Here is a 57,410-nt window from a genome sequence, read left to right as displayed (position 1 = left end):
GACTATGGCGCGGGAAAGCCTCGACGTCATCGTACTGCTGTTCAACAACCGCAAGTACTCCATCCTGGAACTGGAATTCGCCCGCACCGGCGCCCGCGGCGGCAAGCCGGGCCCGAAGGCCGCCAGTTCACTCGATATCGGCAATCCGGACATGGACTTTGCCAGCATCGCGCAGGGCATGGGTGTTCCCGCAGTGGTCGCCAACACCGCCGAGGACTTGAATGCCGCCCTTGCCCGGGGCGTGGCGGAGGCTGGCCCCCTGTTGATAGACGCCCGGGTGCCACCGCTGCAGTTCTAGAGATAGCGGCCAGCCCGCCTGCACTGCAAAGCAAGTTGCGCAAAACGCTCGCCGCCATTGATTACCGCCCAGCACCGGAGAATCCGATGAGTATTTTTAATGTTGTACCCGTGACCGCGGAGGATCACCGTCGCCGCGCACGCCGACGCCTTCCGCGCTTCCTGTTTGACTATCTGGATGGGGCGGCCAATGACGAACTGACAATGGGTCATAACTCCGCCGGGTTTGCATCCCTGCAATTGAAGCAGCGCGTAATGCGCGATGTGTCGTCGGTCAGCACTACCTGCAACCTCCTCGGGTTCGCGGCGCAATCGCCGCTGGTGCTGGCGCCGATCGGTATGGCCGGCATGTACGCCCGTCGCGGCGAGGTGCTTGCGGCACGCGCTGCCATCCGGCAGCAGGTTCCGTTTACCCTGTCGACCGTCGGTATTTGTTCGGTGGAAGAGGTACACAGCGCCACCCAGGCACCGTTCTGGTTTCAACTCTATATGCTGCGCGACAGGGAGTTTGTCCAGCGCCTTCTGGGCCGGGCACGCGCCGCCGGGTGCAGCGCATTGGTGTTTACCGTCGACCTGCCTGTGCCGGGAGTGCGGCTGCGGGACTTCCGCAACGGTATGTTGGGAGGAGGGATGGCCGGGCGCCTGAGCAAACTCGTCCAGCTTGCCACCAGCCCGGTCTGGGCCTGGGACGTGGGTATCAGCGGCAAGCCCCACAACTTCGGCAATATCGCGGAAAAGATCGCTGACCCGGATGATCTCGACCTGTACAAGGCATTCATCGATTCGCAGTTTGATCCCTGTTGTACCTGGGATGACCTGCGCTGGTTGCGCGATCAGTGGCAGGGAAAGTTACTGGTAAAAGGCATTCTGGAGCCGGACGATGCGCGCGCCGCTGTGGACGCCGGTGCCGATGCGGTGCTGGTTTCCAATCACGGCGGCCGCCAGCTGGACTCTGTGTCTTCGTCCATCGGCAAATTGCCGGGCGTGGTCAACGCCGTAGGCAAGCAGGTGGATGTTTACCTTGACGGTGGCGTACGCAATGGCATCGATGCCCTCAAGGCACTCTGTCTGGGTGCACGCGCTGTTTTTCTCGGTCGCGCCTGGGTCTACGCACTGGCCAGCAAGGGACAGCCGGGGGTGGAACAACTGCTCGGGCTGATACAGAAGGAAATGGCCACCGGGATGGCGCTGATGGGCGTGAACAGCCTGGATGCCTTGGGGCCGCACCTGATTGAGAGCAGGTAAGCGGCCCGTGTAAACGAGACGGCCACCAGCCGGTGTCACGCAGTGATCCCGGCTGCTGGTGACCATCAACTATCGGCGTACAATCTCTTCCAGCGGTTTGCGCTGGCGCGGCGCCTCGTCGCGCTCGATGTAGCCGGCGGGCAGATCGGGATTGCTGCCGGCATAGCCAATTGCCAGTGCCGTGAGCGCCTCCTGGGTGTTGGTCAGTTTGAAGTCCGCATGGGCTTTTTCCGGCTCGATGCCGATCATCTGGTGGACCACCAGGCCGCGGGCGGTGGCTTCCAGGGTGAGGAAGGCCGAGGCGGCGCCCAGGTCGTGGGCGGCGGCCTTGTTCGGTTTTCCGTTGTGCTCGAAGGCGGTCTCCATCACACCCAGTGCCAGTACCGGCGCATGCCGGGCCCAGGGCTGGTTGCCCTCTACCAGCACCTCGAAGATGGCCTGCCACATTGCCGGGTTTTCCTCCTTCACTCCGACGATGTAACGCCAGGGCTGGGCATTGTAGGAAGACATGGCCCAGCGGGCCGCTTCGAACAGGGCCTCGATGTCGGCCGGCCTGACAGAGCGTTCAGTATCGAACTGATAGGGGCTGCGACGCTGGCGGAACAGGGAATGTATCTCGATCATTGAAGTCTCCTTTCGGCAAGTGCTGGTCAATGCGTCATCCCGGCAGGCAGGATTCTCTTGCATAGCCTTTAGTCTGCGCCGCATAAGCGGGCGAATAAATCGTAAAAACTTCGACATACCATTCGAATTATCCGAATGTTGTGCAAGCCTATGCCCCTGTTTCCCCCGCCTCGGCCAGCACACCCCGCAGATAGATCAGGGCATTGGTCCTCAGCATGTCTTCGATCCGGTTTTCGCGGCGGACCTCAGTGAAGGCCCGGTGGTTCTGTAGCAAGCTGAGGCCGTGGGCCATGGACCAGAATGCCAGCGCGATATCCTCCGGTGAGCGGTGCTGGATATGGTGAATTCGGCACCAATCCGCCAGTGCGGCGATGAAGGAGTGCAGGCCCCGCACCCGGCGGGCAAAACACTCCGGGGTCGTCAACTCCGCTTCAAGGCTGCCCCACATCAGCTCGTAGAAGGGTTGGTGGCGTTGCAGAAAGTCGAGATAGGTCATGCCGAGGGCGACCAGGCAGTCTTCGGTACCGGGCTCGTACAGCGCGGCGGCTGCTTCCACTTCGGTGTTGAGTGCATAGAAGGCGAGATCCGTCACCGCATTGAGCAGGTCGCTCCGGTCGCGGAAGTGGCGATACGGCGCGGCGCTGCTGACCCCGAGCCGGCGGGCGGCGGCGACCATGGAGAAGCCCATCAGGCCGTCTTCCTCGATCAACTCAGCCGCGGCGACAATCAGGGATTTGTAGAGATCGCCGTGATGGTAGGGGGCGCTGTCTGCTGTGCTGCTGGCCACGAGACGAATTCCGCTGTGCAAAGTCACCAGTGTGTCCCAGGCCGCGGGCATGCGCAATTGCCGTTTGTCCCGGCTGCGCGTGGCTGCAGTAAATGCTAGTGTTAGCGCCCCTCCGCGGCGCTCGACCGGCGCGGACGTGATCGAAGCAGCAGGAAGCTATCAGGCATGACACAACACAGTTACCGTCTCGTGGGCATCTGCCCGGACCAGGTGGGTATTGTCGCCCGCATCGCCGGTTTTATCGCCGCTCATGGCGGCTCCATCGTCGGCGCCAGCCAGTACGAGGACACCGAAACCCGCATGTTCTACATGCGCTACGTGGTCGATGCCGACAGCCTGGCGATGGAAGCAGACGCCTTCCGCGCCGCCTTTGAACCGGTGGCGCGGGAACTGCAGATGGAGTGGCGCCTGACTGAATCCCAGCGCCCGCAACGGGTGGTGCTGATGGTGAGCCGGCAGGATCATTGCCTGGCAGATTTACTGCACCTGTGGCGCAGCGGCGATATGCCTTTCAACCCCGTATGCGTCATCTCCAACCACGAGGATCTGCGCCCTCTGGTGGAGTGGCACGGGGTACCTTTTCACTGCGTTCCGGTACCACCGGACACAGAGGGCAAAGAGGCCGCTTTCGAGGCCACCTCGGCACTGATACGCGCCGCCCGGCCGGACACCATTGTGCTGGCGCGCTATATGCAGATTCTCCCGCCCTGGCTTTGCGGGGAATATGCCGGGCGAATCATTAACATCCACCACAGCTTCCTGCCGTCCTTCGCCGGCGCAAGGCCCTATCACCAGGCCTTCCAGCGCGGGGTCAAACTCACCGGGGCCACCTGTCACTACGTAACCGAGGAACTGGATGCGGGTCCGATCATCGAGCAGGACGTGATCCGCATCCGCCATCACGACACCATCGACGACCTGGTGCGCCTGGGCAAGGATGTGGAGAAGACCGTTCTCGCCCGCGGACTACGCTATCACCTGGAAGACAGGGTGCTGGTGCAGGGCAACAAGACGGTGGTGTTTTCCTGAACCGTCCCGGGTTTGCGGGCCAGCGAGATCTGCTGGAGGAGTGAAGCGGGGAACCCCGGCGGGGCTCCCCGGAAAGGTGCAATCAATCGGTACAGCGAGATACCGCTATAGCACCGGCGCTGGTATCCGAGGTGGTGATCTCGGCACTGTTGACAATGGGGCCGTCACAGCTGTCGACTTCCGCCTGGAAGGTAAAGGTGGCGCTGCCACCTTCGGTGGTTACCACTTCGAGATCAGTACCCACTGCCGGAGCAGTACCGGTCCCTTCGAACCAGTAGGTACTGCCGATGGTGCCGTCGAAGTTCTCGGCGCCGACAGTGGCTCCGGCGGTATCGCCCAGCTGGCCGTAGGTGAACCAGATGTTGCCGGAACTGCCGTTCTGGACCCAGATCTGGAAGCTGTAGCGCTGGCTGGCGTCCCCGAAGGCCGGGATATTTTCCCATTCGTACACCGTGAACGTGGTAGAGCCGGCGGAAAGAACACCAACTCGCCACTCGGCACCATCACCATCTACCCCCATATTGAGGTCGGTCCAGAACGGCGCCAACAAGTTGTTGGGCACTGTGCTGTCGGGAAACAACTGATTGGCGAAAGAGGAGGCCACACCGCTGCTGACGCCCACTTCCAGGGTGCCATTAACCGACCAGATCACCTGATTGTAGGTTTCGCCGTTGTAGGTGAACGCAGGTACGTCGACAACGAACGCACCGTCGTCGCAGTTACTGGGGCAGCCGAATGGCGCGATACCGAACGCCGACAGGGGTAGGTAGCCCGCTGGCGAAGTGGTAGAAGCCGCAACATTCAGGCTGCCAGGTGCCAGCGTGCCGCTCCAGGATCCCATACCGCCATTGACACTGAAGGGCGCGATAGTGGTGCCATCTACGATGACTTCTGTCTCCGAGCCGGCAATGGCGCTGACCCCCGGGGGCAGGGAGTCGCTGAGGTCGATTTGCCCGCTCAGCTGACCATTGACGATCTCGATGGTGTAGGTCAGGACATCGCCGGGCGCAGCGGTATCACTATCCACCGTTTTCGAGAACACGCCCGGGGCAGACGTCGTGACCGCCTGGGCGGCAATCGGCAGGTGCAGGTCCGGTCCGTCGCCGCGGCGCTGCAGGTCGATCTGGCCGAACTGCCAGCCACTGGCCAGGCGCGTGTCGGCGCTGACCTGTATCGAAGCGCTTTGTCCGGACTTCAGCTTGAGGCGGGAGGGTTCAACGCTGAACTGTGCGTCACCCAGGCTGCTGGCGGCGACATCCACATGCACCGTATTGCGCGCGGTGTTGGTGAAGGTGCGGGTCCAGCTACAGCCGCCCAGGCAGGCGCCATCCTGCATGCTGGGAATGTTAAGGGTGCGAGGGTCTCCCCCCAGGTCAGGATTCGCGGCCACAAAGTTCTCGGTGGTTTCGTCCAGCACCAGGTCGACCTCGGTCGCGCGGCTCAGGTCGACCCGGCCGGCGCCCATGTCAAAGGCATCCGCCGGCGTGACGCCGTCCTCCTTGCGAATCCCGCTGTTCAGGCTGGTCATCATGATGGCGGATTTCACCATGTGCGGCGTCCAGTCCGGGCGGGCGCCCGACACTATCGCCCCCGCACCGGCGTGGTGGGGAGAAGACATCGAGGTACCGCTGATAAAGCCGAACTCGGCAGGGGATCCCCCGCTGGTGGTATGGATGGCAGCCAGGATACTGACACCCGGGGCTGTGACATCGGGCTTCAGGATATCGAGATTGTTATTGGGCCCGCGTGAACTGAAACCGGCCATGATGTCGCCATTGGCATCGTCGATGGACAGTTCATACCCGGTGATGGATGCCACTGCTTCGTCGGCGCTATCGAGCCAGGTTTTCAACGCGTCGCCGACATCCACTTCTACATGGATCGCCGGCAGGAAGTGAGCGTCGCCGACCACGCCGTCAAAACTCACGTTGGCCAGCACCATGCCGCCCGCGCCACCGGCCAGCACGTTGGCGCCCTTGTCGACCCGGGCGATCTCGCCGCGGTCACAGATAACGATTTCGCCATTGAAGTGGCCGGGAGGGAAAGGTTCCAGGCACTGTGCGGGATCGGTGTCGTTGGAGCTGCCGTTGGTGGTTGGAAAATCCGCGGCGTATATCAGGGGGGCCGGGCCATAGCCTGAGGTGAAACCCACGGCCGTGATATCGGGGAATCTGCCATTGCCCGCATTGATGCCGACAAGGCTGTTCACCAGTAGCCGGTCATGGCTGCTGGCCGCGGTGGTGGCGATCCACGGTGAGTGGTGGCCGGTGGTGGCGGCTCCCGGCCCTTCGTTCCCGGCGGACGCAGAGACATAGATGCCGGCGGCAGCCGCGTTGAGGAAACCGAGTTCCACGGCGTCGCTGTAGGGGTCTTCTCCGCCGGAAATCGAGTAATTCAGGGCGTGGATGCCGTCGGGTAGTGCCGCAGCGTCCTCGACGACCTGTTCCACAGCCGCCAGCAGGGCTGACCCGGGGCAGGTGTCGATGCAGACGTCATAGGCGATGATATTCGCGTGTGGCGCCACCCCGGAGATGGCGCGGGTCAGGCTGGTGGTCGGTGCGTGCACTGTGGCGTCAGTGAGTACATTGCCCGCCGCGGTACTTGCGGTATGGGAACCGTGGCCGTCACTGTCTTCCGGTGAGGGGTAACTGGGGTCCTCGGGCACGAAGGACCAGGCGCCAATCAACTTGTCATTACAGAAGCCCGGCTCTGAGACATCGCAGTAGCTTCCGGGAATGTAGTTACCACTACCGAGAGGGTTGTCGTGATCGTAGCCATCGCCGCCGATATCCGCGAAGGAGGGGTGGTCGCTGTTGATCCCGGTATCGAGAACAGCGATGACCAGACCTTCACCCTGGTTGTGGGGTACATTGTTGGGCGGCCCCGGCCAGATGGCATCGGCGTTAATCCATTCGGCGCCGGCATCGGTGTTGGGTCGTTCATGGCGCTCGCGGATGACCGCCTTAACGCCGGGCATCCGGGCCATCGCATCGGCTTCTTCCGGCGTCATTTCCACCGCCATGCCGTTGAAGATGACCTGGTAGTCCTTGCGCACGCTGCCTTTGATCCCGGCCTGGGCGCTGAACTTGTCCTGCTTGCCCTTGAGGTACTGGCGGTAGGCTTTGCTGTTCTTGCTGCGCGTATCGAGTTTGTTCTTGCCGGTGGCTTTGTTGCTGGTGGCGGGCAATCCCTTGATACCGCCGTTGTAGGTGGCGACCGGTTCATCCTCAAGCTGCACAAAATAGACACTGCGCCCGCCTTCCGAGCGATATTCCGGCTTGCCCGACTCACTGGTGCTGGGAGCACTGCCAACGATTGTCGGCTGTTCCCCCGATAGTTGCAGATCGCTGGCCCCGGCGCTGGCAGAGGCTATCGTTACGGCGGCTGCAAGCGGCAGTTTTATCCAGGCTTTCGTAGTTCCACTGAAGCTCATATCAGACCCCTTGATGTTCTGACGAGTAAGGTGTGGAGAAATCCGGGACCGGTAAGCACCCCCAACGCCCGAATCGCTCCGGTGAATTGAGGGTAGTTCAGCTTTGTGAATGCGCCAGCCCGGTGGTCAAGGCCGGCCGGAGGGGCCTGCCGCCCCTAGCGCATTACCGTGCCGCCATCCACATGGTAGGCCTGGCCGTTGATCCACTGGCCATCCTCGGACAGCAGCATTGCGACCATTGCGGCAATATCGTCGGGGTGGCCCAGGCGCTGGTGCGGGGTCGCCGCCAGCGCCATCTTTTCGAATTCCGGGGGCAACAGGCCGCTGCTGCGCATTTCATCGGTGATGGTCAGGCCGGGCGACACGCAGTTGGCGCGGATGCCTTTGCGTCCCCAACCGCTGGCGACATGCCGCATCAGCGCATTGATGCCGCTCTTGCTCATGGCGTAGGCCGGGCGGGTGGGTTCGGCGGCCTCGGCGGCGCCGGAGCTGGTATAGACCAGGGCGCCACCGCCGCGTTGCAGCAGCACCGGTAACAGCGCGCGAGTGGCGAGGAAGTGGCCGCGTAAATTGACCACGATGGTGCGATCGAACACCGCCATCGATTCGGACAGCACATCGCTGTCTTCGTGAATAATCTTCAGGTCCGCGGCGTTGATATGGGCGCCGTCCAGCCCGCCCAGCTGGCTCGCGGCCTCGCTGACAACCGCGTTGACCGAAGTCTCGTCGGCTATGTCGAAGGCCAGGGCAAAGGCTGACTGGCCAGCGCCGCGGATGTCTGCGGCCACCGCTTCGGCAGCATCCAGGTTGATATCGGCCAGGCACACACGGGCGCCCTCGGCGGCCACCCGCCGCGCCGTGGAGGCCCCGATGCCGGTACCGGCACCGAGGACGATAACCGCCTTGCCTTGTAGTCGGGTTGCGTAATTCATTGCGCTTGTCCTTGTTATCCATTGGCAGGAGTGCTGACTATGAATTGACAGTACAACGCTTGCCAGTGAGGCGGGCGCGAATACGGGGCTGGTTTGAATAGCTCGCCCGGGAATCCGGGCGAGAGGGAGAAGGAAAGAGCGTCAGATGCGCTCGATGATGACAGCCGGTGCCATGCCGCCGGCGGCGCACATGGTGATCAGGCCGAACTGCTGGTCGCGGCGTTCCAGTTCGTCCAGTACGGTGCCGATCAGGATGGAGCCGGTGGCGCCGATGGGGTGGCCGAGGGCCATGGCGCCACCGTTTACATTCACCTTGTCGCGATCGAGGTCGAGGTCGCGGATGAACTTCTCCGCCACTACGGCGAAGGCCTCGTTGATCTCGAACAGATCGATATCCGACAGGGACATGCCGGCCTTCTTCAGCACTTTTCTCGCCGCGGGTACTGGCGCATTGAGCATCAGCGTCGGGGAATCGCCCATATTGGCCATGGCCACGATGCGGGCCCGGGGCTTCATGCCGTGCGCCCTGGCGTAGTCAGGGGAGGCCAGCAACAGGGCCGCTGCGCCGTCCACCACCCCGGAGGAGTTGCCCGCGTGGTGCACGTGTTTGATCTGCAGGTCGGGATAGACCTGGTTGACCAGCGCGCGGTAGGTGGTGCCAGCTTCGTCCAGCGGGTAATCCGCCATGGGTTCGAAGGCCGCTTTCAGTTCGGACAGGCTTTCCAGTGTGGTGCCGGGGCGTGGGAATTCCTCGCGGTCCAGGGCCAGGCTGCCGTCCGCCTTGTACACCGGGATCAGGCTCTTGCTGAAGTGGCCATTCTCGATGGCGTGGGCGGCGCGACGCTGGGATTCCACCGCCAGTTTGTCGAGGTCTTCCCGGGCGATACCTTCCAGGGTAGCGATGGCGTCGGCGCAAATGCCCTGATGGGGTTGCGGATGCATGCTGCGCAGCACGAGGTTGTCGCTGTCGATAAAGGGCGAACTGCCGCCCATCTGCGCATAGGCGGACATCATCTCGCAGCCGCCGCCGATCACCAGGTCCTCCATGCCGGACATGATCGCGGCCGCGGCCATGTTCACAGCGGTGATGCCTGAGCCGCAGAAGCGATCCAGGGTGACGCCGGAGCAGCGCACATCGTAGCCCGCTTCCAGGGCCGCCATGCGCGCCAGGTCGCCACCCTGCTGGCCGCGCTGGGCACTGGTGCCGAAGATAATGTCCTCGACTTCACTGGTATCGAGTTTATTGCGCTCGGCAAGCGCCTTGAGAACCGTGGCGCCAAGGTGCTGGGGATGTTCATCCGCCAGGGCGCCCTTGCCTTTCTTGCCGATGCCGCGGGGCGTGCGGCAGGCGTCGATAATCCATGCTTCTGGCATTGTCGATCTCCTTTGAATGCGTATTGGCCTAGCGGCCTTTCCATTGTGGCGCGCGTTTTTCGGCGAAGGCGGTGGCGCCCTCGATGGCATCGGCGCTGGTGAAGACCGGCTGGGCGATGACCTGCTGCTGTGCAAACATGTCTTCGCTGTTCCAGTCCTGCGCCTTGTCGACAATTTCCTTGCTGGCCGCCACCGCCAGGGGGCCGTTGGCCGCAATACGTCCGGCCAGCTTCTCGGCGGCTTCCAGGGCCGTGCCGGCGGGAACCACCTCATTGATCAGGCACAGTTCGTAGGCGCGAGTGGCGGAGATGAAATCGCCGGTCAGGGCCAGTTCCTTGGCGATTCTCAGCGGAATCTGCTTGGGCAGTTTCACCAGGCCGCCGGCGCCAGCCACCAGCCCGCGCTTCACTTCGGGAATGCCAAAGCGGCTGTCCTCGGCGGCGACGATCAGGTCACAGCTGATGGCGAGTTCGAAGCCACCGGCCAGGGCGAAACCTTCCACTGCGGCAATCAGCGGCTTTGCCGTGCGGTATTCGCAGAGACCGGCGAAGCCCCGGCCTTCGACGATGGGAACTTCCCCGGACACGAAGGCCTTGAGATCCATCCCGGAACAGAAGGTGTTGGCGGCACCGCTCAGAATGCCGGCGCGCAGTTCGTCATTGGATTCCAGTTCATCGATCGCCGCGGCGATGCCTACCGCAACGGCCCTGTTCACGGCGTTCTTGGCTTCAGGACGATTGATGGTAATGAAAAGTACGCCATTTCTGGCTTCGGTGAGTACAACCTGGTCGCTCACAGCGGGCTCCTTGTCTGCTTTATTGAGTCTGCGGGAACCAGCGATAGTAGCGCAGCGGGGCAGGGGAGCATAGCTATTCGATCTGGCAGGCTGCAGCGCGTTGCCAGCGGTGCTTTACCAGCTTTTGTGGTCGCAGGTCAGGAAGATTGAACCAGCACTCGCCCGGCCACAGGACAGTAGCGCAGGGTCGGCGGGATAATAGGCGATTTCCACAACCATGCGAATTCAGGAGAGCTATCCATGTCAGACACCCTGCAGGCACTCACCGGCGGCACTGCCGTCATCACCGGCGCCGGTTCCGGCATTGGCGAAGGACTGGCGCGGGTCGCAGCTGAAGCGGGCATGCGTGTGGTAGTGGCCGATATTGCCGTCGATCGCGCCGAAGCGGTGGCGGCGGATATTCGCGGGCAGGGTGGCGAAGCGCTGGCGGTGAAGGTCGACGTGGCGGATCCCGCTTCCATCGACGCCCTGGCCGACGCCGCGTTCGACGCCTTTGGCGAGGTGACCCTGCTGGTGAACAACGCCGGCGTTGAGACTCTCGGCTTTACCTGGGAGTTACCCACCGAGCTGTGGGAGAAAACACTGAACATCAATATTCACGGCGCCATTCACGGCGTGCGCGCTTTCGCGCCGCGCATGATCGCCAGCGGCAGGCCCGGCTGGATTGCCAATACCGCCTCTATCGGCGGCCTGGGCATGATGCCGATCCAGACTTCCTACATCCTCAGCAAGCACGCGATGATCTCCTTCAGCGAGTGCCTGTTCCTGGAGATGCAGGTAAAGCAGTCACCGATCAGGGTCTCCGCCATCCTGCCGGGCCCGGTGGCAACCCGCATCTTCGAGGACAGCGGCCAGTCCAGCGATACTGCCAGCGCCGAACACGGTGCGATGATGCACGCCATGCTGCAGGCCGATGGCATGACCGGCCTGGAAGCTGCCCAGGTGATTCTGCCGCAAATTGCTGCCGGCGAATTCTGGGTATCTACTCACCCGGAAATGACCCGGCAGTTTGCTGCGGCGCGGGCCGCTCACCTGTCGGCGCTGGCGATGCCCAGCCTGCCGGAGGAAGTATTGCGCGGTATGGGCCTGGAGCCGTGAATCATTCCGCTCAGTGATTGAAGGCGACCTTGATCGCTCCCCGGGCGCGGTCGCCGGCGATGGCGAAGGCCTCGGCCGCGGCTTCCAGCGGCAAGCGGTGGGTGATCAGGGTCGGCGCAATCAGCGGATTCCTCGCCAGGGTGGCGGCGGCAATTTCCACATCCCGCACCAGGCCCTGACGGGCCTGGGCCATAGAGGTTACAGTGCGCAGTTCCTTCATCATCATCTGCATCGCGGGCATGGTGAGCCCGCCCCAGTAGGTGGCCAGCATGAGGATCGTGGCACCGGGCTTGCAAAGACTGGCAGCCTGCGCCATCGCGGCATCGGTACCGGCACAGTCGATGACCAGGTCAAAATCATCGCTGTCCCCCTCCAGCTTGGCGCCCAGGATTTCGCCGGCGCGCTTCTGCGCGTCGTGGCGGGCGAAGAGGTGGACCTGCTGAGTGACCTGACGGGCAATGGCAACGGCGCACTGGCCAATGGTGCCGCCGCCAATTACGGCCACCCTGTGACGGCTGCTGATGCCGGCAAGACCGATCCCCCGCACCGCCACTGACAGGGGTTCGACCAGGCAGGCGTCCTCAACGCGAATGCCGCCGGGCAGGGGCACCAGGCATTTCGCCGGGACGATTATTTCCTCCGCCATACCGCCGTCGCGACCGACACCCATAACGGCTTCGCTGCCGCGTATGCAAAGATTGTAGTCGCCACGGACACAGCGCTCGCAGTGTCCGCAGTAAACGGTGGGTTCAATCGCCACCGCTGTGCCGTCTTCGGCAATACCGGCAATCTCGTGCCCCAGGGTGAAGGGTATGTCGAAGCCCAGCGCGGTCATGTGCAGGTCGGAACCGCAAATGCCCGCAGAGGCAATGCGCACACGCACACCGTCCCCGCCCGGAGCGGGCACATCGTGGACACAGATTTCGTGGTTGTGGCAGCGCACCGCTTTCATGAGTTTGACCCTCCGTCTGCGATACCCGCTGGTCGCCCGTTATAGTTGCCGGGAATCTGTGCAGATTAACCCCACGGCGGGGTGAACTGGCCATGCCACGGGGGCAGGAGAGTATAAAGTCCGGCGAATGCTGAACAATTTGAACCAGCAATGAGGCTGGCGGAAGGCTGGTTGGACTAGCGGCTGCTGGCCAGGCTGTCGCCAAAGCGCCGCACCCGCTTCCAGGCATTTTCCCGCACCGCTTCGTAGAACAGACTGTAGTCGATAAGGTGGTAGTCTTGGTTCGGATCGTCCCCCAGTTCGGCGAAGGGGCCGCTGTCCTGGGGCGCCACGTGCAACAGGCCGTCGCGGCACTCTGCCCAGGTCCAGTGCTCCAGAGGCTGGGGCAGTGACGTCAGTTTGACTTCGGCGGGGATATTCAGCAGGTCGTGGTACAGGCTGCCGCCGCGCGCCACGTACAGGGCGCCCGGGTGTTCGGAGGCTTCGGCGCGGGGCCCGTTGTGTTGCCAGTTCAGTGGGTTGTTACACAGCAGCGGCTTGCCATCGGACAACTCCGGGCCACCGGGATACCAGTGGGGAACACCGGCGCGGCGCACGCCCCTGTCGCCGTAGGTCGACCAGTGCAGCAGGCAGCCGGTGTCGCCGGCGGACTCGCAGGGCGCGATATGTTGCAGGGTGCGCCCGAAGGTATCCATCGGCACCCAGTATCCCACCACATAGGCGGCCACCATGCGCTTCTGTATCGCCCGGCCATCTACATGCTCGGCCAGCAGGCGCAGTGCGTGGTAGGTGCCCTGGCTGTGGCTGGCGATGAGGAAAGGGCGCCCGTTGTTGTAGTGCAAAAACGCCGCAAACGCGTCGGCGATATCGCGATAGGCCAGTTCCAGCGCGCGCCTGCCGCTGTCGCCGTCGAAGTCCAGGAAACTCGACAGTGCCGCCTGGCGGTAGTGAGGCGCATAGACTTCGCAGCAGAGGTTGAAGGCGCTGGCCTGAGCGCCGAGGATGATATCCACCATCTCCCAGGCACGGGAATCGGTAAACAGCGGGGAATTCCAGCTGTCGGCAGCGATGTACGACGTGGGGTGGATGTAGAAGACATCCGCCGGAGCGGCGTATTCGGCGGATTGCAGTCCGTCCGGTGTCAGGCGGGCAGCGCTGGGCCGGCCGGGAAAGGCCGCCCAGTAGGCGGGGTCGTTATAGTCGGGCGCGCTGGGTAGCTGGTGACTGTCAAAGGGTTCTGGTGGTTCGATATAGGAAGCGAGCAGATCGTCCCCCCATACCTCAACAACCGCCCAGAGGGAGCCGAGCAGCACGGCCCCCGCCGCCGCCAGCGCGGTAAAAAACTTCGCCATAAATTCATGTAAACGACATTAAACAGTAACAAACGCGAGTGTACGCAATCGCGACCTCGCGTTGTGTGAAGGTTTTATGACGACAGGCGCTTTCCGCGCCCGGGGGGCCTATTCTGCGGAAAATTCACCCGCATAGGTTTCGCGCAGGTCGCGTTTGAGGATCTTTCCCGAGGGGTTGCGGGGAAGGTCCACGGCCAGGCGCACGCATTTGGGAACCTTGAAACTGGCCAGGCGTTCGCGGCAGAAGTCGATCACCGCCTGCTCGCTGGCCTGCGCTTCGTCGCCGGCCTTGGCCACCACGACCGCGGCAACCGCCTCCACCCAGCGCGGGTGGGGCAGGGCGATGACCGCCACTTCGGCGACCCAGGGAAGCTGGTAGATGGTTTCTTCGACCTCGCGTCCCGAGACGTTCTCTCCGCCGGTCTTGATCATGTCCTTCTTGCGATCGACGATGGTGAGGTAGCCCTCATCGTCGAGGGTGGCAAGGTCACCGCTGTGGAACCAGCCGCCGGAGAAGGCCTCGGCGGTTTTCTCGGGGTTGCGGAAATACTCCGTCAACAGTTGCGGGGAGCGGTGCACCACCTCGCCAATGTTACCGGGCGGGACATCCCGGCCTTCGTCATCCACCACCCGGGTTTCTACGTGCAGCACCGGCCGCCCGGCGGAGCCGGCCTTGCGCAGTTGGTCCTCCGGTTTGAGGATGGTGGCAACCGGCGCAATCTCGGTCTGCCCGTAGAGGTTCCACAGGCGGATTTGCGGGATACGCTGCTGGATTTCCTTCAGTACCTCCACCGGCATGATGGACGCGCCGTAGTAGCCCTTGCGCAGGGCAGCGAGATCGGTGGCGTCAAAATCCGGGTGGCGGAGCAGGGCAATCCATACGGTTGGCGGCGCAAAGAAGGACGTAATCCCCTCACTTTCCAGCAGTTGCAGGAGATTCGCCGGACTGTTGTCGGCAGTGATGATATTGCGGCCGCCCGTCTGTATCGACGGGCCGAGGAAACAGTCCAGCTGGGCGCAGTGGAACAGGGGGAGGGCGTGTAGCAGTACGTCATCGCCGCACACCTCGGCATCGGCCAGGATGCTGCTGTACTCCCACAGCACCGCCGCGTGACTGAGCACCGCCCCCTTGGGCGCGGACTCTGTGCCGCTGGTGTAAATAATCTGGGCTGGACTGAGACTGTCGACCACCGGCGGTGATTGCAGCGGCACGCTGGCAGCCAGGGTATCGAAAGCCTCCAGACCCGCCGGCGCCGGGCTGTTTGTCACCAACCAGACCAGGCCTTCGATATCGGGGCAAAGGGCAGCCGCCTGCCGGGCTTTTTCCAGTTCGGTATCGCCCACCAGTAACAGGCGCGCGCCGCTGTGACCGAGAATATAGGCGGACTCCTCGGCATTGAGCATGAAGTTGACCGGGACCAGCACAGCGCCGGCAGCGCTAATCGCAAATCGCGCGGCGGCAAAGGCATTGGAATTGCGCGAGAGAATCGCCACGCGATCGCCGGGGCCGATACCGCGTTCGGCCAGGCCGCCCGCCAGGCGCAGGCACAACTGGTAGAACTCGCGATAGGTCCAGTCGCTGTCCAGCTGGCGAATCGCCAGCCGTTCGGGATAGCGTGCCGCACTGCGGCGCAGGATATCGAAAAGAGACTGCTGGTGGAGCGGACTGCTGTGCATGGCTTCAGGGATTCCCGTTTGCGGTGATAAATTCTTCCAGGACCTGCTCGACATAGCGCTGGTCTTCATCGGACATGGTGGGGTGGCAGGGCAGCATCACGCCATATTCCATAATCTGGTCGCAGTTCCCCAGTCCCGCCGGATGCACCCGGTAGTCACGTCCCTTCAGCATCGGGTGGCGCGTGATATTGCCGGAGAAAATAACCCGGGAAAACACGCCGCTGTCTTCCAGGTGAACCTGCAGCGCCTTGCGACTCCAGCCGGTCTCCGGACGAATCTGCAGGGGGAAGCAGATCCAGGTGGTTTCCGTTTCCGGCAGGGTGCGCGGCACGATGAATTTATCGGCGTGCGACGCGAAGAAACGATAGTAGGCCTGGAAACGGGCGTTGCGTGCCTGCCACAACTCATCAATGCGATTCATCTGGCCGAGGCCGAAGGCGGCGCCTGCCTCGTTGGGAATAAAGCCGTAGGCGAGATCCTCAAAGATAAACAGCGAGTCGTAGTCGAGATCGTCCAGCTTTTCCAGAAAACGGCCGTCACTCTCCGCCACCCGGGTACCGAACATGTACTTTTCCGACGACCGCCCCCAGGCGCGCAGCATCAGGGCGCGGTCGAGCAGGTCGTCGCTGTCGAAAAACACCATGCCGCCGTTTCCAAGCGCGGTGATGATATGGAAGATGGAAAAGCTGGTTACCGAGATATCGGCGCGGGTCGCCGTTTTGCGGCCGCGCAGGCTGCCCCCCAGCGTATCGCAGGAATCGTGTACCAACTGCAGGTCGTGGCGGTCGGCTATCGCGCGCAACTTGTCCCAGTCCCCGATGCCGCCGATCAGGTCGGGCACCAGCACCGCGCGGGTTTTATCACTGATGGCTTCTTCAACCCGGTCAGCCAGAATCTGGTAGTCGTCGAGCCCGACATCGACGAACACCGGTACATAACCCGCCTGGTAGATGGTTGCGACATCGGTAGAGAAGGTAAGGGCCGGCGTGATCACCTCTGAACCGGGCGGCAGATTGAGCAGGCGCATGGCAATCATCAGGGCGGAAGAGCCGGAATTGACCATCACCCCGTGTCGTTTGCCCATGAAGGCGGCGACCCGCGCTTCAAACTCGCCAACCCTGGCGCCGGGAATCATGCCGTTGGGATCGGCCAGTACCGCGTTGACCTGCTGGATTTCATCCTCGCCATAGGTGGCACCACCATAGCGCACAACGCGCGGCGGAAGTTTTTCGTGGGGCATGCTGCAGTGTCCCTTATGCTTATTGATGACCAGACTTTGCATTTGCCGATTGGCAAGGTCAACGGCTGCCGGAGCAAGAGATTCAACTGGTTTAAATCCCGAGACGTGCAAACCGCTGCAAAAGACCGCATTATCCAAAAAAATAAAAGGAGGCACTTTGTTGTGAGCGAAGCACTATGGACACCCGGAAGGGCGCTATACGAATACGCCCGCCAGCGCCCCGACGAGACAGTGCTGCTGTGTGCCGGCGATGACGGCCACACCCGTTCGCTGACACGGCGGGAACTGGATGAGTGGAGCAGTCGCCTGGCCCACCGCCTGCAGGCGAGCGGCGCCGCGCGGGGGCAACTGGTCGCCATTGTGCTGCCCACCTGCATCGAGCACATGGTGGCGGTGTTTGCCGCCTATAAGGCGGGGGCTACACCGTTTCCTGTCAGCAACGGTATGCCGCCAACAGAGCGCGATGCCATGCTGGCGCTGGCTGCCCCGGTCTGCATTATCAGCGACCAGGCCGATTTACAGGGCATTACGCGCAAAGACATGGCCGCGCTGGATGACTTCCCTGCATCGCTGCCAGCGGCCGAAGTCCCCAACCCGGTCAAGGCTGTCGGTTCGGGCGGCTCGACCGGCAAGCCCAAACTGATCGTGACGCCGGGGGATTTTGCCTATCCGGAAGGGCAACATCCCATGGCGGCCCTGCTTCGCATCGGATCGACCGACCTCAAGTACTCCCCCGGCCCCCTGTATCACAACGGCCCGTTACTGTTCTCGATCATCACGCTCTACATTGGCGGGCGGGTGCTGCTGAACGAGCGTTTCCGCGCCCCGCGCGCGCTGGAACTGATCGAACAGTACAGGCCCACGGTCCTCAACCTGGTGCCGACCATGATGCAGCGCATGCTGCGCGAGGCGGATATGCCCGCCCACGACCTGTCATCGGTCAACCTGGTATGGCACCTCGCCGCCCCGTGCCCGGAGTGGGCCAAGCTGGGATTTATCGAACAGTTCGGCGGCGAACGGATTCTCGAACTCTGGGCGGCTACCGAGTCAACCGGGCTCACTGTAATCGACGGCAACGACTGGCTGGCGCATCGCGGCAGCGTCGGCCAGGGCGTGATGACCGAGTTCAGGATCGTCGACGAGGCCGGCCGGGAACTGCCGCCCGGCGAAGTCGGCGAGATCTTCAGCCGCTTCCTGGGAATGGGGCCGCAGTACGAATACCGCGGCGCCGATCCACTCAGGCAGTTACCTGGCGGGTTTACCAGCGTCGGTGACATGGGCTACCTGGATGCCGATGGCTACCTCTATCTCAGTGACCGGCGCACCGACATGATCATCTCCGGCGGCGCCAACATTTTCCCGGCCGAGATAGAGGCGGTGATCAGCGAGCACCCCGGGGTGCGCGACGTGGCAGTGATTGGCCTGAAGGACAGCGACCTGGGGCGCCGTGTGCATGCGGTGGTGGAAGCCCTGGATACCGCGAATCCGCCTGATATGGAAGCACTGGCCGCCCGGTGCGCAGCGGCACTGGCCCGCTACAAGGTCCCGCGCGGGTTTGAACTGGTGGAAGCCCTGCCGCGCAACGAGGCGGGCAAGATACGGCGCAGTACCTTGCGCGACGAGCGGGGAGGGTAAGGAAAAGTGGCTATCGTGCGGTGCGCAGCCACAACGCATTTTCGGGAGCATTGGCTATGACACTTTCGGTGGATCTCTACTGGTCTTTTCGCAGCCCCTACAGCTACCTGGCGACATCCCGCCTGGTAGCCATGTCGCGCGACTACGATGTGGACTTTGTGGTGAAAATCGTCGCGCCACTGGCGCTGCGGGACCCGGCATTCTTCGAGCGCTCTGACCCGCGCTGGCTGCAATACACCTTTATTGATGTGGCCCGCGTGGCGCAAATGCTCGGGCTCCCCATCGGCCCGCCCAATCCGGACCCCATCGTCCAGAACATCGAAACCCGTGCCATCGCCGCTGACCAGCCCCATATCTTTCGCCTGCTGCGACTCGGCGTACTGGCAGCGGAGCAGGGCAGGGGCCTGGCCTTTATCGATGAAGTCTCCCGGCTGATCTGGAGTGGAACACCGCAATGGAACGAGGGAAGCCACCTGCAGGATGCGGCAGCTCGCGCCGGACTTGACCTGGCGGCCATGGACGCAGAGCTGGCGCGGGACCCGGGCCGTCTTGACGCTATTGTCGAGAAGAATGAAGCCGAGCAGTCAACAAGTGGACATTGGGGCGTACCGTTGATGGTGTTCAATGCAGAACCTTTCTTTGGCCAGGACCGCATCGACTGCCTGCTGTGGCGAATGCAGCAGCACGGCCTGAGCCCGAGAGAGGGCATTCCGGACGGCGCCCATGCGTAATCGGCATCATCGAGCAGGACGTCCCGTGACGGCGCAGGACGGAGCATAATGGCGTGAGCATTGGTATCGGTATCAATGCCTGGGTGTGGCAATCACCCTTCACCCGCGAATCGGCGCGCTTGATCGAACATGCGGCGAAAATGGGTTTTGATGCTTTCACCGTGCCGGTAGAGTCACCGGAGCTGATCGATGTCGATGCGATCAGAGCCGTACAGGCTGACTTCCCCCTGCGTCTCTACGTCTCCGGCGCCTTTAGCCATGATCGTGATCTTACTCATGCCGATGCATCCGTCAGACAAAACGCACTGAACTATATACGCCGGACGCTGGCCATCTGTGAACAGCTCGGCGTCGGTCATCTGGTGGGGCCTGCCTACTCGGCGACCGGCAAACGACGCAAGATACCGCAGCAACAGCGCGCCCGGGAGTGGGAGCTTGCAGTAGCCGGGTTGAGCCAGGCCGGCCGTATGGCTGCCGATCACGGTGTTGTGCTGGGCATCGAGCCGCTTAACCGTTTTGAGACTGATCTGATTAACACCTCAACCCAGGTGAAGCAGTTGATCAGTGACATCGACCTGCCTTCGGTGCGTATTCACCTGGATACCTTCCACATGCATATCGAAGAGCGGAGCGTCTACGACGCCATCCGCGTTGCCGGGAAAGACCTGGTTTACGTAGATGCCAGCGAAAGTGACAGGGGGACGCCGGGCAAAGGTCAGGTCCATTGGCATGAAGTCGTCCGCGCGCTCCGCGATATCGACTACCAGGGCGATTGCATCATCGAGTCATTCACACCGGAATGCGAGTCAATCGCTGACGCCGCCGCAATCTGGCGTCCACTGGCTTCATCACAGGATGCCCTGGCGAAAGGGGGCATCGAATTCCTTCAGCAGCTTCTTTCCGAGCCGATGATCCGGGATACCCCAGATCATCAGCTCTGATATCCAGGATAGCTGCCTCTTATGTCCAATACTGTCTAGTGTTGGGCAATGTGGAATGGGGCGCTGTATCACGGCTTTCTACCCGGATCGTTCTAGAAATTCCCGTAGGACTCCATAACCTATTGATATATCGGAAGTTAGTCGACTTTTCGTGCTTTCCCGCTCTGGGCCCGCAGTCTGTTTTCCGTTTGTACATAGACCGTATCGGTAGTAGCCATACTAGCGTGTCCCAGATCCTCAGAAAGGTCTTTAAGAGCTCGACCGCGCTCGACCTCCATACTGGCGCCGGTGTGCCGGAGCCAATGGGTTGAGGCCTCCTTAAGTTTCCTGGCATTGTCCTCACCGTGGTCTGATTTCATTGCCTGATACGCGAGGTCAAAGACCGACTGGACGATCCTCGTCAGTTGACGAGGCGTCATGCCGCCTTGCCCTCGGATCTTCTCTACGATTGGGGCGTTGTCACCAGACGAAGGGAGAGGGGTGAGGTCCCTGTAAAGCCTGTACCGCTTCAGGTAGTCCAAGAAGCTGTCAGGCACGGTGATGTCGCGCAATTTACGACCTTTACCGTAGATCTTTAGCCACCAGTTACCCTCAGAATCCTGCCAAAAATGGCTCATCATCGGCGACCAGTTTTTCCGTTCTGAAAGTTCGGATATACGCAAGAACAGTGTTTTCAACGCGCAGATTACGAAAAGGCTCCGCTCATGCTTGGGGTCTTCATCTGCAAGTTTCTTGGCAACATTAAAAACATAAAGCCACTGGGCTTCTGTCAGCCGACGCGGCTCCTTGACCTGTGCATCCTGGATAAAGTGTCGGCAATCTGCCTTGGCGATTTGCGCTGGGTTCCCGTACAGGTATTCCTCGTTCATCAAATACTTGTAGAAGGCTATGATCCCGGTAAATGTGGCAGCAAGAGTCTGCTGCGATGGTCTGTATTTCTTCTTGTCAGGCTTGGGGACCTTGCCATTCTTGGGTGTTTTGAGCCTAAACGGTGCCCATGCACCGTTTTGAATGTATTGCCCGTTGTTCAGTACAAATTTCTCGTGGTTAGTCAGGCAGATCCAGCTCACTGGTGGCTGCCAGCAAAAATCGGCATATTCGAGAATGTCGGTTTTTCGTAGCTGTGGCATCGGGCAGCCCTTGAACAGAAAGACCCACAGTAGGAAGCGTTCCGTCTCATTGCGGAAGCGAATGAACGTATGCTCGGACTTGTTACGCCCCGTGTAGTTGAGAAATTCCTGTCCCCACAGCCAGTGGGTCATCCACCATGATTCACCTGACTCAAGGAAAGATTCGACATCTGGATAGTCCTTAAAGTCGAAGTTCTTCAGGGTTTCGTAAGTCGGATACAGTGGTACAGGGCCGGGAGTAGCCATGGTTTGCGCCTTTGGGGTCAAATTATTGGCAGGCAGCTAGTATAGCGCCCTCACCCCATATGTCCAATACTAGAGGGTATCGGTAAATATAAAGGTGCTAGTGTGATTGCTCCACCACCGTGGACGTCCTTCTAGTTCTTGCAACATCCTCCACCTAAAGTTTGCAATTTCCACCTAAAGTCGTTAACTGGGCGTTCGCTACACGCTCCCCATCCCTATGCAAGTATTTCGAAGGACGCAGTCCGCTTGCCCCATCTAATATGGTTGCGGTTGCCCAGTAGCTTCCTCTTTGGCGAATAGCGCTTGCAGAAAGGCCACTCCTTCTCCTGCGAGTGCATCCTGGGTGGGTGCAAGGGGACGCCAGATTGCGGCGGCATCTGCGATCGCCTCGCAGTCCGGTGTGAATGATTCGATGATGCAATCCCCCTGATAGCCAATATCGCGGAGCGCACGGGCAACTTCATGCCAATGGACCTGACCTTTGCCGGGCGTCCCCCTGTCACTTTCACTGGCATCCACGTAGACAAGGTCTTTCCCCGCGGTGCAAATAGCCTCGTACACACTCTGCTCTTCAATGTGCATGTGGAAGGTGTCCAAGTGGATACGTACCGAAGGCAGGCCGATATCGCTGATCAACTGCTTCACCTGGGCCGCGGTATTGACCAGATCAGTTTCAAAGCGGTTGAGCGGCTCGATGGCCAGTACAACGCCGTGATCGGCAGCCATATGGCCAGCCTGGGTCAAGCCTTGCACAGCAAGCCCCCACTCCCGATCCCGTTGCTGCCGCGGTATCTTGCGCCGCTTACCGGTAGCAGAGTATGCCGGCCCCACCAGATGCTTGACGCCGAGCTGCTCACAGATAGCCAGCGTCCTGTGTATATAGTCCAGTGCATTTTTCCTTACCAGCGTATCAGGATGAGTGAGGTCACGATCCGGGCTAAAGGCGCCAGAGACGTAGAGACGCAAGGGAAAGTCCGCATGTACCGCTTTGATCGCTTCGACATCAATCAGCTCCGGGGCTTCCACCGGTATGGTGAATGCGTCGAAGCCCATGGTCGCCGCACGCTCGATCAAGCACACCGATTCGCGGGCAAAGGGTGATTGCCACACCCAAGCATTGACTCCGACACCAATACTCACATCATTATCCTCCGCCGGACATCATTGTCTGCTGCACTATTCACGTGGCTCACCCATCGCCCAGCGCATGGCCTTTGAAAGTAGTTCACGATAGGCTGGTATTTCGTACGTTTCCGGTTGGTGGCCGATCGCGGAGTAAAACGCCCTGCCCTGCCCCGGCCTGTGTCGCCAAATCTGCGGATGTTCGCCTTCGCTCCCCATTCGGTCTGACCACCCCTCCATCCACCCGGAACTAACGGGTCCGTGAGTTTCGTAACTATCAGTGTCTATTGTCACAAGGATCTCATAGGCTTTATCACGCGGACTCGAATCAAAGGCATACCACTCCTCGGCTGGTAAGCGCCACGGCGTGGGCAAGTGGTCGGTCACCACTGTACTGAGATCGGTAGGGTAGAGTTCGGCATCCTGGAATTGCGGCATCATGGTATGACCGATAAATTGTGCACCGATCAGTGTTTCCACGTACCAAGGCCATTGGTAACTCGTATCACCACCGGATCCGTGCACACCGAGCCAGCCACCGCCGTCTGCCAACCATTGCTTCAGCGAGCTGCGTTGCTCTTCGGTCAAAACGTCGCCCGATACATTATTCCAGATAACCAGACTGAAGTTGTCCAACACCCCGGGGTTGTGCACTGCAGCATTGTCAGTAACAAACACATCCCAGCCGTGAGCGTGCGCCAGTTCGGTGAACATGGCGTCCGCTACCGGCAAGGCGTCGATATGGCGAAAACCATTGGTCTTGTTGAAGATCAGCACCGCTGGTTTGCTGAACTGCGGCAGTGTCGGTGGTTCGGTTTCATAATAGTGAGACGGAATAATGCCGATGTATTTGTAGTAAGAATAGGCGCCGGCGCCAAGCAGAATAAGAATACCGGCAAAAGCCAGGGCGCTAATTTTCAACCAGCGTGGCATAGTGCTTTTCCTTGTTTACAGGCGACCTTGCGCCAGTTGTTTGACAGCGTAATCGCAGGCCCTGGCAGTCAATGCCATATAGGTCAGTGAAGGATTGACGCAGGAAGATGAAGTCATACAGGCGCCGTCGGTAACAAACACGTTGGGCGCACCGTGAACCTGATTGTGTGCGTTGACCACGGATTGTGTAGGGTCATCGCCCATGCGGGCAGTGCCCATTTCATGAATTCCCAACCCCGGCTCGCCCATCTCTCCCTGCTTGACTGTGAACACAGCGCCAGCCGCTTTCATCAGCGCCTCACCCTGCTCCAACATGTCATCGCGAATCATGCGCTCGTTATCGCCCCACTGGCAGCTAAAGCCAACCTGTGGAATGCCAAAGCGGTCCACCTTCTTCGCGTCTAGATACATACGGTTGGCGTACTGTGGTAAGACCTCACCAAAACCCGCCAGGTGGAAAACCCAGGGGCCGGGCTTACGCAGGGATTCCTTCAGGTCAGCACCAAAACCCCTTTTATTGAAGCCGGTCTTCCAGTCCATACGCATGGCCGCGCCCTGGTAGCCATAGCCTCGCAGGAAACCGGCATCATCATCCTGGTCGCCGAGGTTTCTGAACCGGGGGATATAGGTGCCGTTGGGTCTGTTGCCAAACCAGTAGCGATCCATGTCGTCGTAGAAAATACCCGTAATCCCCACGCCATACACGTGGTCCATCATGTAGTGGCCGAGAGCACCGCTTCGATTGCCGAGGCCATCCGGGAAGGCCTCACTGCGGGAATTCATCAGTATCTGTGTACTTCCTACCGTCGAGGCACAGAGGAAATACAGACGCGCTCTAAACGCGCTTCGCTCACCGGTCTGGCTGTCGATCACATGAACGGCGCTGACCCTGCCACCCTGCGCATCGTATTCCAGGCGCTCAACCACTGCATTCGCCTTGAGGGTCAGGTTGCCTGTGGCGCGAGCCGCCGGCAGTGTTGCGCTGTGAGAGCTGAAGTAACTGCCTGTTGAGCAGCCCCGATCACAGGGCCCACAGTAATGGCAGGCAGCGCGCCCATTGTGATCTTCGCTCAGGATCGCCACACGGCCGATGGTCATGTGCACATGGGGCGCCTTTTTGCGTAAACGCCCCTGAATCGTCTTCTCCAGTGCATGCATTTCCATCGGCTTGAGAAATTCGCTGTCGGGCAGTTCATCCAGGCCAAGCGCTTCGCCGCTAATACCGGCAAACTGTTCTACATGGCTGTACCAGGGAGCCAGGTCGCAGTAGCCGATCGGCCAGGGGATACCGTGTCCATCTGTGGCGTTCGCGGTGAAATCCTGTTCACACCAGCGGTAGGTCTGGCGCCCCCATATTAGTGATCGTCCGCCCACCACATCGGCTCGCATCCAATAGAACGGCTTTTCGGCATCAAAGACGTAGGGATTGTCCTTGTCATTGTTCCAGAATTGCCGATTGCCTTCGTTCAATGCATAGCCATGGCTCTGGATCGGGTACTCGTTTTCGTATAATTCACGGGGCTTTTTTCCCTGGTAGGGAAGCTTCCAGTCCGGGGCGTGTTCGCCGTAGTAATCCAGGCCGGGTGTGATATCCCTGCCGCGTTCCAACACCAGGACTTTCAGCCCCTTCTCGGTCAGTTCTTTGGCTGCCCAGCCGCCACTGATGCCAGAGCCGACCACAATGGCGTCAAAGTCGTAGTTTTCGCTTTGTATCATTCTCAGCTCGCTAGAAGGGGTTACCGGCCCAACTACTGTCGTCAGGGCCAAGTTCACGATTACCATCAAAGGTCATGGGCATGGCTTCGTAACGCAGTACCTGCGTCGCCCCTGTTTCAGAGGTGAAAAAGCCCCAGATGGTCAACTCTTTCATCTGGCAAATAAAAGGCGCATCACTGACAAAAACACGTTGCGTATTGCCAAAATCGTACCAGGCTGAGTCACTGGCCGCCGATTCAAGCGCTTCCAGACAATCTCTTTGCTGAGCGGGTTCAAGCATTTCAAAACTTTTCCCGTAGGAGCGCTGGGTACTGGCCATCAACTCAGCCAGGCCCTGATCAAAAATTCCCCGCTCCGCCTTGTTTAGCCAGTCCTGCACCATGTTCTCGATGAAACCCGGCACACCGGCATCAATCGCTCCCGGTGTATCGGTGGCCGGCATGATGGTTTCAGCAACAGCCGCAACTGTGCGGCGTTGGGCCTCATTAAAGTAGTCTGCAGGTGTGCGGTTATAGTTCGCCTTCGCCAGATAATGTTTCTGCTCTTCGCTCAAAGCCAGGCTATTGCGCGTGGCCGCGACGCCGCTCACCAGCAGCGCTGCACATTGCATAAATTCGCGTCGATTCATTGTTCAGGCGCCTTTGTTGTTACGTTGGACCTTAGGGACCACAATAGCCATCGCCACGGCACTGCAACGGTCAGTCCAAGGGCAATACAGATCCGCGTTTGATATGGCCAATGGTTGAAGTAGTAGCCGCCAACCTTGAACAGGCTGTAGCCCCAGTACACCAGATCCCAACCGCTTAAATGATAAAGCTCGTAGAAGATCCACGCCGTTGGCACTAACAGGAACCTTAAAAACAGCATCAGGCCGATGCCAAGCAATAGGCGGCCGCAAAGAGCGATTGGAGGAAAACTATTCAAGAAGTTCACCAAAAGGTCCTATAGAGTCATTATGTTCTGCAACCAACGAGGCGTCCCGGAAATAGTGGGGCAAAACCGAAGTCGTTGCTTATATTGTTACATATATCTTAATTATAAATTAAAATAATCGACTTGGAGCTAGTTCCAGCACCGAAATGCCCGATAATGAAAATATCTTACAGGTAAGGTATCGTGCTTTTTGGGTAAACATAATGACCAGGAGGTCCGATGAAAGCTGTTCGTTGTCACAACCACGAAGTTTGCGTCCAAGACGTGCCCGCCCCCTCTGGCGAAGGTGTTAAGGTCCGGGTTGCTTCCGCTGGGATCTGTGGCTCTGATCTGCATTTCTGGCAACAGGGCTTCCCGATTCCCTTTACTCTTGGCCACGAAATCGCCGGCATCGCTGAAGACGGCACCCCGGTAGCTATCGAACCAACGGTGTATTGCGGCCACTGTGAACGCTGCGTCCGTGGTGATTACAATCTCTGCGTGCGTGGCACCGAAGCCGTCATGGGCGTGGGTAGGGACGGCGGCATGACAGAGGAGCTGATTGTTCCGGCCAAGTGCCTGGTTCCCCTCCCCGGTGGCGTTCGCGCCGAAGACGCATGCCTGGTCGAGCCACTGTCGGTCGCCGTGCGGGGCATTGCACTGGCGGGTATCAGCGACAAGCACAAGGTCGCCGTGATCGGTGGAGGCAGTATTGGCCAGTGTGCCGTGGCTATCGCGCGCCAGGCGACCAGTCAGATACACCTGTTCGCTCGTCACGACGCGCAACTGCGGGCCGGGGAGATTCTGGGGGCCACCCTCGGGGGCGATATGGACGACTTCGATCTGGTGATCGATTGCGCCGGTACCGACGCCGCAATGGAGCAGGCGGCGAATCTGTGTAAGCCCGGCGCTACGATCCTGATGCTGGCCTCCTATTGGGGGGGATTGACCATGCCGGCCATGCAAATGATGATGAAGGAACTGCGCACCGTGACCTCCATGGCTCAGGCTCGCCAAGGCCTGGTGCGCGATGTGGAGATCGCCGCTGCCGCCCTGGCCCGCAATCCTCTGATCGCCCCCACGCTGATCACTCATCGCCTGCCATTGGACGCCGCTGCCGAAGCCTTCAGTATCGCTGCAGATCGTGCCCAGGGAGCCATCAAGGTTGCTTTCAATCCCTGAGTAGTACCGTCCGGTGTTTTTGGTGCTTGAAACGACGCTTCCGGTCTTTGTGCTGGTTGCGCTCGGTTTCGTCGCCGGGCGAACAAGCGTATTACCCGCCGCCGGGGTGGCCTCACTGGGTGCTTTCGTTATTTACCTGGCGCTGCCGGCGGTGCTGTTTCTGGCCCTGGCGCAGGATTTTGATCATTCAACGCTGGATGTCGCCGTACTGGCCGCCTACGTCGGGGCGTCGCTCGCCCTGCAGCTAACGGTTACGTGGATTGCGCTGCGCTGGCGACGACGTTCCCTGCATGAAGCCGTTGCACTCGGCACCGGCACGGTCCATGCGAATAGTGCCCTGGTTGGCCTACCGATCGGCCTGGCGCTATTTGGCCCCGGTGCGGCCGTAATGCTGGCGTTCTACGTGAGTTTTGAAATGGTGGTGCTGTTCCCCCTGATGACGGTATTGGCCGGGTGGCGGGAACGACGCGGAAACAACGGCCTCACCCGCCACTGCCTGCAAACCGTGGTGCCTCTGGCTAAGAATCCGCTCATCCTGGCTATAGCGGCAGGTTTCCTGACACGGCAATTGTCTATCACTTTGCCACAAGTGCTGGAAACGTCACTGCTATCGCTTTCAAATGCCTGTGTGCCGGTGGCCCTTCTCTATATTGGCGCGGTACTCGCCACCCAGAGGCTCTCAGGTGAGGGGCGCCAGCTGGCATTTATCGCGACAGGAAAGCTGATTCTGCACCCTGCCGCCGTGGCATTGGTCCTGTTCGCCCTGCCCGCTGCGGATCCGCTGCAAGCGAAAGCCGCTATTATCAACGCCGGGATGCCCCTCGCTACGGTCTTTCCACTGCTGGCAGCGCGTTGTGATCAGGGAAGGTTCTGGCCAGGAGCGGTGGTCGTTACCACTTTGCTGTCTTTCCTGACACTGACTGTCCTGATCAAACTAACCGGGCTGGCGAGCTAGGGACAGGCGCCGGCCCCTTAAGCTATTGCATCAACAGCAGAAGAATCATTCGGCTGGCTTGCCAGCGACTTCGTCGTCCGTAATCCCGCCCTGCATGTGTAAATGCCCTGGAAAACTTATCGCTCGCCAGCCAGCGTGATTGACATTGCCCCCGTGACTTGGCGCGGCGAGAAAGCCAAGCAGAGTGTTGAACCAGAGGCTTTGAAACAGCACCTGTTGTTCTGGCCCCGCCATGCCTGAAAGCGCTCCGTCTTCCAGTTGCTCAACCCATCGGACTTGCTCGCCCTCCCCTAGCGCGCTCCAGGATGGCGTTCCAATTGTCAGCGCGTAGGCATTGCCGAGATGCAGCCCCCGGCGATAAATGGGCAGCTGGTCGGCGCCCTCGTGCAGCAGGAACTTGTCGATGAAATTTGCGACACCGGCATCGCGGGTGCTGACCCCGTTGACGGGCGGGAGCAGAATACCGCATAGAGCCTCCAGCGCCGTCCACTCATCGGGCTTCAGGACTGTCGGCAGCGGCGTTTGCTGCGCTGTTGCCAGGGCCAGGGGATTGGCGCCCATGGCGGCCGCCAGATTGGCGGCGGACAGCCCGAGAAAGTCTCTGCGACCTATCATCAGCTAAGTTCTCCCTTCGAGTTGAGTGCCACGAAATGATCCGCGACACGGTAGGCGTTGGCGTAAATGGTCAGTGTCGGGTTGTAGCCACCGGAGGTTGGAAAGCAGCTGCCGTCCACCACCCACAAGTTGCTGATATCGTGGGCGCGGCACCAGCGATTGAGCACGCTGGTTTCCGGGTCGTCACCCATGCGACAGGTGCCCATGATATGTCCCGAGCCGGTTTTCACCCCGGTGTAGTCGGTGGCCCAGGTCTTGCTGGCGCCGCCGGCCCTGGCGATCTCTCCCATGCGCTGCTCGAAATAACGCGCCAGCCTGATGTCGTTGTCGTGTCGCTGGTGAGTAATGCGCGGCAATGGCAGGCCCTGGCTGTCGCGGTGGTCAGGGTCAAGGTCGATCCGGTTGTCGGCAACGGGCAGGTCTTCACCGACCATGATAAGACCGCCAATGTGGGGGTAGCGACTCAGGTAGTCGCTGAGTTCCCGCCCCCATACACGCCGGTCCCGCCTGAGGTAACCGCCAGCCTTGAGGGCACTGACAATCGGGGTGGCCTCGATGGCCTCACCGATGACGCCACCGCGGACAAAGCCCCTGCGGCTGTCCGAGGGGTGAAAATCATCCACGGCGACATTGCCTGGAGGCCCCAGCGCGCTGAGGCTCGGCGCTTCCATCTCGAAATTCACCATGGCGAACACATGGCACATCAGGTTGCGCCCGACCTGGTCGTTGTTATTGAGCAGCCCCCTGGGGAAGCGGCTCGAGGTGGACTGCAGGAGCAACTGGGTGGTGCCGATGCTTCCGGCCGACAGTACGATCTGCCTGGCGCGTAACAACTGTTCCCGCCCTTCGCTGTCCAGATAGCGCACACCGCGTAGACGGTCGCCCTCCCCCTCGACCAGTTCCACCGCCTGGCAATTGGCCAGCAGGGTGCAATTGCCGGTCGCGAGGGCGGCGGGTATATGGATTGCCAGCGACGACGCCTTGGCCTGTACCGGGCAGCCGAAGCTGGAGCAGAAGCCACTGTTCATGCACTTGCCTCGACCGCCATAAATACGGCTGTTGATCGCCATGGGGATGGGGAATGGATGCAGGTCCAGGGCCTGGGCCCCCTTTTCGATCAGGCGCGAGGCCGGCCGGTAGACATGGGCAGGATTGGGATATGGATTGTGGCCGGGCGCCGCAAAGGGGTTGCTGCCCGCCAGCCCCGACATGCCCAGCGTTTGTTCCGCCAAATCGTAATAGGGTTTGAGCTCGTCGTAACCTATCGGCCAGTCAACCAGGCTGCTGCCGGCCACCACCCCGTCCGTGCTTGCCACCCGAAACTCATCCGGGCGGAAGCGCCAGCTCCAACTGCCCCAGTGCACGGTGCCGCCACCGACGGTCTGCGCCATCAGGCTGTACTTGCCGGGAAGCGCTTTGTCGGCACTGGTTTCCCTCTGTGTCTCCCTGTAGTCAGGGAGGAAGAAATCCTGGCGGATCACATTGCCCAGTTCATCCTGGTGCAGGAAGGCGTCGGGGCTGTAGTGCCGGCCACGCTCCAGTACCACGACCTTCATTCCCGCCGCTGACAAGCGTTCGGCCATCACGCCGCCACCGGCGCCCGAACCGATAACGCAGACGTCCCATTCAGTGCCTGTAGTCATTGTGTGCCGTATTTATCCCTATTTCCGAATCTTCCGACCCATCCTCCACAGGCAATCAGTCACCGCAAGCGCTCACTGTTTTTCAGAGCCAGCAGTTCTTGATTAGTCCAGCTATGCAGTCCGGCAGTCACTTGACGGGAACTCGCCTGGCGGGCTAACCTGACAAATATATTATGCATAAATAAATAGAAGTTCGCTTGTAGATTTGCAGGCGCGGATATCACTCATGGATACACTTCACTTCGACGGCCGCGTTGCCATCGTAACCGGGGCTGGTGGCGGCCTCGGTCGTGCCTATGCCACCCTTCTCGCCGCGCGCGGGGCCAAAGTCCTGGTTAACGACCTTGGCGGAAATTTTCAAGGAGAAGGCGCCGATCTCAGTCATGCCGAGGCCACCGCGCAGGCCATTCGCGACCTCGGCGGTGAAGCGCTGGCGAACGGCGACAGCGTTGCCACCACCCAGGGTGCAGAATCCATCGTGGCACAGGCGATGGAGGCCTGGGGGCAAGTCGATATCCTGATCAATAACGCCGGGGTGGTGGTCGGTGTCGGCCCGCTGTGGAACGTTACCGACGAGCAGTGGAATACCGACATCGGCGTCGCCGCAGGCGGCACGTTCCGCCTCTGCCGTGCGGTGTGGAAGCACATGTGGGATCGCGATTACGGCCGTATCATCAATGTCGCTTCAGGGTCCTTCTTTGGCATGGGCAGCGGCGTCGGCTATCCCGCTGCGAAGGGTGCGGTGTGGGGCATTACCCGCGGCCTGGCGAGCGCCAGTGCCGCTACTGGCAAGAACGTACGCGTCAACGCCATCATGCCGATAGCCGCCAGCCGTATGACGACGTTGATGGGGGAAGAGATCGAAACCGCCATGCAACGCGACTTTCCCGCGGATGCCGTGGCACCGGTGGTCGGCCTGCTGGCCCACGATACGGCCCCCAGCAACGGAGAAATGTTCAGCGTGGGCGGCGGTGGTTTCGCGCGAGTCATGTTGGGTGTTACCGCCGGCTACCGCGGCACGAACAAACAGTGGACCATGGAAGACGTGGCCAACAACTTTGAACGCGCCATGGATCACAGTGAGTTCTTCCAGCCGGCCGATGCCCTTGAAGATGCCGAAGCCTACGAATCCGGTGTGAACTGGAATGCTTTCCGCGCATTCATCGGCTGATTCAATGATTGACGCCCTATCCACGCAGGAAAAAGCCGGGTTGTGCTCCGGCAGCAATTTCTGGCAGACACGGCCAGTGGCGCGGCTGGGCATTCCCGCCCTTCTGTTGACCGACGGTCCCCATGGCCTGCGCAAGCAAACGGGCAGTGCCGACCATGTGGGCTTGCACGCCAGCGTCCCCGCCACCTGCTTTCCATCCGCTGCCGGTCTCGCCTGTAGCTGGAACAGGGAGTTACTTGAGGAGATTGGCGAAGCTTTGGGCCTCGAAGCTCGCAGTGAAGGCGTCCACGTATTGCTGGGCCCCGGGGTCAATATCAAGCGACATCCCCTGGGTGGGCGCAATTTCGAGTATTTCTCCGAAGATCCGCTGCTGTCCGGTGTGCTGGCAGAGGCCTGGATCAATGGCGTACAACGGCAGGGCGTGGGCGCGAGCCTCAAGCACTTTGCCGTGAACAATCACGAGCATGGACGCATGGTGGTGGATGCCGTGGTGGATGAGCGGGCTCTGAGGGAAATCTACCTGCCGGCTTTTGAACGAGCCGTCAAAAACGCCCGCCCCTGGACGGTGATGTGTGCCTACAACAAGCTCAACGGCACCTACCTGGCCGAGAATGACAGGCTGCTGAATCAAATCCTGCGTGAGGAATGGGGTTTCGATGGCTTGGTAGTCAGCGACTGGGGGGCCGTCAATGACCGGGGTCGTGGGCTGATCGCCGGTATGGACCTGGAGATGCCGGCAAGCGGAGAGGTCAATACAAAGCGGATTCTGGCTGCCATCGGCAGTGGTGAATTGCCGCAAAGCGTCCTGGATACCGCAGTAAAGCGACTGCTCGATCTGGCCGACAAAACCCGGCAGGCGCCGCAGCCGGTATCCGACAACCTGCTGCAGCACAATCACGCACTTGCGCGCCGTGCGGCGGAGCAGGCTTGCGTCCTGCTGCGTAATGAGGCGGACCATCTGCCCTTGCCCGTTGCCGGGCGTATCGCCGTGATTGGCCACCTGGCACAGGATACCCGCTACCAGGGCAGTGGCAGCTCCCAGATCAACCCCAGCTGTCTTGAACAACCGCTGCAGGCCCTGCGGGGTTTCGCCGGCAAAAAGGCGAACATCGATTTCTCGCCGGGCTATACCGCCAGCGGTGAAAGCAATGAGGAGATGCAGGCGGAGGCACTCGCCCTGGCGGAATCAGCCGACACCGTTGTCGTGTTCCTCGGACTGCCACCGGAATACGAATCGGAAGGCTTCGATCGCGAGCATATGCACCTGCCTGCCGGACAGTTGGACCTGGTCAACGCCCTGCTGCCACAGGCCGACAAGCTCACGGTGGTGTTGCAGAACGGTGCCCCGGTGGCGCTGCCCTTTGCCGAACAGGTACCGGCCATTCTGGAGGCCTATTTGGGTGGGCAGGCGGGCGGCTCGGCCCTCGCCCGTATTCTGTTTGGCGAGGTTAGCCCCGGCGGTAAGCTTGCGGAAACATTCCCCATGGCCGCCGAGGATGCAGCCAGCCATCCCTTCTTCCCGGGCAGGCTCAGGCAGTCGTTGTACTGTGAGTCCCTGTGGGTCGGCTACCGTTACTTTGACAGCGCAGGCATAGCCGTACGCTACCCCTTCGGTCATGGCCTGTCCTACACCCACTTCGAGTACAGTGACCTTCTCGTTGAACGTGTTGATGACTCAGCCGGTCAATGCGTTGTGGAGGTTTCGTTCACGATCACCAATGCAGGCCAGAGGGCTGGCGCTGAGATTGCGCAGGTCTATGTCGGACAGCTCCACCCTTCCCTCCCTCGACCGGCAAGGGAGCTGAAGGACTTTGCACGTCGCGAACTACAATCTGGCGAACAGTGCCGGGTACACCTCACCCTGGATCGGCGTGCTTTTGCCTTCTGGGACAAAGAAAGCAACACCTGGTGCGCCGAAGCCGATACCTATGCTATCGAGATCGGGGCATCCAGTAGTGATATTCGCCTGAGTCACACACTTGAACTCGTCAAAGGCCCGCGCCCCAGCCCATCCCCGGCGGCTTCGGATCCCTATCGCGATCCGGCCGAGGGCGGTTTCGATGCGGCATCGCTGGAAGACCTGCTCGGCCATCCCATCCCTCCTCCCGTGCCTGCAAAGCCCTACCATCTCAACTCCACCCTGGGCGAAATACAGGGTAGCTGGCTGGGGCGGCAGCTGAAAAAGATCATGGCCCAGCAGGCCGGCAAGGCGCTCGATAGCGGGGCCAGTGAAAGTCGCCGCCGGATGATCGAGGCCATTGTCGAGGAAATGCCGCTGCGAAACCTGGTCACGCACAGCGAGGGCAAACTATCGCAGGGCCTGATGCGAGCGATGATCCACATCATGAACGGTGACTGGGGGAAGTTGCTGCGCAATGCCCCGGAAGACTGTCGCTAGCAGCGATGCAATCAACTACTTTGGAACTCCATCCATGTCCAGATTGAATAACAAAGTCGCGCTGGTTACCGGCGCGGGACAAATCGGCAATATCGGCGCCGCGATCTGCGAGGCTTTCCTGCGCGAAGGTGCCGCCGGGGTGATGGCAACCGACATCAGCGAGGTACATTCAGGCGCGCTCCTGACGGACCTGCGCAATCGCTTTGGCGGCGAACGGGTCCAGTTTGCAACGCTGGATGTGAGCGATCCCGATCAGTGGGCAACTGCGTTGGAAAGCACGGCACAGCACTTTGGCCACCTGGACATCCTGGTCAATAACGCCGGTATCGCGATTCACGGCGGCATCGCAGATACCTCCCTGGAAGATTTGCGTACCGTCATGGCGGTCAACCACGACGGCAGTTTTATCGGCACCAAGGCCTGTCTGCCCCTGCTGTCTGAAGCGCACACCCGCCACGCCGGCGGAGGCGTCATCATCAACACTGTGTCCATGGCGTCCTACATGCCCAATGCCAACAACATCGGCTATCACGTATCCAAAGCGGCCCAGCGGATGCTGACGCTGTGTGCTGCGCAGGAACTGGGGCCGCAGAAGATACGCGTCAACTCGGTGCATCCCGGTGTGACCATGACGCCGCTGATGCGACAGGGTCTAGACGACTATGTCAGCCAGGGCCTGTGGGAAAGCACCGAGGCTGCCGAAGCAGCGCTGGCAGCCATGAATCCACTCAATATGGCCAGCCAGCCGCAGGACACCGCAGAGGCATTTGTCTACCTCGCCTCTGAAGAGGCTCGCTTTGTCACTGGCGCTGCAATCTGCCATGACGGCGGCCTCGGCATGCGCTACTGAACAGTCACCGCAGGAATCTGGAAAGTATGTACAACGACGATATTGACGCGGAACTGAAACTGTTTCGCGAAAGCCTCGATAAATTCTGCGAGGCGGAAATCGAGCCCTTCTACGGGCAATGGGAAAAGCAGGGGCAGGTTCCGCGGGAACTGTTCGACAAGTGCGCCGAAGCCGGCCTGCTCTGTGTGGATGTGCCGGAAGCCTATGGCGGCCTGGGAGTCGACCCGCGCTTCTCCTTTGCGGTGGTGGAGGTCATGTCGCGCCGTGGCTATGGCGGTTTCGTCGGTGGACTGCAGGTGCACAACGACATTGTCCCGCCCTATCTCCTGCATTTCGGCAGCGAGGAACAGAAACAGATGTGGTTGCCAAAGCTCTGTTCCGGGGAAGTGGTATCCGCCATTGGCATGACCGAGCCCGGCGCGGGCTCCGACCTCAAGAATCTGCGCACCGACGCCCGCCGCGAAGGCGACGGCTATGTACTGAGCGGATCCAAGATATTTATCTCCAATGGCCAGCACGCCGATCTGGTGCTGGTCGCGGCAAGAACGGATCGCCAGGCCGGCGCGAAAGGTATTTCCCTGTTTTTGGTGGACACCCGTCTGCCGGGTTTCAAGCGCGGCCGCAACCTGGAAAAAGTCGGCCAGCACGCGGCGGATACCTCCGAGATGTTCTTCGACGAGATGCACCTGCCCGCCAGCGCCCTGCTGGGGGAAACGGGCAAGGGCTTTGCCATGATGATGCAGGAACTGCCGCGAGAGCGCCTGATTATCGCCGTGCAGTCCGTGGGGCTGGCCGCCGGTGCGCGGGACCTCACCCTGCGCTATGTCGGTGAGCGGGAAGCCTTCGGCTCGCCGATTGCCAGCCTGCAGAACACCCGCTTTACGCTGGCCCAGGTGGATACCGAAATCGCCGCTGCGGATGCGCTCACCGCCCGCGGCATTGATCGCTACTGCCGCGGCGAACTGACTCCGGAAGACGCCGCCGCCATGAAACTCTTTTCCAGTGAAGTGGCCGGCCGCGTGACGGACAGCTGCCTGCAACTGTTCGGCGGTTACGGCTACATGGTGGAGTATCCCATCTCCCGCTTCTGGGCCGATGCGCGGGTGATCCGCATCTACGGCGGCACCTCGGAAATCATGAAAGAAGTTATCGCGCGGTCCCTGCTGGGTCGCTAATACAGAAGGATAAAAGCATGACCACATCTTCAAATCCCGGTAATGTACAAGCGTTCAAGGAACTCGACGAGGCTATCGACGCCCTGGATCCAGTGGTGGCGCTGATGTCACTGATCCAGATTACCGGTGATCGCAGCCTCCTGCAGTGCTACGGGGATGCACTGGAGGGCACCCAGCACACCGTCAAGGAAGCCTTTGTGGCCTTTGGGGAGGAGCGTGAACCTCCCGGTGAGGCTGCGCTGCGCACGGCGCAGATCGTTCGCGACCTGCTGCGCGAAGCGGTCAAGTCTGGCAAACAGCCCCTGATGCCCCACCCGGACAAGCGCCTGTTTCACGAGATGGCCAACCGGGTCACCGGCGTTGAGATTCCCGCCATGTCAGTCGAGCCGGCATTCCAGCATGCGGGCTTTACTACCGACACCCGTGTCAGGGAGCCGGTCCGGCTGCCGTCAGAGGACTTCAAAGTCCTGGTGGTAGGTGCCGGCATGATGGGTATCAATGCCGCCGTGAAACTTCAGCAGGCCGGCTTTGACTTTACCGTGGTGGAGAAGCTCGACGCGGTGGGCGGCAACTGGCTGGAGAACACCTACCCCGGCGCCGCGGTCGATACCCCAAGCCGGGTGTACTCCTTTTCCTTCGAACCCAACGCCTCCTGGAGCAAGTACTACCCGAACGGCCCGGAGTTCCTTTCCTACCTCGAAAGGGTCACTGACAAATACAGCCTGCGCGACCGCATTCATTTTGGCACCCGGGTTGATGGCGCTGCGTGGGACGAGGTGCGCAAGCTATGGACGGTCAGCGCCGAGCGCGGCGGCGAGCAAGTGGTCTATGAGGTCAACGCCCTGATCATGGCGGTCGGTCCCAACAACGAGCCGAATTACCCGAAGGTGGAGAACCTCGACACCTTCAAGGGGCCAGTGGTGCACTCCGCACACTGGGACCACAGCGTCGATCTCAAAGGCAAGAAAGTGGTGTTGGTGGGCACCGGCTGTTCCGGTGTGCAGGTTGCCACCGCGATTGCTGGCCAGGTCGGCGAACTGGTGATCGTCCAGCGCCAGCCGGAACACATTCTGCCCAATCCCACTGCCCACGATCCGGTGGACCCACTGGAGATCCGGGCGATGGAGAGGGTTCCGTTTGCGGCCCAGTGGAAGCGCCTGCAGAGCCTGGCCAGTCAGTTGACCGACATGCACGGTATGGTACTCAAGGACGAGCAGTACGCGGCCGAAACCGGCGGATTTGGGCCCATCAACGACGGTATGCGCATGCTCTGCGAGGGCTATCTGCAGAGCCATTTCCCGGACGATCCAGAGCTGGTGGCCATGCTGACACCGAACTTCCCGGTGTTCTCCAAGCGCCCCATTCTCGACTGTGGCTTCTATGACACGCTGAAAAAGCCGAACGTCTCCATCGTCCGCGGTGCCCTGCAGGGTGCGGATGAAAATGCCGTCATCCTGGATGATGGCACACGAATCGAATGCGATGTACTGCTGCTCTCCACCGGCTACAAGCTTCACTTTGGTCGGCAGTTCGACATCGTGGGCCGAGACAGCAAACGCCTTCGCGACGTGTTTGATCCCTACCCCTTCTCCTACGAGGGCATGCTGGTTCCCGGTTTCCCCAACTTCATTCTCGGCGGTGGCCCCTACAGTTTCCTCGTCGCCAACCACGCGGTAGTGAGCGAACAGCAGATGCACTACGCCATCGAACTGCTGCAGTGGATGGTGGACGACGGCCTGTCTTCGGTGGATGTTACGCAGAAGGCGACCGACGCTTTTGTTGAGGATGTCGACAGTAACCTGCAGCAATCCGCCTGGGTTCAGTGTGGCAACGCCCACGGCTACTACCGCGACCAGGGTAAAAAAGTGATCCTCGCCATTCCCCGGCACAACTCGCGAATTTGGCACGATTTACGCGTGCCCCGCCAGGAGGACTTCCGGGTTACCCGGTGGAATGACGCCGAACCGGCAACCGAGCCTGAAATGACCATGCTCACCATTTGATGCCAACAATAGGGACCTCACCATGACTGATCCACGCCCCAGCGGCAGCCGCCACGGAATGCTCTACAGCTTCGCCAAAACCTTCGTGCATGACCTCGACGCCATGGCGGCGTTTTACGAATCGGTGTTTGGCCTGATTCCTTTTAATCGCCACCAGGATGCGATGTTCGGACGCGAAATCGACGAAATCACCTTTCAGAGCAGCTACCCGGGCGGGCCTGCCCTCACGCTCATCAAATACCTGGATTCCAACGAACCTAGTACAGGCGAGTCAGTGCAGGGCTTTGTCACTGAAGATCTCAGTGCGCTGTGTGAACGTGCCACGCAGGCGGGCGGCACCATTCCCGAACCCATCCGGGAGGTCGCGGAGTTCGGTATCCGGGTCGCCTTTGTGGTGGACCCTGAGGGCCATGTGAATGAAGTTGTACAGATGACGGCCGCCTGAGGCCAGGGAGGATAAAGCGATGTTACGTGATTTGGCAGAGAACTTCCGGCCGGTCGCCCGGCCCCAACTGATAGAAAACGCCTACAGCGAAGACCAGCACCAGCGCCTGCTTCAGACGGTGCGCGGCAATGGCCCCTGGCCACTGATTCTGGCGGAGAACTTTTCCAGCCCCGAGGAAGTCATTGCCACCACCTCGGGCGAAATCCCCGAAGGCGTTGAGCTGACCTGGGAGATGATTGGCCTGAATCCGGTGTTTCGCGGCTACCTGGCCCGTGGTGGCACCTGCTTTTACCCGGAACTGGAAGACTGCTACTACAATTCCCGCTTCCTGGAACTGGTGCGCAACTACTGGGATTGCAAATACGCCGAGCCGGAAACCTTCCTGTTCAACATTCAGGGCCCCACGCCCATTGGCGGCCCGCCGCACCTGGACGGTACGGTATTCCGCGGCATGACCATGGAGAACACGCCTCTGTGGCTGCTGCTGACGATGGCGAAGTCGTGCCTGTTCAGACACTGGCAGGCCAAGAAGGGGCAGGTCATCGCCTGGTACTACCAGGGCAATATCGGCGGTGGCTTCAACTGCTGGCCGGATGGCCCCAGCGGAGAGCCCATGCAGATCAATGCGCCCATGTGGGGGCGCGCCGTAGTCGTCGAGAACGAACGCATGTTCCACCACGGCCAGGCCTGCGGCCCGGTGGCCGAGCGGCAGCCCAAGGGCCTGGATATTTCATCCACCTTTGGCGCCGACCCGCGGGACCCAAGCGGCTGGCAGATCGAAACCTTCGGCGAGGTCAACCAGCGTATTCCGGCGCAGGAGATGCGCTTCCTGGTGCACTGGGGCGCACGGCTTTTTCGCGACATGGACGAGCTGCGCACAACCTACGATCACTCGGATGACATTCATGCCGAGATGGCCCTGAACATGCTGATCGATGATATGCACAAGCGCGGTGTGAGCTTTGACGAGCCAAGTGACCCGATGCATGACCGCAAGTTTATCGCCCTGCTGAGCCAGGTCTACGATATCGGCGGGCCGGCCAACATTCCCGCGGATGCGACCGGCGAGGCCGCCTGATACCACCCTGGCGGCGCGCCCCGCGACCGCCGCCAGGTATTTTCGCTAGAGTCTCTCCCGGGCGCGCATCCAGCAGTAGGCCGCCAACAGGTAAACGGCGGTCGGTACGATCAGGTACTGCCTGAAGCTGTCCAGATCCAAGCCGCCGACAAACACCGCCGAGCCCATCACCAGACAGGCGAGCAGTGCCAGCAGGGACACCGCGCGATAAAAGCCCAAGCCGATGATCCCCTCCCCCGCTTTTGACGGGGAAACTGCGCCGCGCCCTGCGTCGAGGTAAGCGTCTTCTTGTTGGCGCCGGCGTTCCTCCTGTTGTTCCGCCTCCCCTGCTTCGGCATAGCGCGCTTTGGCACCAAGTGCGGACGCAGCTGCCAGATAGATCATTGTTGCGGTCACCCAGGTAGGCACGAGCAGGAAGAACAGATGCAGTGTGTCGCTGAACCAGAGCGCAGCGGCCACCAGCAGCGAACCCAGCCAGGCACCGATGGCTGCCCAGTTGGTAGGGTTGCCCCGATAGGTGCTCCAGTAGCGCGTCATGCCAAGCCTGGGAAGTATCCAGTGCTCAGCGACGATGATGGCGCCGATCGGCGACAGTACCAGGCCCATGATACCGACAAAATCCATCAGGCGACTGAACACAAAGGGAAAGCAGGCGATCAAGGTGGTGACTACACCGACCACCATGGTCACCTTAACCCGGTCCCAGCTCGGGTTAAGGGATTGAAAGGCCAGTCCGGCGCGGTAGATGGTCGGGTTGGCGGTGGTCCAGCCTGCTATTATCACGGCGATGATGCCCGCCGTGCCCAGCGCCTGGTAGGCAACTTCACCGGCGTCGATGGCCTGGATGGATGAACCCAACAGCATGGCGGCACCCGCCCCCATAATACCGGCGAAGGCCCAGGCGGCGTAGTGGCCGATAAACATGCCGAGCACAGAGAAGTAACCGTAGCTGGCCCGTCGCGCGTAGCGTAGTACCGTCATGTCCGACAGACCGCCGTGCATGGCCAGGTTACAAATCCAGGCGAAGGCAGCCACATGCCAGGCGGTGATTTCCCCGCTACCTTCGCCCTGCCACACCCATTGGTCGGCCACCGCCCGCAGGTCTGCGAGGCTGCCGATACGATCAATACCCTCGGTCGCGGCGGTCAGCTCCGGCAGCATGGACAGCGCCCCGAGCAGGAAAATCAGAATCATCCACGGCGCGCAGACCTCGGCAAAACGCGCCACGCCCTGGAAACCGCGCGCTGCGATGTAGACCACCACAGCACCCACCAGAAGCACCACCGCCACAAAGGCGGGGTTGGTGGGATACCAGTGTGTCTGTGGATCAATGCCAAACGGAATGCGAACGGCCGAGGCCGATACGGTAATCATGGTTCCCGCCAGCACACAGAACAGCAGGCCATTCACCACGCTGTATACACGGATGGTGCCGGGCCCGGCAATCTTCTCCAGGTAGGCGTACAGGGTCAGCCGGGTGTTCACGGCGATGGGGGCACAGATCAGTCCCCAGCTCAGTACCGCCAGCAGGTTGCCCCACAACAAGCCCCAGAGGATGTCACTGGTGGACACGCCCCAGGCCACAAACATGGCGCCGATTACAAACTCGGTGCCGGCGACATGCTCGCCGGCATAGTTGGCGGCAAAGTGCCGCGCCGGTTGCAGGCGTTCGGGGGTAACAGGACTCCGTTCGAACTCGTTATTATCCATTGGGTCGATGCTCTTTCCTGGATTATGAAAAGTGTGCGCCCGGCAACTGATCGCGCCACCGGTTCTTGTAATCGGCGAGCCCCTCTATGGTCAGGCCGGGGGCTGTTTTAAAGACGTTCATTGCCGCCGGAACAGGCTCTTCCCAGCGTGTCAGGCACCAGGCACCCCGCGCGGTACTGGCCTCATCTCCGGATATCAGTATCTGTTGTGCGGGCCGCAATGCGGCGAGCAACTGACAGAGCAGTGGATTGCGACGACCCAGGCTGCCGAACAGGACATCTCCGCTTGCGTTCAGCAGATCCAGTTCGTAGTCGACCATCAGCGCCAGGTACAGGCTGGCAAGGGCGGTATTACTTGATGGTCTTCCAATAACGCTGCCCTGCAGACCGTTGAAAGGGCCGGCACTGGCGAAGGCTGGCAATGCATAGACCCGATCCACGACCAGCTGCTGGATCGCGTCCGGACTGAGCTCACTCTCGCCGCCATCTGGTTGCACGCAGATGGCTTCGTACTCTCGCCCGCCCATGAAACGGGCGCAGCGCAGCGCCCCGCCAGTGACGTCGACATTGGCCAGCATGTCCCGGGTTTCATCCATGGCCTTACAGTCCCCGCCCTGCGTCATGGACACGAACCAGGTGCCGGTGGAGACAACAGTGAATGCACTTGCCTGGCTGTTGTTGGCACTCCCCAGGCTGTTAGCGCTGGCCAGATAGCGGGCAAAGCTGGCATTGGAATCGTGAACGCCCGCATACACGCGGCAGTGATCCTGTAGCCCGGTGGCGGCGGCGACTTCCGCCGTAATGCGACCGGCGCAGGCGCGGGTGTCGATCATCGGCGGCAGGCTGTGACCCAGCCCCAGCGTGTCAATTAGGGTGCTGTAGCCGTCGCCTTCAGGCAACCACAAGTCGGTGTGACAGCCCAGCGAGGTCCGTTCGCTGGCTGCCCGGCCGCACAGTCGCCACACCCAGTACTGGGGATAGAACAGCAAGGTCGCTACTTGGGCAAAGTCTGCTGGAAACTGCTGCCGCTGCCACCATAACTGCCGACCCAGGTTGAGCCCCGCCGGCAAGGATGGCGACAGACTGTAGGCAAAGGCCGGACGAGTGGTGTTATAGCTGTCGTTGCAGTCTTCCGGCAGGGTGGACTCGTAGTCCATCACCGGCAGGGCAAGTGCGCCCCTGTCATCCAGCAGCACAGCGCAGGCGCCGTGGGTGCTGACGTTGATAGCGTCGATAGTGTGGATGGATGCGGCTGCCGCCAGCGCTTCCAGAAGCCAGGCCCAGATGCCCTCGATATCAAAATGCGGGTAGGCGCCGGTAGCGTCCACGGTGTTCCCGCGGCTCTTTGACCAGCAGGTTGCGCCTTCGTCATCCAGTACCAGTCCCTTGATATTGGTTTTGCCAATATCAAGGATGAAGGTGTGGCTCATGGCAGATCAACCACCTCGATCTGCACACCGCATTTTTCCAGTGCTTTCAGGATGCGGCGATCCGCCTTGCTGTCGGTGATCAATATATCCACCTCATCCGGCGGGCAGAAAATGAACTTGCTGCGCAGGCCCAGTTTGGAGCTGTCGGCCAGCACGATAAGCTGCTCGGATTGGCGGCGCAGTTTCTGCTCTGAGGTAATCAGCAGCGGATCGGACTCGGTGACGCCCATCTCGCCAATGCCGGGCGTTCCCATAAACATTTTCGCCGCCGAGTAGTACTGGATGGTGTCCTGCTCGTAGGCGCTGAGGATTATGCCCTGCCGGCGGTACAGCTCCCCTCCGGGCAGGGTGATCTGGTTGTTGCTGGTCTCCACCAGTTCCTGTGCCAGCACGAAGGAGTTGGTGAGAATGCTCAGTTCCCGCTGCACCAGAAACTCGCCCATCATGTAGGTGGAACTGCCGCCGTTAATGATGATGGACTCGCCGTCTTCGCACAGTTCCACCGCCCGCCGGGCGATCTCCCGCTTGGCCTCGGGCTGCTTTTCGCGGGAGGCGAGAAAGGCGCTGCCGGCGATATGTGGTCGCGCCATGCGCTGATCCTGCTGCAGTGCCCTTGCGCCGCCGCGAATTTTTTCCAGCCTCCCCTGCTCCGCCAGTTTCAGCAAATCCCGGCGAATGGTCGCCTCAGAAGCATTCAATTCTTCCGTCAGCGTGCGAACGCTGGTGAATTCCTTCTCGTCGAGGATATCGAGTATCAGTTGATGGCGTTGTGTTTCCAGCACGATGGCACCCATGTGGTAGTCAGTTTCCGGTCAGTTTATCGTTATTGATTGCAGCGTATCGTCTATCGGTCATTTATCGATCCATTTCGAGCGGCTGCGCCCTGTCGTCGAGCAGGTACACCAGCAGCCGTCGCGGCCCGTGGGCGCCAATCTGGATGGTCTGCTCCACATCGGCGGTACGCGATGGACCGGAGACGAGGTGCACGGCACTCGCATTGCAATGACCTGCCTTCCAGAGATCTTCCTGCCGGCACACCAAGCGCGACAGTGGCAGCACTGCCACCAGGTGGTCGACCAGAAACAGCAGGCCGCTGGCGACGCTGCGGTTGGTGAACAGCAGCGTACCGGTCTCGGCGATGCCGCCGTCCGCCAGCACCACGCCGCAACTGGCGTCCGTGGTGTCTTCGGTCAGCTGAAAAGCCGACCAGTCCAGGTGCGCCAATCGTCCGTCCCGGGCCAGCTTGATCGCGTCGGCTAGCCGTGTCGGGAGATCTGCGCAAAGCCCTGGCAGCGCCGGCAGATCGAACAGCTCAATACCATTGCCGAGGGCCCGCTCGCGAAATTCACCGACCGGGTCATCGATGGCGGCCAGGGCCCTTTCTCTGCTCGGGCACGAGGACATCACCGCTGCAAAGTTGTGGCTGGCAGCCTCTCCCGTCGCCGCGCGAATACGGCCGAGTATGCGGCCCCGGGCAGTATCGGAGTTGCTAGGCATCGCCGCGCTCTCCTTCCGCCTTGCGCTGCGCGCGGGCCCAGCGCAGCTGAAAGCTGGCACCCTGTGGTGCCGGCAGATCGCGATGCGCCGTCCAGGCCGAAGCCAGTGGCAGCGAACGCAGTGCACCACGACGGCGCCCCAGTGTTGCCAATACCCGGGTACCGGCTCCGGTCAGGTAGCGGTAAAGCACAGGCCGTTGGGCGAGCCAGCCGAAGGCGGCCAGCATCCGCCGGGTTAACCACGGTGGTTTTTCCTGTACCATTTCCCGCTCGCGCAGTTTGCGCATCAGGCCCGGGAGCGGGATGCGCACCGGACAGACCTCTTCGCAGCGGCCGCAGAAGCTTGAGGCGTTAGGCAATTCGTCATCCTGGGCATAGCCGCGCAACAGGGGCGACAGCACCGCCCCCATGGGCCCGGGGTAAACGGAATCATAGGTGTGTCCGCCCACACTTTGATAGACGGGGCAGTGATTCATGCAGGCGCCACAGCGAATGCAGTGCAGCATCTCGCGAAATTCGCTGTCGAGAATCTCGGTGCGGTGGTTGTCCAGCAACACGACATGGAAGCTCTCCGGGCCGTCCTGCTCGCCCTCGGCCCGCGGGCCGCTGAAAAAGCTGGTATAGGCGGTGATGGGCTGGCCGGTGGCGCTGCGCGCGAGTACGCGAAAAATCTTGCTGGCGTCTTCCCAGGTCGGCACCACGCGATCGAAGGATGTGGTGATGATATGGGTACGAGGCAGCCGCGCAGTCAAATCGCCATTGCCCTCGTTGGTGACCAGCGCCGCAGTGCCTGTTTCGGCGATCAGCAGGTTGGCACCGGTGATGCCCACATCCGCCGAGAGGAAGCGTTCGCGAATCACTGCCCGCGCCTCGTCCACCAGGGCGCGCACTTCACCGAGATCCCGCTCGCCCAGCGCATGGGCATCGCGGAACAGCTCGGCAACCTGGTCGCGCGTTTTGTGCAGTGCCGGCGCGACAATATGGCTTGGAGGCTCATGGGCCAGCTGGATGATGTACTCCCCGAGGTCGGTCTCCCAGGGTGTCAGGCCCGCCTGCTCCAGCGCCTCATTCAGTGCCGCCTCCTCCCCCACCATGGACTTGCCCTTGGTGACGGTTTTTGCGCCCGCTTGTTCGCAAATATCGATCACGATCCGGCGGAGGTCATCAGTGCTTTCGGCCCAGTGCACCTGCCCGCCGGCAGCGTTGACCTGCTGTTCGAACTGTTCCAGGCAGGTGGCCAAGTTGGCCAGAGAGCGCTGGCGTACCTCGCGCGCCTGGTCGCGCATTGTTTCGAAATCCGGCTCCGCTGCGATGGCAGTGGCGCGCTTGTCGACAAAACCGCTGCGTGCTTTCGCCAGCGCGCTTTGCAGTTGCGAATCATCCAGCGCGCCTCCGGCACGGGCGATAAAGGTCTGCGGCGCACTCATACCTGGGGCTCCGATGCATGCGCTTCGCCAATCCCGGGCCCCGACTCGCCCGCCAGCACTTCCGCCACATGGCGCACCGCCAGGTTCAGGCCGCGGCGGCGCGCCCTGCCCGCCAGGTGCAACAGGCAGGACAGATCCCCACCGAGCAGGGTGTCGGCGCCAGCCGCCACGGCATTGTCCAGTTTGTTATCGGCCATGCGGGCGGAAACGTTGCCGAACTTGACACAGAAGGTGCCGCCGAAACCGCAGCACACCTCGGTATCCGCCATCTCCTGCACCTCGCTATCGGCGCAATGGCGCAGCAGTGTTCTGGGTTGTGACTGGATGCCCAGTTCGCGCAGGCCGGCACAGCTATCGTGGTAGCTGAGGGTGCCGTGCTGCGTGGCACTTTGCGTGGTAACGGGCTGGTAATCCGCCACCTCCACCAGGAAGGTTGTCAGCTCATAGACCCGCTCACAGAAAGCTTTCACTCGCCCTTGCCTGGGGTCGCCTGCGAACAGGTCGGGATAATGGCAGCGAATCATGCCGGTACAGGAACCCGAAGGCACCACGGTATAGGCGTAGTTTTCAAACTGTTGCACCAGCTGCCAGGCCAGTTCCCGCGCGTGTCCGGTGTCGCCATTGTTGTAGTTCACCTGGCCACAACAGCTTTGTGGCGGCACCTCCACCCGGTAGCCGGCCTGTTCCAGCAACCGGGCCGTGGCAAAACCCACACCCGGGCGGAAAAGGTCCACCGGGCAGGTGGCGAACAGGCCGACGGTGTCGCGACTGGCCATGCGCTACCTCAGACGATGCCGGAGCCGGACTGGCCGCTGCTGGGGCGCTGCTTGTCCACCGCGCAGCGATAGCCGCTGGCGCGATATACCGCTATCGGTTGCGCGGCACCACCCTCGAGGACCCGCGCCTGTGCAAGAATGGGGCTTACGTCCAGGTTAAACGCTGCCTTCAGCGTATTGGTAGCCAGCATGGCGTCGTTGGCTTCCTGGTGGGCATACAGGGCCTCGCGATCCACCAGCAGGGCCTTCACGTAAGAGCGCTGCACTTCCTCGGCGGAGTTCATCAGGCTCTCGATGGGGTCAGTGACGTTGTGCGACTGGTCCAGCATATAGGCGGGATTGAAACCCGCCTGACCGCGCTGCTCGGCATCCACCAGTTCATTGAAAATCAGGAACTGCTGGTAGGGGTGCAGGGATCCACTGTCGAGATCGTCGTCGCCGTACTTGCTGTCGTTGAAGTGGAAGCCCGCCAGTTTGTGGAACTGGATAAGGCGCGACACGATCATCTCGATATTGACGTTCGGTGCGTGATGACCGAGGTCCACCAGGCAGCGCGCACGGTCACCCAGTTCCATGGCGCACAGCACACTGCTGCCCCAGTCCTGGATCACCGTGGAATAGAAGGCCGGCTCGAACATCTTGTGCTCGAGGAACATGTCCCAGTCTGCGGGCAGTGCGTCGTAGATGGCCCGCGCACTCTCCAGGTAGCGTTCCAGCTGGTACTGGAAGTGCGACTGACCGGGGAAGTTACTGCCGTCACCCACCCACACAGTGAGTGCGCTGGACCCGAGTACCTGGCCCCATTCAATACATTCCAGGTTGTGTGCCACGGCCTGGGCACGCACCGCCGGGTCGGTATGACTCAGGCTGCCATACTTGTAGGACAGTGGCTGCCCTGGCTGATCCTGGAAGGTATTGGAATTGACCGCATCGAAACCCAGTCCCAGAGCGTCAGCGTGCTGGCGCAACTCGCTGAAGTCGTCCACCCAGTCCCAGGGAAAGTGGGGAGATACGGTGGGGGTACAGCGCACCAACTGCTGGATAACCGCGCAGTCCTCCAGCTTCTCGAACACGTTGCGCGGCTCACCCGGCCCCGGGAAACGGGCAAAACGTGTGCCGCCGCTACCGGTACCCCAGCTTGGCACCGCAACGGCAAAGTCCCGTGCCTTCTCGGTGATAGCCTCGATATCAATACCGCGGCGTGCCAGCACTGCACCGAGATGGTCGTAATCCGCCTGCAGGTGGGCAGCGCCCTGTTGGTTGGCCTCGTCAACCAGGCCAGCGTCTATCTGGGTCGTCATCGTCATAAGTCTCTTATCGTGTAGCTGTCTGTTGTTTCGCGATCCCTACCGGCAGGGCCTCAACGCAAAAATGCCTCGTGCAAACCGCCGTCGACACTGATGATCTGCCCGGTGGTCTTCGACAGTTGCCCGGACACCAGCAAGTACGCTGCCTCCGCCTGATCCTCGGGCGTGATGGGCTGTTGAGTCAGGGTCCGCTGGGCATAGAAACCGGCGAGCTTGTCGCGCAGGGTGTCGTCATCGTCGCTATCGGCATAGGGCACGCTGTATTTATCGAGCGAAGCCAGTACCCGGTCGCGGGGGAACATGGTGCTGCCCTTGACCACAGTGGCCGGGGCCAGGCCATTGACGTTCACCAGCGGCGACAGCTCCATTGCCAGCTCGCGCACCAGGTGGTTGGCCGCTGCCTTGCTGGTGTCGTAGGCCAGCGAGCCACGCTTGGCGACCGCGGCATTGACGCTGGTGGTCAGCACCAGGGCGCCGCGCAACTGCTGGGCATCCCAGATTGCAGCGGCCGACGTGCCGACAATCCAGGCGCCCTTCACATTGACGGCGTAGCTGATGTCGAACATCGCCTCATCGCTCATGCCGGACTGCCCCGGCGCCATGAAGACGCCAGCGGTCACAATGACCTTGTCGATACCGCCATAGGCCAGGCAGGTGTCTCGAAACAGGGCTTCGACGCTGTCACGTCGGGTAATATCAACGGCCAGGGCGAGGGCCGGCCCACAGGTGGAAAGCCCGCTGCCCGCCACGCCGATGCCCTGCCCGCGCTCGGCCATAATCGCCTCGGCTGTCTGCCGGGCGCGCTCAAGGTTCAGGTCGGCGCACACTACGTGGGCACCCTCCTTCGCCACCCGCAACGCCGTCGCGCGGCCGATGCCGTCACCGGCCCCGACAACGACGACAACATCGCGCGCCAGCGCCTGCTCGGGGGGCATGCGCAGGAGCTTGGCCTCCTCAAGCAGCCAGTACTCGATGTCAAAGGCTTCCTGCTGGGGCAGCGCCACATACTCGCTGATCGCTTCGGCGCCGCGCATGACTTCCACCGCGCAGTTGTAGAACTCCGCAGTCACCCGCGATTCGCTCTTGTTCTTGCCCCAGGCGATCATGCCGACGCCGGGTATCAGGCATACCGTGGGGCTGGCCGGGCGCAGGGCCGGCGAGTTGTCCTGGCGACAGCGCTCGTAGTAGCTCCGGTAATCCTCGCGGTATCGTTCAATGCCGGCTTCCAGTTGCCGTTTTAATGCCGGGATGTCGACGGAGGCCGGGTCCCAGTCCACCAGCATTGGTTTGATCTTGGTGCGCAGAAAATGATCCGGGCAGGAGGTGCCGAGATCCGCCAGGCGGGTGGCGTCGCGGGAATTCACAAAACGCAGAATGGTTTCGTCATACTGGACGGTGCCGATCATCTTTCCATCGCGCGACACCAGCCCGCGCAGGAAGGGCAGAACCTCCGCCAGCACCGCATCGCGCTCCCGCTCTTCGAGGGCCTCGTATTTCTGACCACCGAAGGTCTGCTTGCCCCGGTCGTGCTGATCGATATAGCGCGCCGCTTTATCGACGATGTCGAGACTGCGGTCATAGCAGGCCTTGCTGGTATCGGCCCAGTTGATCACCCCGTGGCCACCGAGAATGACACCGCTGGCCTCGGGGTTCGCCAGGCAGATATCGCGCAACTTCAGGCCGAGGTCAAAGCCCGGGCGCTGCCAGGGCGTGTAGACCAGTTCACCGCCCCAGATTTCCTGAGTCAGGCGCTCCGCATCGGCGCAGGCCGCCACCGCGATCACCGCGTTGGGGTGCATATGGTCCACGTGGGCGTGGGGAATATAGGCGTGCAGCGGCGTATCGATGGAGGGCGCGCGTGTATTCAGATTGAAAGTGGTATGGGCATAGAGACCGACCATCTCGTCTTCAATGGCGGTTTTGGCGCCACTCTCCGGCGCGGACCGGTACAGGGTTTCCAGTTGCAGGAGTTTGTCCTGGTAGAGGGAGGAAAAATTTTCGGGGCCGGCGGTGCGCAGGTCGCCGCCGGAGCCCTTGACCCACAGTACCTCGACGTCTTCTCCGGTCAGCGGATCCCGTTCGGTCAGCTTGGCCGAGGTATTGCCACCACCGGTATTGGTGATGCGCTGGTCACTGCCCAGAATATTGGAGCGGTAGACCAGTTCCTGCAGGGGCGTAAGTCCGTCGGCGTCCGCCGGCTCCCAGCGGTAGTTCACAAATTGATAATCGGAGCTGGTTTCAGACATGGATGACGCGGCCTCTGGAAGATAACCCGGGTGACAGGTGCAGGTGTTCGAATGGCAACCATGATATTTTCACGGACGATCAATATCAATCATTAACAATCATTAAATTGGGTTTTCTTCGGCTTCACTTATTGATAAGTAAATGGCAATATGGCGGGATCGAGTATGCCTTCGCAGTGATCAAACTGTGCCACTGCCACTGACCAGAAATTGCTAGAGGATAAAAGCACATGATGACCCAAGAACGCCGGGAAGAGCTTTCCCACATTCTCCGCCCCGCCGCACCGCCGCGGGAAGTCAGCAATGTTTACAGTGACGACCAGTTGCAACGCCTGCTCGGCGTGATGCGTGACAATGGCCCCTGGCAGCTGATCATCGCCCAGCATTTCGCCTCGGCCGAGGAACTGCTGGCGACCTTGTCTGGCGGCGCGCCGGACGGTGGCGGACTGTCCTTGGATATGTTCCTCACCCCGACATTCCGCGGTTTTCTGGCCAACTATTCCGCCGCACTGTATCCGGAAATCCAGGACTGCTTCTACAACGAGCGGTTCCTCGATATGGCCAAGGATTACTGGGGCGCGAAGTATGCCAAGCCGCAGATGATGCTGTTCAACGTCAACGGCCCCTGCGGCAACCTCGACCCCGGCCACCTGGATAGCCCCAGCTTTCGCGGCGTGCGCTATGAGAACTCGCCCACCTGGCTGTGCGCGGTGATGGGGAAATCCGGGCTGTTCCAGGACTACCTGATCAAGATGGCGCAGGTGATTACCTGGTTCTCCCACTGCCCGGACAGCGGCTTTACCTACTGGCCAAATGGCCCACTGGAAGCCCCCCAGCGTTTGATGCCGCCCATCTACAACCGCGGCGTGGTAGTGCAAAACGAAATGATGTTCCACCGGGGCGAGGCCAACGGCCCGGTGGACCAGCAGCGGCCCAAAGGCCTTGGCTTCGATACCCTCTTCTCGGGCGATCCGAACGACCCGAACCAGTGGCTGTTGAAAAACGGCGACGAAGTGATTGCGCGCCACACTACGGACGAGCTGCGCTTTCTGGTGCACTGGTCCGCCGAAGTCTTCGCGGACTTTGACGAGCTGAAGAAGAACATGGACGGTACTGACGATCTCACCCAGGAAAAGGCCATCGAGATGATGATTGACGATGTGCGCTCCCAGGGCATCGAGATCGAAACGCCTACCGACCCCCTGCACGACGGCGCCTTTATCGCACAACTCAACGCCGCCTACGATTTGGGCGGCCCGAGCAGCTACCCGGAGGATGCGCCGGTCACGCCGATGTATACCGACGCAGCCTGAATCTGTCGCCCAGAAGTGCCTCTTTACAAGGCACCTGGGCCACTTCCACGCCACCGTATTTTCACCTGCTAACCGAGATACCCGATGAACGACAACAAGAGCACTGCATTCCAGCAGCAATATGGCCCCTGGGCCCTGGTCGCCGGCGGCGCCCAGGGGATTGGCGAAGCCTACACGCGCTACCTCGCCGCCAGGGGGCTCAACGTGATTGTGCTGGATATCTCGGCGCAAGCGCTCGCCGATATTTCCGGGCAAGTCAGCAGCGAGTTTGGTGTGGAGTGCCTTGCCGTGGAGGTCGACCTCTCGAGCCACACCATGCTCGAAACTATTGCCGCCGCGGTCGGCGATCGCGAGGTAGGCCTGATGATCTACAACGCCGGCCTCGCGGATGTCGGCCCATTCTACAAGCAGGACACCGGCCTCGACTTTGAGCTGAAGAAAATAGCCATTAATGTCACCGGCCCACTGCAACTTACCTACCACTTTGGCAAAGGCATGCTGGCGCGACAACGGGGCGGCATTCTGCTGATGTCCTCCGGCGCGGGTTTGCAGGGCTCGCCCTACTACGCCCACTATTCCGCGACCAAGGCCTACGATATCGCGCTGGCCGAGGCCCTGTGGGGCGAGTTCGCCCCCTACAACGTGGATGTACTGGCGGTCGCAGCGGGTATGACCCTGTCAACGGCGGCAGAAGGCTTCGAACATATCAAGGATCGCTCCCAGTTCCAGACCACCACAGAACTGGTAGACGAGGCGATGGCCGCACTCGGTCAGGGCAAGCCGACGCTGATCGCCGGCAAGAATCATCGCGCCAATGCCGAGCAGATGCTGCAGATCCCCAAGGAAGAACTGATTCGCTATATGGCGGATCACGCCATTAATAACTTCCTGGGCGGGACGATACCGCGACAGAACATCGACTGAGGTGTGATGATCCACATCTGATCTGACAGACAACGTACGACCAAATACAAACTTTATCTCCGTTGTAGGTAGCCGAAAGTGGTCCGCTGAAAATCTTCAGCTTCGTCCTCAAAGCAGTCTTTAGCGTGTTTTAATTTCACGGGGTTCGAATATCCTTGGCGAGAATTCATACATTGGTTTTCCAAGGTTGTCGTCATCCCAATTCTCATTATTGTGTGTCTCAACTACCAGCGTGCAGCTATCAACTACAATTCTGCCGTCCGCCCCTCTTTGAGCAGCGATTATGTATTCGTCACCCAGCGGAAAGACTCTAGGCAGTGCAGAGACAACTGTTTCCTGTGCGTTGAGGTTTCCCTTATATGCGTATCGCACGTCCCCATTGTGGATGGCTTTATCGGTCTCCAGATCTAAAGAGCTGCTCATCGGGATATAAGAAAAAATATACTCCGCCCTTGCGATCTGCTCATCTTCAGGAAAACAGGAAAGAGCAAAACTAGGAAGGGGTGCAAAGAAGAGTAGAACCATTATCGACAAAACAACTGCTCTAGCATTAGTACGGAGCGGAAATTTCATGCACGGGCCTAACTATTGGTTTGATAATTCAATATCGTAACAGAATTCCAAAAATCGTTAGCTAAGTGGCTGATGCGCCCAGGTCTCAGGCGTCCTCAAAGCTGACGTTCAACGTCGCGTTAACCTGCACCAGCGGTTAAGCCGCGTTTAGGCCGTCCGGCGCCATAAGATGCCCGCTTTGTGGACCAAAACTGGCATCAATCTCATTCCTCTAAGCTTGAGACCAGCTCCCTAAATTCGTCTAACGTTATGTTGCCGAAAGATCCAATCCGGACACCGTCGAAGTAACTTACGGTACGAAGCCTTGGTTTCTCGCCAACCATCATCACAAGCCCGTGACTCCCATAGCCGCTAACTGAATCAGCTTGATAATTTGCTCCGGGGAAGCTGTCTCCGGGCTTGTGAGGAAATTTTATCCCATTTGCCACTTTGAGAACCTCGTCGACTTCCGCAATAAACCTACCTTCGCTTGAAGGAAAATATCTGACTACAAAAATGACGCTCGACATCCTGGCTTTTTCGCCCGGCGAAAGGTTTGAGAAATCTTCAACGATCTCGTCATGAGCAGATCTTAATGCTGCAATCTCTTCTTGTTCTTTCATCAGAGAAGAACTTTCAAGCAAGTACACAATTAGAATAGCTGCGATTGTGAATCCGGCACCGAAAGCCATCCCGTGGAAGAAACGCCTAATCAATTTTCATCCTTAAAACAGTAAATATCGTTATGTCACGCTTTGTGAACGAACCTTACCCTGGTCCCAGACGTCCTCATAGCGGACACTCTCTCAGTGCTAGTCAATGGTCTCCAACTCGGGCTCCGGAGGGTCGTCGTCATCTCGCCTTAACCTGACCAGTGCGATCTGCACATCACCTCCGGAATCAATCAAAGCTTTTTTACATTCTAAGAGGCCAGCACCCGTCAAGCTACGAAGCTCTTTAATCTTGTCTTCCATATCTTGCATAAGATTGAACCAGGCCAAAGGACTAAACTATAGGCTGTCAGTACAAATTTACCGTACCGCAGATGTCCTCAAAGTCGGCCTTTGTGAATCTCGTATGAGCCCATGTTAACTGCTGTTCTTGCGTAGTTTATGCAGAAACGGATCATCAGGCGTATACTCCCTTGATCCCCTGCAGATTGATGCAACTCTATCCTCTTTGAGTAGGAATAAAATGTACTTACCACCAGGCTTCATCCTGATATGGTGGCCGGTCTCAGATGAGTTATATGCGTAATTATCGTGATCATCAACGCCTTTGAATCTCTCCAAAACTGAATACCGTACTTTATTAACGTGAAAATCAATATCACTGTTTTCCAAGGTGTTTGCTTCTACCAACAATATTTCATCAGCAGCTGCGTAGGAATCTTGGAAGTCTGGAGGCCACTCGATACACCTAGACTGCACGTTTATTGCACAAAGCATAGTGAGTAACCACCACCATCTCGTTCTATCCGCCATTACTGGTGTCCTTTCGTACAAATTTCTCGATTGAGAAAGCCCTACAAGTCCTCAGAGCGGTCATTCTTACAGGTTTAATCGAGGGCTTCCGGCTCTGGCTCCGGAGGTTCATCGTCTTCTCCCCGTAGCTTGGTCAGAGCAATCTGTACACTACCTTCCGAAGCGATCAAAGCCTTCTTGCAGTCTAAGAGGCCTGCTCCCGTCAAGATGCGAAGCTCTTTAACCTTTTGTTCCATATCTTCCATAGATTTGCACCAGGCCTACGAAATAACCTACTGTCCGTCAGCCGAGTTGTTTGTGTCGTAGAGGTCCTCGAAGTTGACGTTCAATGCCCATATCTGCGGTGCACATCATCCGCCAGCCCTTACACGTTTAGAAGGCATACAGTACACCAACTCCTGATTGTTTGACTTCCACTCCCGACTCTTTATTCAAGTAAGTGCATAGACACTGGCTTATACAGCTGACACAAACCATATGCTCATTCTTATTGAACTGTGGAAAACCTAGATCAACGAGCTTTGCGCAAAAATCGCATTTCGACTCACCCTCTTTTACTATGCGAGGGCTCTCGGGTAGAGGTGTCTCCCCAAGCAAAATCCTTACGCATCGAGTGACGCAACTTCTACATATCACCACACCTGGGCCTGCTATGGGGAAGTCGCCTTCCTTTTCGCAAAAACTACATAAGGTTGCAACGTCCATACTCATAACCTTCTAACATGACCTAGCAGTCCTCAAAGCCGACATCCACCATGACTGGAAGACTGTCATCTAGTGGGTCGTTACAGCCACTATATCAGCGTCGACACTTCCTTCAGGATCGACCAGGAACCACTCGTGAGTAATAGTCGTTTTTCCGTCTTCAAGCTCAATTGGACTTAATAACTCCAACCCAACGCTCCAGAAAGAACGCAATGATTTCCCGCGACCTGGAATAAACGCTTTTGATACAAAATGACCACCCTGCTCGCGAATCTGGGATTGATCAGAGGAAAAAATCCAATACTTTATATACTTCGAGTCTGGCGGAGGGCTTTCTCTGAACTGCAGGACTTTCTTGAGAGCCGAACTCGCATTGTCCGGATGATGAAACTTCAATGTACTGGAAACCGGCAGTGCCCCATGTATTTCCGAAATTCGCAAGTCTTTTGTGTTCACGTATATCCTAAGCGGAATACGTACCTGTGCATTTCCTACCCATAAGTAAAGAGTATATTGATCTCTATCCTGTTGGGTGGTCTTTTCATGTACCTTGAGGGTATCCCCCGGAGAAAGTTCGTACAGCTGGGATAGCGTTGGAATTATTGTTGAGATGTCACCTGCATCCTCTAATTTGACGTCCTTAATTTGGTAGGGGACGCCAACGACACCAGTATAAGTGACACCATGAAGGTCAAATTGTTCGGTAAATTCCGGTTCGCCTCTACTAGATGAGAACTTTTCTGGGCTATTGTGCAGTGGTTTATCTTTCTCTAACTCGAACCCATTTGAATGGGGCTGCCAAATGAGCAGAGCTGCTATAACTGAAATGCTAAATGCTGATCGAGTAAGTTCGTACTTGCACATACGGATTTATCCAAGTTTCTAACATACTACGCTTAACGGCGAGTTCGAGATGCGCTGTAAGCGCGTACTGCCTGGCATTGTTATATGACGTGCTGTTTATATACACCATTTACCACCTGTTCGTTTGTGAGTGAATCACCGCCGTGTATAAAAACCTCACATGCTCCTGCGCTATACGAAGCCTCATGTAGAACTCTCATCTCAATAGTTGTTAACCCGCCATCAAGTGGCTCATCGATCTGCCAAACTACCACTGGAGTGGGCCGAAGAAAGCCCGGGCGAAGGACTGCAGAGAATGAGTGTTGTAATAATTTCTCAAGAACTTGGAAGTCATGGACAAACAGCCGTGGATGGTCAAACGGGTTTATCACAGTACCGCCTGCAGTTCTTGCAGGCGCCCCAATAGCTAAAATCCTCCTCTTTTTTCCGTCGCTTATTGCGAGAAGAGGCTCATCATCAAAGGTATCGCCGCTCTTGGTCGCAATCACACGCAACCTATTCCGGGTAGCGCGGACATAAAGAGGACCGCCGGATAGTTTTTGTCGAAGCCACTTAAGCATCAGAAACTCGGAACCAAGCCATATAACGCATCAGGCTGCGGCACTGAACTGCCACCACTTTGGTGGAAACTTCATGCACACATCCTTTTGTACTCAATGAGAGAAGTGTAGCGCAGGATTGAGTTCATTCGCTCGCTGCCTGGGGCTCGATGTACCCTTTGTGATCTTAGCCACGGCTTTCGCCTGGTCGTAAGCGTCCTCGAAGCGGACATTAACGCCTGCGGCAGAAGCGCCGAAACCGCGCAGCGGTTTTGGCGGCCGACTGCCCGTCCTTGTTACGTGGCATTTGCCTCATCCGATGTTGGATATGCCGCGACACTTAGTGTGATGCCGATTTCTCCAAGTGCTGATAGATTGTATGAGGAAAAAGAGACACTGCCCACAAATTGCTCTGAGTCTCCGACCGTAAAGCCAACCGACAGCTCGGCGGTTAGGTTTAGCGCGGGAAAAACAATACCCGTTGTTTTGCAGTGCTCTAGGAACACAGCGATTTGGTCTGTCAGTTCTTTCGAATTATGGGTATCTGCGATTGTAGTAGTGAATCCAGACGAATCATGGATACGTCCATTGCGCATTTTGTCGCCTCGATTCCATTGGGCGTCTCGCGCAAGGGGAAAAGCTCCCAGAAGCGCTGCCAAATTGGAATCAGATCCCTCAACTATCAATATCGCAAGATTCATTCGTTGCTGATACTACCACCTTGCCACTGGTGTTCCCCACAAAAAGTAGCCACCCAACCTAAGCAGCTAATGCTGCCGCTTCCTCGAATGCCGCAGGGCTAATCCCGCCATTCGCTGAGTGCCTTCGTTTGCGGTTATAGAATATTTCAATGTAGCTAAAGATACCCGACCTCGCCTCGTCAACCGACTGATAATTCTTCGCGTAGATCAGCTCCACTTT

52 protein-coding genes (1 of these 52 running past the window's edge) are annotated in these 57,410 nt (G+C 59.9%); 18 read left to right on the top strand and 34 right to left on the bottom strand.

Going from position 1 to position 57,410, the window contains the following annotated elements:
* Both FVW59_RS04525 and FVW59_RS04520 read left to right on the top strand, forming a co-directional pair.
* Nucleotides 1–298, top strand: the final stretch of a protein-coding gene (locus tag FVW59_RS04525) for an acetolactate synthase large subunit (protein ID WP_148063067.1). The gene continues 1,265 nt to the left of window position 1, outside the view; only the last 298 of its 1,563 coding nucleotides appear in the window; the start codon falls outside the window, past its left edge; the stop codon is at nt 296–298.
* 86 nt (nt 299–384) lie between these two features.
* Nucleotides 385–1,542 (top strand): L-lactate dehydrogenase, encoded by a 1,158-nt coding sequence (locus FVW59_RS04520; protein ID WP_148063066.1) that lies wholly within the window; start codon nt 385–387, stop codon nt 1,540–1,542.
* Between the two features lie 69 nt (nt 1,543–1,611).
* On the opposite strand, the gene FVW59_RS04515 is transcribed toward FVW59_RS04520, so the two are convergent.
* Nucleotides 1,612–2,166: a nitroreductase family protein gene (locus FVW59_RS04515; RefSeq protein ID WP_187275765.1), complete on the bottom strand. Its 555-nt coding sequence runs from the start codon at nt 2,164–2,166 to the stop codon at nt 1,612–1,614.
* A gap of 148 nt (nt 2,167–2,314) precedes the next feature.
* Complete coding sequence (locus tag FVW59_RS04510) at nt 2,315–2,953, bottom strand: TetR/AcrR family transcriptional regulator (protein ID WP_187275764.1); 639 nt, start codon at nt 2,951–2,953, stop codon at nt 2,315–2,317.
* A gap of 165 nt (nt 2,954–3,118) precedes the next feature.
* On the opposite strand from FVW59_RS04510, the gene purU reads away from it, so the two are divergent.
* Nucleotides 3,119–3,982, top strand: a complete 864-nt coding sequence (gene purU / locus FVW59_RS04505) for a formyltetrahydrofolate deformylase (RefSeq protein WP_148063063.1) — start codon at nt 3,119–3,121, stop codon at nt 3,980–3,982.
* 82 nt (nt 3,983–4,064) lie between these two features.
* On the opposite strand, the gene FVW59_RS04500 is transcribed toward purU, so the two are convergent.
* From FVW59_RS04500 to FVW59_RS04485, 4 genes are all read right to left on the bottom strand, one after another.
* Nucleotides 4,065–7,415, bottom strand: a complete 3,351-nt coding sequence (locus FVW59_RS04500) for a S8 family serine peptidase (protein WP_148063062.1) — start codon at nt 7,413–7,415, stop codon at nt 4,065–4,067.
* A 155-nt stretch (nt 7,416–7,570) separates the two neighbouring features.
* Nucleotides 7,571–8,347, bottom strand: coding sequence for an SDR family NAD(P)-dependent oxidoreductase (locus FVW59_RS04495; protein ID WP_148063061.1), 777 nt, complete (start codon nt 8,345–8,347; stop codon nt 7,571–7,573).
* Between the two features lie 141 nt (nt 8,348–8,488).
* Nucleotides 8,489–9,721, bottom strand: a complete 1,233-nt coding sequence (locus FVW59_RS04490) for an acetyl-CoA C-acetyltransferase (RefSeq protein WP_148063060.1) — start codon at nt 9,719–9,721, stop codon at nt 8,489–8,491.
* Nucleotides 9,722–9,749: 28 nt separating this feature from the next.
* Nucleotides 9,750–10,517, bottom strand: a complete 768-nt coding sequence (locus FVW59_RS04485) for a crotonase/enoyl-CoA hydratase family protein (protein ID WP_148063059.1) — start codon at nt 10,515–10,517, stop codon at nt 9,750–9,752.
* 240 nt (nt 10,518–10,757) lie between these two features.
* On the opposite strand from FVW59_RS04485, the gene FVW59_RS04480 reads away from it, so the two are divergent.
* The gene (locus FVW59_RS04480) at nt 10,758–11,615 is read left to right on the top strand and encodes an SDR family NAD(P)-dependent oxidoreductase (RefSeq protein WP_148063058.1); all 858 of its coding nucleotides are present in this window, start codon (nt 10,758–10,760) and stop codon (nt 11,613–11,615) included.
* 10 nt (nt 11,616–11,625) lie between these two features.
* On the opposite strand, the gene FVW59_RS04475 is transcribed toward FVW59_RS04480, so the two are convergent.
* The 4 genes from FVW59_RS04475 to FVW59_RS04460 all read right to left on the bottom strand — a co-directional run bounded on the left by FVW59_RS04475 (nt 11,626) and on the right by FVW59_RS04460 (nt 16,836).
* Nucleotides 11,626–12,567 carry a zinc-dependent alcohol dehydrogenase gene (locus tag FVW59_RS04475; RefSeq protein WP_148063057.1) on the bottom strand — a complete coding sequence of 314 codons (942 nt, stop codon included), beginning with the start codon at nt 12,565–12,567 and terminating at the stop codon, nt 11,626–11,628.
* A 176-nt stretch (nt 12,568–12,743) separates the two neighbouring features.
* A complete protein-coding gene (locus FVW59_RS04470) occupies nt 12,744–13,919 on the bottom strand; it encodes a DUF3089 domain-containing protein (RefSeq protein ID WP_148063056.1) in 1,176 nt (391 codons plus the stop codon).
* A gap of 108 nt (nt 13,920–14,027) precedes the next feature.
* Complete coding sequence (locus FVW59_RS04465) at nt 14,028–15,596, bottom strand: fatty acyl-CoA synthetase (protein WP_148063055.1); 1,569 nt, start codon at nt 15,594–15,596, stop codon at nt 14,028–14,030.
* Between the two features lie 4 nt (nt 15,597–15,600).
* Complete coding sequence (locus FVW59_RS04460) at nt 15,601–16,836, bottom strand: DegT/DnrJ/EryC1/StrS family aminotransferase (protein ID WP_187275763.1); 1,236 nt, start codon at nt 16,834–16,836, stop codon at nt 15,601–15,603.
* Nucleotides 16,837–16,998: 162 nt separating this feature from the next.
* Between FVW59_RS04460 and FVW59_RS04455 the strand changes: the two genes are divergently transcribed.
* From FVW59_RS04455 to FVW59_RS04445, 3 genes are read left to right on the top strand one after another with little or no spacing between them, the layout of a single operon-like run.
* Entirely contained in the window at nt 16,999–18,471 is a 1,473-nt protein-coding gene (locus FVW59_RS04455; protein WP_187275762.1) for an AMP-binding protein, read from the top strand.
* Between the two features lie 56 nt (nt 18,472–18,527).
* The gene (locus FVW59_RS04450; RefSeq protein WP_148063052.1) at nt 18,528–19,202 is read left to right on the top strand and encodes a 2-hydroxychromene-2-carboxylate isomerase; all 675 of its coding nucleotides are present in this window, start codon (nt 18,528–18,530) and stop codon (nt 19,200–19,202) included.
* A gap of 53 nt (nt 19,203–19,255) precedes the next feature.
* On the top strand, nt 19,256–20,143 hold the full coding sequence (locus FVW59_RS04445) for a sugar phosphate isomerase/epimerase family protein (RefSeq protein WP_148063051.1): 888 nt from the start codon (nt 19,256–19,258) through the stop codon (nt 20,141–20,143).
* A gap of 137 nt (nt 20,144–20,280) precedes the next feature.
* On the opposite strand, the gene FVW59_RS04440 is transcribed toward FVW59_RS04445, so the two are convergent.
* From FVW59_RS04440 to FVW59_RS04415, 6 genes are all read right to left on the bottom strand, one after another.
* Nucleotides 20,281–21,519 (bottom strand): tyrosine-type recombinase/integrase, encoded by a 1,239-nt coding sequence (locus FVW59_RS04440; protein WP_148063050.1) that lies wholly within the window; start codon nt 21,517–21,519, stop codon nt 20,281–20,283.
* 255 nt (nt 21,520–21,774) lie between these two features.
* Complete coding sequence (locus FVW59_RS04435; protein WP_148063049.1) at nt 21,775–22,659, bottom strand: sugar phosphate isomerase/epimerase family protein; 885 nt, start codon at nt 22,657–22,659, stop codon at nt 21,775–21,777.
* Nucleotides 22,660–22,695: 36 nt separating this feature from the next.
* A complete protein-coding gene (locus tag FVW59_RS04430; protein WP_148063048.1) occupies nt 22,696–23,574 on the bottom strand; it encodes a ThuA domain-containing protein in 879 nt (292 codons plus the stop codon).
* Between the two features lie 15 nt (nt 23,575–23,589).
* The gene (locus FVW59_RS04425; protein ID WP_342779685.1) at nt 23,590–25,341 is read right to left on the bottom strand and encodes a GMC oxidoreductase; all 1,752 of its coding nucleotides are present in this window, start codon (nt 25,339–25,341) and stop codon (nt 23,590–23,592) included.
* Nucleotides 25,301–25,918, bottom strand: a complete 618-nt coding sequence (locus FVW59_RS04420) for a gluconate 2-dehydrogenase subunit 3 family protein (RefSeq protein WP_148063047.1) — start codon at nt 25,916–25,918, stop codon at nt 25,301–25,303. Before FVW59_RS04420 ends, FVW59_RS04425 begins: the two co-directional genes overlap by 41 nt.
* A complete protein-coding gene (locus FVW59_RS04415) occupies nt 25,915–26,223 on the bottom strand; it encodes a hypothetical protein (protein WP_148063046.1) in 309 nt (102 codons plus the stop codon). Before FVW59_RS04415 ends, FVW59_RS04420 begins: the two co-directional genes overlap by 4 nt.
* Before the next feature lie 219 nt (nt 26,224–26,442).
* Here FVW59_RS04415 and FVW59_RS04410 point away from each other — a divergent pair, with 219 nt between their 5' ends.
* Together FVW59_RS04410 and FVW59_RS04405 are read left to right on the top strand one after the other, a co-directional pair.
* Entirely contained in the window at nt 26,443–27,384 is a 942-nt protein-coding gene (locus tag FVW59_RS04410; protein ID WP_148063045.1) for a zinc-dependent alcohol dehydrogenase, read from the top strand.
* Between the two features lie 22 nt (nt 27,385–27,406).
* Nucleotides 27,407–28,339, top strand: coding sequence for an AEC family transporter (locus FVW59_RS04405; RefSeq protein ID WP_187275761.1), 933 nt, complete (start codon nt 27,407–27,409; stop codon nt 28,337–28,339).
* Nucleotides 28,340–28,384: 45 nt separating this feature from the next.
* Here FVW59_RS04405 and FVW59_RS04400 read toward each other — a convergent pair whose 3' ends face one another.
* Both FVW59_RS04400 and FVW59_RS04395 read right to left on the bottom strand, forming a co-directional pair.
* A complete protein-coding gene (locus FVW59_RS04400; RefSeq protein ID WP_187275760.1) occupies nt 28,385–28,900 on the bottom strand; it encodes a gluconate 2-dehydrogenase subunit 3 family protein in 516 nt (171 codons plus the stop codon).
* 53 nt (nt 28,901–28,953) lie between these two features.
* Complete coding sequence (locus FVW59_RS04395; protein WP_148063042.1) at nt 28,954–30,597, bottom strand: GMC family oxidoreductase; 1,644 nt, start codon at nt 30,595–30,597, stop codon at nt 28,954–28,956.
* Between the two features lie 226 nt (nt 30,598–30,823).
* Here FVW59_RS04395 and FVW59_RS04390 point away from each other — a divergent pair, with 226 nt between their 5' ends.
* The 7 genes from FVW59_RS04390 to FVW59_RS04360 are packed head-to-tail and all read left to right on the top strand — an operon-like array spanning nt 30,824 to nt 39,717.
* Nucleotides 30,824–31,768: an SDR family NAD(P)-dependent oxidoreductase gene (locus tag FVW59_RS04390; protein WP_148063041.1), complete on the top strand. Its 945-nt coding sequence runs from the start codon at nt 30,824–30,826 to the stop codon at nt 31,766–31,768.
* Nucleotides 31,769–31,772: 4 nt separating this feature from the next.
* On the top strand, nt 31,773–34,166 hold the full coding sequence (locus FVW59_RS04385; protein WP_222711427.1) for a glycoside hydrolase family 3 C-terminal domain-containing protein: 2,394 nt from the start codon (nt 31,773–31,775) through the stop codon (nt 34,164–34,166).
* A gap of 34 nt (nt 34,167–34,200) precedes the next feature.
* On the top strand, nt 34,201–35,016 hold the full coding sequence (locus FVW59_RS04380) for an SDR family NAD(P)-dependent oxidoreductase (RefSeq protein WP_148063039.1): 816 nt from the start codon (nt 34,201–34,203) through the stop codon (nt 35,014–35,016).
* A gap of 26 nt (nt 35,017–35,042) precedes the next feature.
* On the top strand, nt 35,043–36,191 hold the full coding sequence (locus FVW59_RS04375) for an acyl-CoA dehydrogenase family protein (protein ID WP_148063038.1): 1,149 nt from the start codon (nt 35,043–35,045) through the stop codon (nt 36,189–36,191).
* Between the two features lie 17 nt (nt 36,192–36,208).
* Nucleotides 36,209–38,194 (top strand): flavin-containing monooxygenase, encoded by a 1,986-nt coding sequence (locus FVW59_RS04370; RefSeq protein WP_148063037.1) that lies wholly within the window; start codon nt 36,209–36,211, stop codon nt 38,192–38,194.
* A gap of 22 nt (nt 38,195–38,216) precedes the next feature.
* A complete protein-coding gene (locus FVW59_RS04365) occupies nt 38,217–38,639 on the top strand; it encodes a VOC family protein (protein ID WP_148063036.1) in 423 nt (140 codons plus the stop codon).
* Nucleotides 38,640–38,658: 19 nt separating this feature from the next.
* Entirely contained in the window at nt 38,659–39,717 is a 1,059-nt protein-coding gene (locus FVW59_RS04360) for a hypothetical protein (RefSeq protein ID WP_148063035.1), read from the top strand.
* A 45-nt stretch (nt 39,718–39,762) separates the two neighbouring features.
* Here the strand turns inward: FVW59_RS04360 and FVW59_RS04355 are convergent, their stop codons facing one another.
* The 8 genes from FVW59_RS04355 to FVW59_RS04320 form a co-directional block, all read right to left on the bottom strand.
* Nucleotides 39,763–41,427 carry a purine-cytosine permease family protein gene (locus FVW59_RS04355; RefSeq protein WP_148063034.1) on the bottom strand — a complete coding sequence of 555 codons (1,665 nt, stop codon included), beginning with the start codon at nt 41,425–41,427 and terminating at the stop codon, nt 39,763–39,765.
* 22 nt (nt 41,428–41,449) lie between these two features.
* Nucleotides 41,450–42,856, bottom strand: a complete 1,407-nt coding sequence (locus FVW59_RS04350; RefSeq protein WP_148063033.1) for an FGGY-family carbohydrate kinase — start codon at nt 42,854–42,856, stop codon at nt 41,450–41,452.
* Nucleotides 42,853–43,650 (bottom strand): DeoR/GlpR family DNA-binding transcription regulator, encoded by a 798-nt coding sequence (locus FVW59_RS04345; protein WP_246139632.1) that lies wholly within the window; start codon nt 43,648–43,650, stop codon nt 42,853–42,855. Before FVW59_RS04345 ends, FVW59_RS04350 begins: the two co-directional genes overlap by 4 nt.
* A 61-nt stretch (nt 43,651–43,711) precedes the next feature.
* Complete coding sequence (locus FVW59_RS04340) at nt 43,712–44,353, bottom strand: LutC/YkgG family protein (RefSeq protein ID WP_148063032.1); 642 nt, start codon at nt 44,351–44,353, stop codon at nt 43,712–43,714.
* Nucleotides 44,346–45,779, bottom strand: a complete 1,434-nt coding sequence (locus FVW59_RS04335) for a LutB/LldF family L-lactate oxidation iron-sulfur protein (RefSeq protein ID WP_148063031.1) — start codon at nt 45,777–45,779, stop codon at nt 44,346–44,348. Before FVW59_RS04335 ends, FVW59_RS04340 begins: the two co-directional genes overlap by 8 nt.
* The gene (locus FVW59_RS04330) at nt 45,776–46,555 is read right to left on the bottom strand and encodes a (Fe-S)-binding protein (protein WP_148063030.1); all 780 of its coding nucleotides are present in this window, start codon (nt 46,553–46,555) and stop codon (nt 45,776–45,778) included. Before FVW59_RS04330 ends, FVW59_RS04335 begins: the two co-directional genes overlap by 4 nt.
* 8 nt (nt 46,556–46,563) lie before the next feature.
* Entirely contained in the window at nt 46,564–47,862 is a 1,299-nt protein-coding gene (gene rhaI, locus FVW59_RS04325) for an L-rhamnose catabolism isomerase (protein ID WP_246139631.1), read from the bottom strand.
* Nucleotides 47,863–47,915: 53 nt separating this feature from the next.
* Complete coding sequence (locus FVW59_RS04320) at nt 47,916–50,108, bottom strand: bifunctional rhamnulose-1-phosphate aldolase/short-chain dehydrogenase (protein WP_148063028.1); 2,193 nt, start codon at nt 50,106–50,108, stop codon at nt 47,916–47,918.
* Between the two features lie 230 nt (nt 50,109–50,338).
* Here FVW59_RS04320 and FVW59_RS04315 point away from each other — a divergent pair, with 230 nt between their 5' ends.
* Nucleotides 50,339–51,421: a hypothetical protein gene (locus FVW59_RS04315; RefSeq protein WP_148063027.1), complete on the top strand. Its 1,083-nt coding sequence runs from the start codon at nt 50,339–50,341 to the stop codon at nt 51,419–51,421.
* A gap of 84 nt (nt 51,422–51,505) precedes the next feature.
* The gene (locus FVW59_RS04310; RefSeq protein ID WP_148063026.1) at nt 51,506–52,345 is read left to right on the top strand and encodes an SDR family NAD(P)-dependent oxidoreductase; all 840 of its coding nucleotides are present in this window, start codon (nt 51,506–51,508) and stop codon (nt 52,343–52,345) included.
* A gap of 120 nt (nt 52,346–52,465) precedes the next feature.
* On the opposite strand, the gene FVW59_RS04305 is transcribed toward FVW59_RS04310, so the two are convergent.
* From FVW59_RS04305 to FVW59_RS19825, 8 genes are all read right to left on the bottom strand, one after another.
* Nucleotides 52,466–52,918: a hypothetical protein gene (locus FVW59_RS04305; RefSeq protein WP_148063025.1), complete on the bottom strand. Its 453-nt coding sequence runs from the start codon at nt 52,916–52,918 to the stop codon at nt 52,466–52,468.
* A 203-nt stretch (nt 52,919–53,121) separates the two neighbouring features.
* Entirely contained in the window at nt 53,122–53,613 is a 492-nt protein-coding gene (locus FVW59_RS04300; protein WP_148063024.1) for a hypothetical protein, read from the bottom strand.
* A 372-nt stretch (nt 53,614–53,985) separates the two neighbouring features.
* Nucleotides 53,986–54,381: a hypothetical protein gene (locus FVW59_RS04295; RefSeq protein WP_148063023.1), complete on the bottom strand. Its 396-nt coding sequence runs from the start codon at nt 54,379–54,381 to the stop codon at nt 53,986–53,988.
* 74 nt (nt 54,382–54,455) lie between these two features.
* Complete coding sequence (locus tag FVW59_RS19590; RefSeq protein ID WP_187275759.1) at nt 54,456–54,626, bottom strand: UBA domain-containing protein; 171 nt, start codon at nt 54,624–54,626, stop codon at nt 54,456–54,458.
* Nucleotides 54,627–55,155: 529 nt separating this feature from the next.
* Nucleotides 55,156–55,950: a hypothetical protein gene (locus FVW59_RS04285; RefSeq protein ID WP_148063021.1), complete on the bottom strand. Its 795-nt coding sequence runs from the start codon at nt 55,948–55,950 to the stop codon at nt 55,156–55,158.
* Nucleotides 55,951–56,030: 80 nt separating this feature from the next.
* On the bottom strand, nt 56,031–56,438 hold the full coding sequence (locus FVW59_RS04280) for an acetate and sugar kinases/Hsc70/actin family protein (RefSeq protein ID WP_148063020.1): 408 nt from the start codon (nt 56,436–56,438) through the stop codon (nt 56,031–56,033).
* Between the two features lie 347 nt (nt 56,439–56,785).
* Nucleotides 56,786–57,190 (bottom strand): hypothetical protein, encoded by a 405-nt coding sequence (locus tag FVW59_RS04275; protein WP_148063019.1) that lies wholly within the window; start codon nt 57,188–57,190, stop codon nt 56,786–56,788.
* A 58-nt stretch (nt 57,191–57,248) separates the two neighbouring features.
* A complete protein-coding gene (locus FVW59_RS19825) occupies nt 57,249–57,407 on the bottom strand; it encodes an IS3 family transposase (protein ID WP_425468396.1) in 159 nt (52 codons plus the stop codon).
* Nucleotides 57,408–57,410: the final 3 nt, after the last annotated feature.

The organism is Parahaliea aestuarii, from assembly GCF_008064635.1.
In the GTDB taxonomy this organism is placed as follows: Bacteria; Pseudomonadota; Gammaproteobacteria; order Pseudomonadales; family Halieaceae; genus Parahaliea; species Parahaliea aestuarii.
This window is presented reverse-complemented; position numbering and strand designations above follow the sequence as displayed.

Bases quoted from the DNA above. Each gene is read 5' to 3' on its own strand.
- FVW59_RS04520 (WP_148063066.1), top strand. From the start codon at position 385: ATGAGTATTTTTAATGTTGTACCCGTGACCGCGGAGGATCACCGTCGC.
- FVW59_RS04515 (WP_187275765.1), bottom strand. From the start codon at position 2,166: ATGATCGAGATACATTCCCTGTTCCGCCAGCGTCGCAGCCCCTATCAG.
- purU (WP_148063063.1), top strand. From the start codon at position 3,119: ATGACACAACACAGTTACCGTCTCGTGGGCATCTGCCCGGACCAGGTG.
- FVW59_RS04500 (WP_148063062.1), bottom strand. From the start codon at position 7,415: ATGAGCTTCAGTGGAACTACGAAAGCCTGGATAAAACTGCCGCTTGCA.
- FVW59_RS04495 (WP_148063061.1), bottom strand. From the start codon at position 8,347: ATGAATTACGCAACCCGACTACAAGGCAAGGCGGTTATCGTCCTCGGT.
- FVW59_RS04490 (WP_148063060.1), bottom strand. From the start codon at position 9,721: ATGCCAGAAGCATGGATTATCGACGCCTGCCGCACGCCCCGCGGCATC.
- FVW59_RS04480 (WP_148063058.1), top strand. From the start codon at position 10,758: ATGTCAGACACCCTGCAGGCACTCACCGGCGGCACTGCCGTCATCACC.
- FVW59_RS04475 (WP_148063057.1), bottom strand. From the start codon at position 12,567: ATGAAAGCGGTGCGCTGCCACAACCACGAAATCTGTGTCCACGATGTG.
- FVW59_RS04470 (WP_148063056.1), bottom strand. From the start codon at position 13,919: ATGGCGAAGTTTTTTACCGCGCTGGCGGCGGCGGGGGCCGTGCTGCTC.
- FVW59_RS04465 (WP_148063055.1), bottom strand. From the start codon at position 15,596: ATGCACAGCAGTCCGCTCCACCAGCAGTCTCTTTTCGATATCCTGCGC.
- FVW59_RS04460 (WP_187275763.1), bottom strand. From the start codon at position 16,836: ATGCCCCACGAAAAACTTCCGCCGCGCGTTGTGCGCTATGGTGGTGCC.
- FVW59_RS04450 (WP_148063052.1), top strand. From the start codon at position 18,528: ATGACACTTTCGGTGGATCTCTACTGGTCTTTTCGCAGCCCCTACAGC.
- FVW59_RS04440 (WP_148063050.1), bottom strand. From the start codon at position 21,519: ATGGCTACTCCCGGCCCTGTACCACTGTATCCGACTTACGAAACCCTG.
- FVW59_RS04430 (WP_148063048.1), bottom strand. From the start codon at position 23,574: ATGCCACGCTGGTTGAAAATTAGCGCCCTGGCTTTTGCCGGTATTCTT.
- FVW59_RS04420 (WP_148063047.1), bottom strand. From the start codon at position 25,918: ATGAATCGACGCGAATTTATGCAATGTGCAGCGCTGCTGGTGAGCGGC.
- FVW59_RS04410 (WP_148063045.1), top strand. From the start codon at position 26,443: ATGAAAGCTGTTCGTTGTCACAACCACGAAGTTTGCGTCCAAGACGTG.
- FVW59_RS04400 (WP_187275760.1), bottom strand. From the start codon at position 28,900: ATGGGCGCCAATCCCCTGGCCCTGGCAACAGCGCAGCAAACGCCGCTG.
- FVW59_RS04395 (WP_148063042.1), bottom strand. From the start codon at position 30,597: ATGACTACAGGCACTGAATGGGACGTCTGCGTTATCGGTTCGGGCGCC.
- FVW59_RS04390 (WP_148063041.1), top strand. From the start codon at position 30,824: ATGGATACACTTCACTTCGACGGCCGCGTTGCCATCGTAACCGGGGCT.
- FVW59_RS04385 (WP_222711427.1), top strand. From the start codon at position 31,773: ATGATTGACGCCCTATCCACGCAGGAAAAAGCCGGGTTGTGCTCCGGC.
- FVW59_RS04380 (WP_148063039.1), top strand. From the start codon at position 34,201: ATGTCCAGATTGAATAACAAAGTCGCGCTGGTTACCGGCGCGGGACAA.
- FVW59_RS04375 (WP_148063038.1), top strand. From the start codon at position 35,043: ATGTACAACGACGATATTGACGCGGAACTGAAACTGTTTCGCGAAAGC.
- FVW59_RS04370 (WP_148063037.1), top strand. From the start codon at position 36,209: ATGACCACATCTTCAAATCCCGGTAATGTACAAGCGTTCAAGGAACTC.
- FVW59_RS04365 (WP_148063036.1), top strand. From the start codon at position 38,217: ATGACTGATCCACGCCCCAGCGGCAGCCGCCACGGAATGCTCTACAGC.
- FVW59_RS04360 (WP_148063035.1), top strand. From the start codon at position 38,659: ATGTTACGTGATTTGGCAGAGAACTTCCGGCCGGTCGCCCGGCCCCAA.
- FVW59_RS04355 (WP_148063034.1), bottom strand. From the start codon at position 41,427: ATGGATAATAACGAGTTCGAACGGAGTCCTGTTACCCCCGAACGCCTG.
- FVW59_RS04350 (WP_148063033.1), bottom strand. From the start codon at position 42,856: ATGAGCCACACCTTCATCCTTGATATTGGCAAAACCAATATCAAGGGA.
- FVW59_RS04345 (WP_246139632.1), bottom strand. From the start codon at position 43,650: ATGGGTGCCATCGTGCTGGAAACACAACGCCATCAACTGATACTCGAT.
- FVW59_RS04340 (WP_148063032.1), bottom strand. From the start codon at position 44,353: ATGCCTAGCAACTCCGATACTGCCCGGGGCCGCATACTCGGCCGTATT.
- FVW59_RS04335 (WP_148063031.1), bottom strand. From the start codon at position 45,779: ATGAGTGCGCCGCAGACCTTTATCGCCCGTGCCGGAGGCGCGCTGGAT.
- FVW59_RS04330 (WP_148063030.1), bottom strand. From the start codon at position 46,555: ATGGCCAGTCGCGACACCGTCGGCCTGTTCGCCACCTGCCCGGTGGAC.
- rhaI (WP_246139631.1), bottom strand. From the start codon at position 47,862: ATGACGATGACGACCCAGATAGACGCTGGCCTGGTTGACGAGGCCAAC.
- FVW59_RS04320 (WP_148063028.1), bottom strand. From the start codon at position 50,108: ATGTCTGAAACCAGCTCCGATTATCAATTTGTGAACTACCGCTGGGAG.
- FVW59_RS04315 (WP_148063027.1), top strand. From the start codon at position 50,339: ATGATGACCCAAGAACGCCGGGAAGAGCTTTCCCACATTCTCCGCCCC.
- FVW59_RS04310 (WP_148063026.1), top strand. From the start codon at position 51,506: ATGAACGACAACAAGAGCACTGCATTCCAGCAGCAATATGGCCCCTGG.
- FVW59_RS04305 (WP_148063025.1), bottom strand. From the start codon at position 52,918: ATGAAATTTCCGCTCCGTACTAATGCTAGAGCAGTTGTTTTGTCGATA.
- FVW59_RS04295 (WP_148063023.1), bottom strand. From the start codon at position 54,381: ATGGCGGATAGAACGAGATGGTGGTGGTTACTCACTATGCTTTGTGCA.
- FVW59_RS19590 (WP_187275759.1), bottom strand. From the start codon at position 54,626: ATGGAAGATATGGAACAAAAGGTTAAAGAGCTTCGCATCTTGACGGGA.
- FVW59_RS04285 (WP_148063021.1), bottom strand. From the start codon at position 55,950: ATGTGCAAGTACGAACTTACTCGATCAGCATTTAGCATTTCAGTTATA.
- FVW59_RS04275 (WP_148063019.1), bottom strand. From the start codon at position 57,190: ATGAATCTTGCGATATTGATAGTTGAGGGATCTGATTCCAATTTGGCA.